Genomic DNA, 56,513 nt, shown 5'->3' on the forward strand with positions numbered 1-56,513 from the left:
CGATCGAAGCCTGACCGGCCACGCCGATCTGGGTCAGCGCCTGCAGGATGCCCCACACGGTACCGAACAGGCCGATGAAGGGGCTGGTCGAGCCGACGGTGGCCAGGAAGCCCAGGCCGCCTTGCAGGCGCGAGTTCACTTCCTGCACGGCGCGGTCGATGTTCATCGTGACCCAGGTGTTGTGGTCGATGTTCTCGGTCAGCGCGCCTTCGTGGTGTTCCGAAGCTTCCACGCCGGTCTGGGCGATGAAGCGGAACGCGCCGGTCTCGCTCAGGCTCTTCAGGCCTTCCTGCAGGGAGGCCTTCTTGAAGAACGAGGCGCGGACTTCCTTGGCTTCACGGGCGATCTTGGAGGTGTCCCAGAGCTTCGTGAACAGGATGTACCAGGAACCCATGGACATGATGGCCAGGATGGCCAGCACGGCCTGGTCGACCACGTTGCCGTGGGCGACGATGTTGCCCAGGCTGTAGGGGTTGTCGACCGGCTTGGCGGCGGCCGGTTCGGCGACGGCGGCGGGAGCGATGTCGGCAGGAGCGGGAGTGGCTTCAGCGGCGGAGGCGGCGGCCGAGGCAGCCTGGTCCTGCGCTTGGGCGGCCAGCGGGGAGACGGCCAGGGTCGCGGCGCAGGCGACGGCCGCAAACAAGGCAGACAGACGAGAGATCATGGAGTTAGCTCCTACGCAAAAAGTCTTGAACTCAGGTTGAGGGGTCCGGAGCGCGTCGGGCGCTCCGTATTCAGTCGATCGCGGGTCGGACGGTCCCGCGGATCATTCCATGTTGAACACGAATTCCTGTTCCAGGACCGCGTCCACGCATTCATAGGTCTCCGACAGCGTCGAGGTGATCGCGTTCTTGAGCGCGCGATCCGCCTTGCGGTCGCTGGCGCCACGCAGGGTCGCCAGGGAGATCTCGACCACCTTGCCACCCCTGACGGTGAACGTGGCCTTGTAGCTGGCGGTGCCGCTCCAGTTGAGCGCCGGCATCTCCGGCTTGCCCATCTTGCTGCAGCTGCCGATCGCCGAACGCACCTTCGGGGCCGGCGGGGCCGGCGGCGCGGGAGCGGCCGGCGGCGGTGCCGGGCGGAACTCCTGGGCCGGAGGCGGCGTCGTCGACTGCACGGCCACCGTCTGGGTCGGCGGCGGCGGGGCCGTCACGACGACTTCGGGCGGCGGCACGAACGGCGGCGGCGGCGCCTTGATGTCCGGGGGCGGCGGCACGACCTTTTCAGGCGGCGGCGGCGGCTTGACCTTTTCCTCGACGACCTTGACGTCGATCGGGCCCTTCACCGCCTCCTTGATCTTCGTCGCCAGGCCGCTGGCCAGGGCGCCGACGATCAGGACGTGGACCAAGACAACGAGGCCGAAGCCCGTCAGGCGCGATGACCCGCCTTTATCCTGCGCAAAGTTCATGCGCGCTCCTTCATCAAACTGCGAATTACTTTCATCGAAGCTACAAGGGGAGTTCGACTCAACACAGCGTCTGGTCGGATCAGGCGTTCGCGCCGCAACCTGGGGTCAGCAGCGCCTGTCTTGCCGGCTGTGCGAGCGACGGAAGCGAACGGTGCCAAGCCGCCGAAGCGCCACGGACCGCCGACCCGCCGAATGCAGGATGGACACACGAAGACTCGAAAACCCAGGGCACGATACGAACCCGACTCAACAAAAATGCCCGTCAGCTTGTGGCCGCGGGCGTCTCAAGGATCAGTCAGAAAACCGTAGGAAAACTACAGATTTCGGCTACCTTTCACGACCTTGATCATAAACGACATGCGCAAGCCGCCTGCCATGGGGTTTGCCCGAGCATGCGGGCATCGCCCATCGCACGGGTCACCTGCGGTTACAGCGGCGCCGTCGCCGGAGGGTCACCCCTCCTACCCTGGTATTCTACTGGTATGCCCTCTGCTCACCTTCCTCGGGGTGCTAGGGCTAACCCGCGAAGAGGTTACGGAACGAACAGCCGCTAGCCCCCAGCAATCCGCGTGCCGCTTACGCCGCGATCAGCCAGCCGGTGATCGCCTGGCGCTCCGCCATGGCGAATGGCGGCACGTAGGAGACGAAATGTCGCTGCGGCACAGTGAACAGCGACAGTGAATTGAAGTGGGGGAAGAAGGTGTCGAGCACCGATCCATCCTCCGCGGTGAAGTGGAGCATCCCGCCCCAGTCGGGCCGCCAGCGCGGCGTGAGGTTGATCACGTAGGCGATCCGGCGGTCCTCGCGGTCGACATGGTCGTCGTGGGTGGTGAGGAAGTTACCGCGCGAGTACATCGTCGCCTGGGCGAAGACGCCATTGATTTCGGGGTCACCGCTGAGCTCGCGCATCCGCGACAGGAAGGCGTCGTCCGCCATCCAGCGCATGAAGCGGGCCAGCAGGTCGGAGCGGCCGTCCTTGACCGCGCGGACCAGCGAGTCGGAGAAGAAGGAAAACTGGAAGCCCTCGCGCGCGATCCCGTGGATGCCCTCGGTCAGCTGCATGCGCTGCTGGGGCGTGAGCGCGCGCAGCTGCTCGCCGGTCAGGCGGCGGTCGCCGGTCGCGTCGCGATAGACCAGCTCCCAGTCGATCGCCTGCAGCGCCCGGTCCAGGGCCTCGGCCACCTGCGGGGTGAAGAAGTCCCGGATCAGCACCCTGCCCTCGGTCCGCAAGGTGCGGCCCAGGGCGGCGAAGTCCAGGTCGGGGTTCAGGTAATCCATGGTGGGCGTCGGATCCGCGATCGGCCGGCACAGTGCCGGCCTCAATGACCGCAGGCCCCGAAGGGCCTGCGGCGTTGGAGGGGAAGTCGCTAATCTAAGTCAGATCAGCGACGGCCCCACCCTTAGAAGCGGTAGTTGCCGCGCACGTAGAAGGTGCGCTGCTGGACCGCTGCGTAGGTCGGGTCGAAACCGACCTGGAAGTAGTCTTCCTGGTTGGTCGTCGGCGGCTTCTTGTCGAACAGGTTGCGGATGCCGGCCGTGATGGTCACGCCCTTGATGCCGCGGAACTGCCCTTGCACGTCGAACAGGTCATAGGCCTTGACGTGGCGAACCTCGTCGTAGTCCTCGTAGCCGTTCTGGCGGAAGTAGCGGATCGAAGCGCCCCACTTGTCCTTGTCCCAGTCCAGCGTGAAGGTCTGCTTCAGCTTGACCACCGGGCCGCCCAGGTTGTACTTGCCCAGGTTGTCGCGGGTGGTGCCGGTGCCGACGATGCTTTCCTCGCTCTTGGTCAGCAGCGTCGCTTCCCAGCCCGGGGTGAAGGTGCCGAACTCGGTACGCAGGCGGGCGCGGGCGCTGAAGTCGAAGCCGGCGGTGCGCAGCTTGCCCACGTTCTCCCACGAGGCGCGCACGTAGTTCAGGTAGCCGGTGGCCGGATCGACGACCAGGCGGTCCGCGAAGATCGACGTGCTGGTGAAGGTGCCCGGGACGCGGTGCTTTTCCCAGTCGCGCATGATGTCGTCACCCGACAGGAAGCGCAGGCCGTTGGTGATCTTCATGTCGAAGTAATCGACGCTGATCGTGGTGTCCTTGATCATCTCGAACACCATGCCGGCGGTGAAGGTCTTGGACTTCTCCGGCTCCAGGTTCAGGTTGCTGTTGTTCTGCACCGTCAGCTGCGTGTCGCAGTAGTTGGTGTTGGGGAACGCCGTGCAACCGCGGATGCGGTCGTAGTTGGGGTCGGTGAAGTTGCCGCCCGAGTTCGTGAACGACGAGGGGGCGAACAGGTTGTCCAGCGCCGGGGCGCGGAAGCCCTTGCCGGCGGACGCGCGGAACAGCAGGCCCGTCATCGGGGTGAACTTGACCGACAGCTTCGGGCTGGTGGCCTGCAGGTCCTTGGTGGAGAACGTGCCGTCGCGCGAGCCGCCGTTGGTGCTGCTGTACTTGTCGTAGCGGACGGCGGCGTTGATTTCCAGCGACTTGAGGACCGGGAAGTTCGCTTCGCCGAACACGCCGCTCACGTCACGGTTCGCGCTGACGCGGCCGGCCGTGCCGGAACCGCCCACCACGTCGCCGGAACCGGCCAGCTCGGAGTAGCCGTCCAGATACTTTTCCTTGCGGAACTCGCCACCGAAGGCGACGCCCAGGTTGCCGGCGCCGACGTTGAACAGCTCGCGCGACAGCGTGAAGTCGCCGCCGGTGTTGCTGGTCTTGGAGTCGCGGTTGTTGCCCGAGAGCTCGGCGCTCTTGAGCGCGGCCAGGCCGGCGGCGTCGTTCGGGCCCCAGGGGTTGATCAGGCCGGTGCGCAGCGCCTGCACCAGGCGCGTGTCGGAGAAGTTGCCGCTGACGAAGTCGTCGCGGGCCTTGCCCTCGGCATAGACGAAGGCGGCCTTGTAGTCGAAGCCACCGAAGGTGCCCTCGGCGCCGGCCACGGTGCGCAGCACCTGGTTGGTCACCTTGGTCTTGCGCTGGCCGCCGTCGACCATCCGCCAGGCCAGCACCAGGTCGCCCCGGTAGCCGGGCAGCACGGCGTCGACCGCGGCGGTCGGGTAGTACTTGCCGCCGGCGGGATACAGGTAGTCGTCCTTGCCGGTGGTCGTCGAAGGCGTCTGCGACGAGCCCAGGATGATCTCGTTGCGGCTGTAGGCGACTTCAGCGAACAGCTGATGGTCGGGGGCGGCCTGCACCGTGCCCTTCACCAGCGCGCCGTAGCGGTCCTGCTCGGGCACCAGGTCGATGTAATGGGTGTAGTCGTAACGGCAGTTGTTGGCGCCGGGATAGGAATCCGGGCGACGGCAGGTCGGGAAGTTCGCCGCGCCGGGCACGTACTGGCCGGTCGTGGCGATGAAGGTGTTGGCCGGGAAGGTATTGCCCGAATCCTTCACCACGCCCAGGTCGGGCCGGTTGCCGGTGGACGCATAGGAGCGGTCGGCCGCGCGGATCGGGTCGTACTTCTGGTAGTTGATGGTGGCCAGCAGGTTCCACTTGTCCTTGGACAGGTCGCCCACGCCGCCGCCGGCGGAGAACGAGAACACGTCGCCGACCGTCTTGGGCAGCTCCAGGCCGACCGAGATGTCGCCGCCCTGGAAGTCCTTGCGGGTGATGAAGTTCATCACGCCGCCGATGGCGTCCGAACCGTAGGTCGCGGAAGCGCCGTCGCGCAGCACTTCGACGCGTTCGATCGCCGCCAGGGGGATGGCGTTCAGGTCGACGCCCTGGCCGGAGAACGGATAGACCGGCAGGCGCCGGCCATTCAGCAGCACCAGCGTGCGGCCGCGGCCCAGGCCGCGCAGCGATGCGCCGACCTGACCGTTGGCGGAGCCGTCACCGATCGACTGGCCCAGCGCCAGGCCGCCGCCGTTGTTGTAGCTCAGGCGGTCGACCAGTTCCTGGACGTTGGAAGCGCCGGACTTGTTGATCGAGTCACGGCTGATCACGCTGACCGGCAGCGAGGTCTCGGCGTCGATGCGCTTGATGGACGAGCCGGTGATCTCCACGCGGTCGAGCTGGGTGTTTTGCGCGACCACGGGCAATGCCGCGGCGCCGAGCGCGAGCAGCGCGGCAAGGTTGATGCTCTTGCGTTTGAACATGAAGACTCCTTAACCAGAAACACAGGTTGTTGTGTTGCCGGGAACACGGGCGGCCGGGATCTCGGCCTGCCCTCCGAGCGGTGTTCCCGGCTTAGGGCCGGGCCAGTTTCTTGTCCGGTTCGCAAAGCCCCCCTCCGTGATCACCCTAAGCGGGAGGGCGCCGGCCTCTTTACACCCAGAAATCGCGGGTAAACACCCAAGTGCGGAATGCGGCTCCCGTTGCTGCGACGCGACGCGCGACTGACGCACTTGAGCAGGGTTTCCAGCCCAAATAAGCGGTGATTTCGCACCAAAAGTGCGCATTCAGGTCAGTGTTTCAGCCACCAATCGCCCCTGCGCACAGAAGTACGGCGCCAAACGGCCAAGCGTCCCGCCGATCGTCCTGGCCCCACCGCCTCCAGAACCCGCTCAGCACCATCACGGTGCCCGGGCGCCGAGGCCGTCTCCCCGTCGCGCGGCGGACATGAAAAAGGGCCGCTGAGCGGCCCTTCGAGGAAAGGAAACGGCTCGAACGCCGTGCTGAAGGAGGCGGTCAGGCGACCGTGCGACGTTCCACGCGCGGCACCGCCGCGAGCAGCGTCCGGGTGTACCCCTCGCGCGGCTGCCCGAGCACCGTGTCGCAGCTGCCCGATTCCACGATGCGGCCGGCCTGCATCACCGCGACCTCGTCGGCGATGTACTCGACGACGCCGATGTTGTGGGTGATGAACAGGTAGGAGAGTCCGCGGCTGCGCTGGAGTTCGCGCAGCAGGTTCAGGATCTGCGCCTGGACCGACACGTCCAGGGCCGAGGTGGGTTCGTCGCAGACGATCAAGCGCGGCTCCACGGCCAGCGCGCGGGCGATGGCGATGCGTTGGCGCTGGCCGCCGGAGAACTCGTGCGGGAAGCGGGCCAGCGCGTCGCGGCGCAGGCCGACCTGGTCCAGCAGCTCGTGGAGCAGCGCCAGGCGTGCCGGCGCATCGAGTTCGGGCCGCAGCGCCAGCAGGCCTTCCTCGAGGACTTCCTGCACGCGAAGCCGCGGATTCAACGACGCGAACGGATCCTGGAAGATGATCTGCACCTGCCGGCGCGCCTCCCGGAGCGCGTCGCCGTCGAGCTGGAACAGATCCTGGGGCGCCCCGCCCTGCCCTGCGGCGTCGACCGGCGCGACCGGCGGATGCAGCAAGGCCTGCCCCCCGATCACCGCCACGCGCCGAAGCAGCTGGACGATGGCCTTGCCGGAGGTGGTCTTGCCGCAGCCGGACTCGCCGACAAGGGCCAGGGTCTTGCCGGCCTCGATCGAGTAGGAGACCCCGCCGACGGCGTCAAACCAGCGCTTCGTCCCCCCAAAGAACCCGCGCCCCATCGGATACCGCACGGTCAAGTCCTTCACCTCGAGCAGCAACCGAGGCGACTGCTCGGTCGACTGCATGGGGGGCTGCGATGGCGACTGCGCGAAGCCGTCGGCGCCGGTGCCCCTCGGAGCGAATGCCGAGCGTGCGGAGGCGTCTGAGCGGAGAGGGGCACCGGTGCCGACGGCGATCTCCCGATCTGCCACGTCCCCAGATCCTCTCGCCACGTCGCCAGATCCTCCCGCCACGCCCCCCGTGGCATCGGCATAAAGCAGACACCGCACTTCATGCCCCACAGCCACATCGGCCAGTCCGGCAAGCACCGGCTGGGTCGACGCGCAATGGGCCATGGCGCGATCGCAGCGCGGCGCGAAGCGGCAGCCTGAGAAGGTCTGCCACAACGGCGGCACGGTCCCCGGGATGGCGGCCAGCGGCTCCCCGCGGCGCTGCGCGTCCGGCAGTGCGCGCAGCAGCAAGCGCGCATAAGGATGTTTAGGTGCCGAGAAGAACTCCGCAGCCGACGCCACCTCGACGATCTGCCCGGCGTACATCAGCGCCACCTGGTGCGCCATCCCCGACACCACGCCGAGATCGTGGGTGATCAGCAGCAGGCCCAGCCCGCGCTCGCGCTGCAGGTCCTTGAGCAGGTCCAGGATCTGCGCCTGGATGGTGACGTCAAGCGCGGTGGTCGGCTCGTCGGCGATGAGGAAGTCTGGCTCGGCCGCCAGCGTCATCGCGATCATGATCCGCTGCTTCTGGCCGCCGGACAGCCGGAACGGGTACTCGTCGATGCGGCGCTCGGGTTCGGGGATGCCCACGCGGCGCAGCCAGTCCACCGCCTTCTGGCGCGCGGCCGCGCCGCGCAACGGCGTGTGGGCCTCGATCGCCTCGACGATCTGGTCGCCGACCTTCATCACCGGATTCAGGCTGGTTCCCGGCTCCTGGAAGATCATCCCGATGCGTCCGCCGCGCACGTCGCGCATGCGGGCTTCGCTCAGGTCGAACAGGTCCTGGCCGTCGAGCTCGAGCCGGCCGCCGGCGATGCGGCCGTTGTCCGGCAGCAGCCGCATCAGCGCCAGCGCCGTCATGCTCTTGCCGCAGCCGGACTCGCCCACCAGCGCGAAGGTCTGGCCTTGCGCCAGCGTCAGCCGCATGCCATCGATGGCGCGCACCAGGCCGGCGTCGGCGTCCAGGTGGACGTGGAGGTCGTCGATCTTCAGCATCTGGCGTTCCTCAGGCCTGGGCGTTCTTCTTCTTGAGCGACAGCACCTGCGGCCGCAGCTTGCGGGCGCGCGGGTCGAAGGCATCGCGCACGCCGTCGGCGAACAGGTTGGCGGCCAGCACCAAGCTCACCATGAAGCCGAAGGCGGCGACGAAGCTCCACCACACCACCGGGTCGCGGCTCATCTCCGAGCGTGCCAGGTTGATCATGCCGCCGAAGCTGTTCATGCCCGGGTCCACGCCCACGCCGACGTAGGTCAACACCGCCTCGTAGAGGATGAGGTCGGAGAAGTTGAGCACCAGCGAGATCAGCACCAGGTGCATCACGTTGGGCACGATGTGGCGGACCATGATCGTCGTGTCGCGCACGCCGAAGGCGGTCGCGGCCTGCACGAAATCGGCCTCGCGCAGCTTGAGCGTCTCGCCGCGCACCAGCCGGCACAGCGTCGCCCAGCCGGTCACGCCCAGGATCACGCAGAGCAGGAAGATCTTGAGGTCGGCGCGTTCGGCGCCGGTCTCGAAGGCCTCCGGGTGCTTGTCCAGGAAGACCTGCACCATCAGCACGCAGGCGGCGATCAGCAGCACGTTGGGGACCGAGGTCAGCACCGTGTAGAAGTACTGGATCGCCTCGTCCACCCAGCCCTTCAAGTAGCCGGCCAGGATGCCCAGCACCAGCGCGAAGGGCAGCGTCGCCAGCGTCGACAGCGCGCCGATCACGAAGGCGGTGCGGATGCTCTTGAGCGCCTGGTAGAGCACGTCGTTGCCGGTCTGGTCGGTGCCGAACACGTGATAGTGGCCCATCAGCGCGATCACCGGTCCCGCCAGCAGCGCGATGACCGACAGCGTCCCGAGCGCCGCGCGCCACGGGTAGTGCGTGCGATCGGCCAGCAGGTCCTTCAGGCCCTGGCGGAAGCCGCCGTGATGCGGCGCCAGGGCCGCCGCCATCGCCAGCGCGATCAGCACTGATGCCAGCGCGCCCAGCGCCAGGCCGGTCAGCGCGCGCCGCGTCACGTCGCCGGACCAGTCGCGCGCCGGATCCTTCAAATGCGCGCCGCCGAAGGCCAGTCGCGGGAACTCGCGCACGATCTCGCTGCCGTGGGCGACGCTGTCCAGCGTGAAGCCCTGGTAGGCCAGCGGCGCCGAGTAGCTGGTCTCGCGCATCTCGATCTGGCGCGCCAGCAGCAGGTCCAGGACCGATTCGGTGCGGGTCTCGTAGAACTGCTGGCCGGCCGGGCTGTCGGCCAGCGCGCGCCGGAAGTGCAGGCTGTCCAGCGCCGTGAGGCCCAGGAACAGCGCCAGCACCACGCCAGCGCTCAGCGCGGCCGGATCGCGCAGCACGCGCTGCCAGTTCGCGCGCAGATGCGGGCGCCGGATCAGCCGCGCGATGTAGAACACCAGCGCCGCGAACATTGCCCACAGCGCCACGTCGGTCCAGAGGATGACGACCTTGAATCCCATGTCGAATCTCTTGTCGGATCGGCGCGAGGCCGCGTCAGGTCAGCCGCACGCGCGGGTCGACCCAGGTGTAGACCACGTCGATCAGCGCGTTGCTCGCGATGTAGAGCAGCGCGCCGAGGAACACCATGGTGCGCACGATGGCGAAGTCCTGGCCGGTGATCGCGTCGATGACGAAGGCGCCCAGGCCCGGGATGCCGAAGAAGCTCTCGAACACCAGGCTGCCCAGGAAGACGTAAGGCAGGTAGGCGCCGGCGCTGGTGATGATCGGGATCAGCGCGTTGCGCAGCACATGGCGCATCAGCACCACGGGCTCGGACAAGCCCTTGGCGCGGGCGGTGCGGACATAGTCCTTGCCGACCTCCTCGAGCAGCATCGCGCGGTACAGGCGGGCCTCGCCGCCCAGCCGCGACAGCAGCGACAGGGCGATCGGCAGCGCCAGGAACTTGAGCGCGTCCAGCCCCGGCTCGTAGCCGTTGATCGGCACCAGGCGCAGCACTCTCGAGAAGAAGAACTGCCCGACGATGATGTAGAAGAGGCTGGAGATCGACAGCATCAGCACGCACAGCACGACGCCCCAGAAGTCGATGCGCGAGTTGCGGAAGAAGGTCAGCAGCAGCGCGAAGGCCACGCTCACGATCAGCTGCAGCACGAAGATCGGCACCGCCAACTGCAGGCTCACGCCCATGCGGGTCTTGATCTCATGGCCGATGTCGACGGCCTGGCGCGCGTCGGAGCGGCCGAACTCCAGCAGCATCAGCGACACCGAGCGCTCCCAGAACACCGTGTGGGTCAGCTGCGCGGTGCCGCTGCGCGAGGCATCCCAGTACAGCGGCTTGTCGTAGCCGCGCTCGGCCTTCCACTTGTCGATCTGTTCCTGCGAGACGCGCTTGCCGCCGATGTTCAGCCGCGCCATGTCGTCCGGCGTGTTGACGGTGAAGAACAGGAAGAAGGTCAGCAGGTTGACGCCCACCAGGATGGCCAGCCCGTAGGCCAGGCGACGAGTCAGGTACTTGAACATCAGTCGGCTCCCCGGGGGGCGCTCAGGGCGTCGTTGGCGACCAGCGGCGCGGCGGTGCCGCGCGCGGTCGCGGTTTCGCGCTTGCGGAAGCTGCGGCGCGTCATCCAGACGATGGCGGCGAAGCCCACCACCAGCACCAGCAGCGGCCACCAGACCGGCCGGTTCCATTCGCCCTGGCGCTGGGCGCGCTCCTGCGGATCGATGCGGTAGTAGCGCACCGGATCGCGGATCACGATGCTGGGTTTGCCGTTGTAGACCCAGTGCTGGTACGCCTGCCCGGTCCAGGCCCAGTAGCCGAAGGCCCAGGGCGCGTCCTGCTGGGCGATCTGCACCATGCGGTCGATCACCTGCTGCTTCTGCGGGCCGTCGTCGAGCACCTGCACCTGCTTGAACAGCCGGTCGAATTCGGCGCTCTCGTAGTTGGCCGAGTTTTCGCCTTCATGCAGCGACTTGCTGTTGGGCCCGTAGAGCAGGAATAGGAAATTCTCGGCGTCCGGGTAGTCCGCGAACCAGCCCCACCAGAAGACCTGGTGCTTGCCCTGGCGGACCTTCTCCTGGAACTGGTTGTAGTCGGTGGCGCGCACGTCGAGCTGGATGCCCAGCTTGGCGAACTGCTTCACCAGCCAGTCGTTCTCGGCCTTCACCTCCGGCGTGACGGTGCGCATGAAGTCGTAGTTGAGCACCAGCGGCTGACCGGTCTTCGCGTCGCGGCCATCGGGGTAGCCGGCCTCGGCCAGCAGCTGCTTCGCGTCCTCGAGCGGACGGCGCTCGACCTTGCCATTGACCAGCCGGTGCGTGACCGGATTGAAGAAGCCCGGCTGCGCCTCGCGCGAGCCGAACACGCCCGGCGGCACCGGCCCGAAGGCCGTCACGCCGCCGCGGTTCTTGAAGATGCGGCCGTAGCCCTCCTCCCAGTCGATCGCGATGGACAAGGCCTGGCGCAGCTTGCGGTGGCGCTCCTCTTCCTCCGGCGTCCTGCCCTTGCCGATCACCGGATCGAGCATGTTGAAGCCCAGGTACCAGTTGTTGGGATCGGTCGAGCGCGGGAAGGCGAAGCCGCGCTGGCGGAAGAAGGCGTCGGTCTCGGCGGAGTCGCTGGCGTCGGCGTAGAACTCGACGCCCCAGTCGCCGCGTTCCAGGTCGGGGAGGTCCAGGTAGCCCTGCTTGAACATCTCCTTGCGCGGCACCCGCTCCTTGATCAGCGTGGCGACGATCTTGTCGATGAAGGGCATGGGCTTGCCGCAGTCGGCCAGGCGCCCCGCGGGACCGTCGTCGGGCATGCCCTCGCAGGGGTAGAGATCGTCCTTGCGGTAATTCGGATTGCGCGACATCACATGACGGCGATCCTGCTCGTAGGTCGTCATCATGTAAGGCCCGGTGCCCACCGGCCACTGGTTCCAGGACAGGCCGTGCTCGGCCATGCCGGGCTGGGCGTAGAACAGGTCCGCCTCCCACGGGATCGGCGCCATGAAGGTCGTCGACATCCAGTAGGACCACTGCGGGTACTTGCCCTTGATGCGCACGCGCAGCAGGTGCTTGTCCACCGCCTCGGCGCCTTCCAGCGGCCACTTGCGGAAGTCCAGGAAGGGCTTGTCGGGCGTGCTCTCCGGCAGGCCCTTGAGCAGCTTCGCGTTCTCCTCGCGGATCAGCGCGCCGTAGGCCTTCAGGCCGAGCACGTGCTCGGAGAACAGGCCGAAGATCGGCGCCTCGATGCGGGTGGTCGCGTGGCGCTTGAGCGCGTAGACGAAGTCCGCGGCCTCGAGCTCCCGGGTGCCCTGGTGCTCGAACTGCCAGGGCGAGCGCTTGTCGCCGAGCTCTTTCGCCGTGAGGTGGTGGTAGCGGTAGTGGCCCTGCTCGTCCTTGGCGAATGCGGGGCTGGGCGCGTACAGGACGCCGGGCCGGATGGGCACGTCGTAGACGCTCTGCGCGATCTGGTCCGCGGGCGCGTCCTCGGGCAGGCGCCGGCCCTGCGCGTCCAGGTAGTACGGCTTGACCACCGCCGCCGCGACGCGCGGGATCAGCGTGTAGGGCCGCTTCAGGTAGTGGTAGCCGTAGAGCGGCTCGGTGATCTGGTAGGTATAGACCGACTCGGGCGCGGTGTAGGACGCGGTCGGATCCAGGTAGCGCGGCGAGCGCTCGTCGAAGGACAGGTAGAGCGTGTTGTCCTTGGCCGCGCCGGCCGGATAGGGACTGTTGTTGCACGCGGCCAGCAGCGACGCGGCACACACCGCCGCCGCCATCGCCCCCGCGCCGCCCAGGCGGCGGATCGCCACGAACCGGGCCCACGCCGCACGCCAGCCCTCAGCCGCGTGCAGCGACGCGTTCCACAGCCCCGACGACATCGTCATCCTTCCCAAAAGCAAACGCCGCATCCTGGGGATGCGGCATTGCCAGATTGTTGCCAAGGCCGCGCCCCTCGTGGAGGCCGGCCGCTGCCGGGGCGGATCATAGCGGCCCCGCTCGCGCGGCGCCCGTGACGTCGGTCAGTGGTCGTGACCGGGGTGGTCGTGATCGTGGCCGGGGTGATCGTGCGGCTCGTGATGATCGTGTCCGTGGCCGACATGGCCCCAGGCCACGATCACGTCGCGGCCCTCGACCATCATCTCGGCCTTCGCGCCCACGGGCAGGCACACCTTGGTCGGCACATGGCCGAAGGGCAGCCCGGTGAGGACAGGCACCCTGACGCGCTCGCGCAGCGCCTGCACGCAGCTCTTCATCGAGTAGCCGCGATCCAGCGGCGACTTCTTCCAGCCGCTGAAACTGCCCAGGATCACCGCCTTCTGCGCGTCCAGCACGCCCGCCTGCCAGAGTTGCAGCAGCATGCGCTCGACGCGGTAGGGATGCTCGTTGACGTCCTCCAGGAAGAGGATGCCGCCCTTGATTTTCGGGAAGTGCGGCGTGCCCAGCAGCGAGCACAGCACCGCCAGGTTCCCCCCCCACAGCGTGCCGCGCGCCTCGACGCCGTCCAGGCCCGCCTCGGTGCGGAAGCCGATGGCCTCTAGCGAACCGTCCATCGCCTCGAGAAAGCAGTCGCGGGTGATCTCGTCGACGCCGCCGTCGCTTTCGGCGCGGCCGAAGTCGTCGCAGGCGATCGGACCGGCCCAGCTCGTCTGCTTCGTGTGGGCCAGCAGCGCCAGCTGCAGCGCGGTGACGTCGCTGAGGCCGACCCAGCGGGTGCCGCGCTCCGCGCTGCGCGCCATCAGCGCCCAGTCGATGCGGTCGAGCAACCGCGTCAGGCCGTAGCCGCCGCGCGTGGCCAGCGCCACCGACGGCGCCGCCTCGGCGACGCGGTGCAGCGCGGCCAGCCGCGTGTCGTCGTCGCCGGAGAAGCGCTGGTGCTTCGCCAGCGCGGCCTCGTCGATGCTCACGTCGAAGCCGAGCGCCGTCAGCCGCTTGGCCGCGCGCTTGAGCGGCTGCGCCTGCGCCAGGACGCCGGAGGGGGTGTAGAGGATCAGGGAGCTCATCGCTGCGGGTCGTCCTGCGGAGGATCGGAATTCGGGGAAAGGTATTGCGCGTCGCCGACCGGGATCACCGGAAACTCCTGCACCTCGGGCAGCGCGGTCAAGGCGGGCAGGCCGTCGGCATCCACGGCGGCGCCGGCTTCGATGGCCCGCTCGGCGGCCGCCTGGCGACGCGTCTCGCGCAGCTGGCGCGCGGCCTCGCGGCGCTCGGCGAAGAACTCGCGCAGCAGCTTGGCGGAGGCCTCGGCCAGCACGCCGCCCTGCAGCGCGGTGTGGTGGTTGAGCTGCTTCTGATCGAACAGGTCCAGCACCGAGCCGGCCACGCCGGTCTTGGGATCCGGCGCGGCGAAGACCACGCGCTTGAGCCGCGCATGCATCATCGCCATCGCGCACATCGCGCAGGGCTCGAGCGTCACGTAGAGCTCGCACTCGGGCAGCCGGTAGTTGCCCAGCAGCTGCGCGGCATGGCGCAACGCCACGATCTCGGCATGCGCGGTCGGATCGTGCGTCGTGATCGGGCGGTTGTAGCCGGTCGCGATCACCTGGCCGGCGCGCATGATGACGGCGCCCACGGGCACCTCGCCCACCAGCCAGGCGTTCTGCGCCTGGTCGAGGGCGAGCCGCATCGCGTACTCGTCGGCGGGGAGGAGGGAGGAAGGCTCGATGGACATGGCGAAGCTCGCGCGGCAGTGTAGCCGTGCCCGCTATGCTGCCGGCCCATGCAACAGGAGTTCCCCGGCCATCAGGACGATCTCTTCGGCGAGCTGCTGGCGCCAGCGCCCGCCCCCGGCGCGCGGCCCGCGACGACCGGGCGGCAGGCGCGCGGCGCCGACCGCGTCGACCGCGTCGATGCGAGCGATGCCGGTGATGCGGACGATCCGGACGACACCAGCGGCGCGATCACCGAAGGCGCGCCCTCGCCCGCCACGGACGGGCCGCCGAAACGCCGCCGCGCCGGCGTCCAGCCGCAGCCGGTGGACGAATCGCAGGCCGCCCTCGCCGCCGCGCTGTCGCCGCGGATCCGGCTGGGCACCTCGTCGTGGAGCTATCCGGGCTGGCAGGGCATCGTCTGGGCCGGCCGGCACGGCGAATCCACCCTGTCGCGCAACGGCCTGAGCGCCTATGCGCAGCAGCCGCTGCATCGCGCGGTCAGCATCGACCGCGGGTTCTACCAATCGCTGACGGCCAGCCAGTACGAGCGCTACGCGCAGCAGGTGCCCGAGGACTTCCGCTTCACGGTCAAGGCGCCGAGCGTGGTGACCGACGCGCAGGTGCGGACCGAGGACGGCCGCGGCCGCCAGGCCAACACGGCCTTCCTCGATCCGCGGCTGGCGGTCCAGGAATTCCTCGAACCCGCAATGCAAGGGCTGGGCGCGCGCATCGGCGCGCTGGTGTTCCAGCTCAGTCCGCTGCCCCTGGCCATGCTGGGCCGGATGCCGGAGCAGCTCGACCGGCTGCACGCGATGCTGGCCGCCCTGCCCTCGCTGCGCGACGTGGCGCCGGAGGCGGTGGTGGCGGTGGAGGTCCGCGATCCGGAATGGCTCACGCCGGACTTCGTCGCCGTGCTCAAGGACACCGGCGCGCGCTACTGCCTCGGGCTGCATCCGAAGCTGCCCCCGATCCAGGACCAGTTGCCGCTGCTGCGCGCGATGTGGCCCGGGCCGCTGGTCTGCCGGTGGAACCTGCACCGCGTCCATGGCCCGTTCGGCTACGAGGACGCGGAGAAGAAGTACGGCGAGTACGCCGAGGTCATGGATCCCGATCCGGAGACACGAGCCGTGCTGGCGAAGGTCGTGCGCGCCACCGCCGAGGCCGGCCAGCCCTGCTACGTGACGATCTCCAATCATGCGGAAGGTTCTGCCCCGCTGAGCCTGCGCGCGCTGGCGCGGGAGATCGTCGACCCGGCCTGAGCGGGGCGAGCTCCACGGGCGGGTTGAGCCGTCGATCGACGAGGCCCGCTGACGCCCGGTCCGGGCTCAGTCCAGCGGCCAGCGGGCCAGGTCCACGTGCGTGGACTGTCCCTGCAGGCTGTCCAGCAGCAGGAACTCGGAGGCAGTCCAGCCGGGCACGATGAAGGGCTGCGGCTCGACGGCGACGTCGTCGTAGAAGAGCGTGAGATGCGGCGTGAAGTGCGGATCGGTCCGCAGGCCCGCCGCATGGAGCCGGTCGCCGAGCGCGGCCCGCATCGCGCGCACGCCGTCCAGGCAGGCGCCGCCGCTCAGCACCAGCGGCAGGTTGCGCGGCTTGCGGGTGAAGCTCAGCAACTGGTCGAAATCGACCCGGACCGGCCCGTGCCGCAGCGCCGCGGCGGCGTCCTCGGCGAGTTGCCGGACCTCGGCCATCGTTTCGGCCTGGTCGGTTGCGTCGTCATACCAGCCGAGGTGGTGGAGCGTCACATGCAGGCGCTCGGTGCGGGGCGGTCGAACGCGCAGCCCGAAGCGTCGAGCGATGTCGCCCGACACGGCGCTCAGCCTCGCCGCGGTGGCCGGATCGGGCCGCAGGCAGAAGAAGAGCGCATGCACGGTCATCGAGCGTCAGCCTCCGAGGCGCGCTGCTCGCCCTGCTTCATCAGGTCCTGCACTTGGCGGCCGACGGCCTCGGGCTGAGGCAGGTCCGACGGCGCGGCCGCGCCCGAGGAGGCGGCGGACGCCGCGGGCGGGCGGGTCTTCATGGTTTCCATCTGCTTCTTCGCGGTGAGCATGATGATGCTGAGCACGATCACGACGGCCAGGATGGACAGGGCGCTGCGCATGGGGAGATCCGGAAATCGAGGCAATGGCGGGCAGCATAGCCAAGCGGGCGCGCCGCGGCGCGTCGACCCGGCTCAGCGCAGGGCCGAGCCGACGCTCGGTCGCAGGCGCAGGATCTGCGGTGCCCGTTCCTGCGCGTCCAGCCAGCGCGGTGCGAGCGCGCGCCAGGCCGGCGCATGCCGGCACGCGCTCCAGCGCAGGGCCCAGTCGTCGGCATCGGCGGCACGCGTCATCCAGACGAAGACCTTCTCGCCCTCGCGCACCGGCAGTCGCGGGAAGTTGTTGGGCGAGCGCTCCGGGATGAAGCTGCCGATCACCGGCAGTCCCGCGGCCTCGATCACCGGCGCGACCTCGTGCTCGAAGAAGCGGGCGAAACCGTCCTCCGGATCGGCGGGATCCTTCCAGAGGTAGCACAGGTGGAGCAGCACGAGTCCGGTGCCGCCGTCGCGGCCCGCGCCGAGCGCGCCGCCCGCCCTGCCCGCCCTGCCCGCTCGGCCCGCGTCACGTGCCACATCGATGCGCGCCGGCACCGCCCCGCCTGGCGTCGGCCGCAGCAGCAGGACGTTGTCGTTGTCGTCGAGCAGCGGGTTGGCCTCGTCGCGGCGAGCCTGCCAGACTGGGCCGGAATAGAACGCGTGGAGCGCGCGCTCGCGCGCCGCCATGTCGTCGAAGCCGCGGATCCAGACGAAGCGGCCGGGGTCGTCCAGGTCGGCGAACTGGCCGTACAGCCGCATCCCGACCGCTTCCTGCGAGTCGACGAACGCCTCGTCGAACAGCCGCATGAAGCGGTCGCGCTCGCCCTTGACGATCTTGTACTGGCGCAACTCGAAGACGGGATGGGCGTCGGACATGGTGGACCTCCTGGGTCGTGGGCGTCGAAGTGATCGTGCGATTCTGGGGAGACGCCCTGTCACCGCGTGTCAGCAACGGCCGGCGCTCCATGGGTTCATGGCGATGGCGAACGTCAACTGCTCATCAACGTCGACAGCACCTCGACCTTCGGTAGTCACGGCGTGGCCACCACTCGTCAAGGTCGTAGTCCTCAGAGGCCCGTGAGCGAAGAATCGGCGGCTTCCCGCTTCACTGATCGCCATGGAGGACACATGCCCGCACCAATCGCCGAACTGTCCCCCCGCCACCGCATTGAACTTCCCAAGGAGCTTCGCGAGGAACTGAAATGGAAGCCCGGTCAGAAGCTCATGCTGATCCGACGCCACGACGGCGTCTTCATTTGTCCCGAGGTGACGTTCGAGCAGCTGCGGGGCATCGCCAAGGGCGCGAACACGGAGGGATGTCGTGATCGCAACGACCGCTACTGACCCACCCGCAGCAGCAACAGGGCCGAAGTTGGTCGTCGACACATCGGCTTGGATTGAGTGGTTCGTCGACTCGGACATCGGCCGCCTGGTGGATGCGGCCCTCAGCCAGCCCGAGCGCTGCATCGTCCCGACGATCGTGCAGATGGAACTTGCCAAGTGGGCCTTGCGCGAACTCCCCGAGGATCAACACCTTCGGCTTGTCCGATTGACGCAGAAGTGCCACGTCGACGCGCTCGACAGCGGAACCGCGTTCATGGCCGCTTCCGCGAACGTCGAACACAAGCTCGCTCTGGCGGACGCCATCATCTACGCCACCGCGCAGAAGTTTGGTGCCGAAGTCGTGACCTGCGACGCGCACTTCAAGGGCCTACCGGCGGTTCGGTTCTATCCAAAACTCGCCCGGGCCAGCGAGAACTCGATCCCGGCGTTCAGTCCTTGGGAGCGCTGGCCGACCTCGGATCAGTTCGATCACCCCCAATTGACCTGGCCACGGCAATAGCGAACAAGGGCCCCGAAGGGCCCTTGTGCATCAGCGTCGAGCGCTCATTCCCACTCGATCGTCGCCGGCGGCTTGCTCGACACGTCGTAGGTCACGCGGTTGATGCCGCGCACCTCGTTGATGATCCGGCCCGAGCAGCGCTTGAGCAGGCTGTAGGGAAGCTCCGCCCAGTCCGCCGTCATGAAGTCGCTGGTCTGCACCGCACGCAGCGCGACGACGTAGTCGTAGGTCCGGCCGTCGCCCATCACGCCCACGCTCTTCACCGGCAGGAACACCGTGAAGGCCTGGCTGGTCAACTCGTACCAGGTCTTGCCCGTCGCCTCGTCACGGGTGTTGCGCAGCTCCTCGATGAAGATCGCGTCGGCGCGGCGCAGCAGGTCGGCGTATTCCTTCTTCACCTCGCCCAGGATCCGCACGCCCAGGCCCGGGCCCGGGAACGGATGGCGATAGACCATCTCCGGCGGCAGGCCCAGCGCCACGCCCAGCTCACGAACCTCGTCCTTGAAGAGCTCGCGCAGCGGCTCCAGCAGCTTCAGGCCCAGTTGCTCCGGCAGGCCGCCCACGTTGTGGTGGCTCTTGATCGTCGTGGCCTTCTTGGTCTTGGTGCCGCCGCTCTCCACCACGTCCGGATAGATCGTGCCCTGCGCCAGGAAGGTCGCGCCCTTGTGCCCTTGGCCGCTGGCCTTGAGCTTCTCCGCCTCGGCCTTGAACACGTCGACGAACAGGCCGCCGATGATCTTGCGCTTGCGCTCCGGGTCGGTCACGCCGGCCAGTTGGCCGAGGAACAGCTCGCTCGCATCGACACGGATCACCTTCGCGTGCAGCTTGCCCGCGAACATGTCCATGACCATGTCACCTTCGTTCAGGCGCAGCAAACCGTGATCGACGAACACGCAGGTCAGCTGGTCGCCGATCGCGCGGTGGATCAGCGCCGCCGCCACCGACGAGTCCACGCCGCCGGACAGACCCAGGATGACTTCCTCGTCACCGACCTGCTCGCGGATCTTCTGGACGGCTTCCTCGATGTAGTCGCCCATGATCCAGTCGCCGCGGCAGCCGCCGATGTCGCGCACGAAGCGCGTGATCATCGCGGCGCCCTGCACCGTGTGCGTCACTTCCGGATGGAACTGGAACGCGTAGTAGCCCTTCTCCTCGTTCGCCATGCCAGCGATCGGGCAGCTCGGCGTCGAGGCCATCAGCACGAAGCCCGGCGGCAGCGCGGTGACCTTGTCGCCGTGGCTCATCCAGACCTTCAGCATCCCGTGGCCTTCGGGCGTCGAAAAGTCCTGGACGCCAGCCAGCAGCTTGGTGTGGCCATGCGCGCGGACCTCGGCGTAGCCGAACTCGCGGCGGTCGCTCCACTCGACCTTGCCGCCGAGCTGCACCGCCATCGTCTGCATGCCGTAGCAGATGCCCAGCACCGGCACGCCCAGGTCCCACACCGCCTGCGGCGCGCGCAGTTCGTGGTCCTCGTAGGTCGACGCGTGGCTGCCCGAGAGGATGATCGCCTTGGGGGCGAACGAGCGGATGAAATCGTCGCTGACGTCGTTGGGATGGATCTCGCAGTAGACGTGGGCTTCGCGCACGCGGCGCGCGATCAGCTGGGTCACCTGGGAGCCGAAGTCGAGGATGAGGACTTTGTCGTGCATGGTCAGCTTCTAGCGATGCTTGGGAATTCGATTGCGGACGGAGCGGCGGCACTCATGCCTTGGCCGCGGCGGCCTGCGCCGGCGGCTCCGCGGTGAAGTGGCGCCAGGCGAAGGCCAGCGAGGCCAGTTGCAGCAGCGCGCACAGGTAGAACGGGGCGCCGATGCGCCAGTCGGTCTTGGGCAGCTCGGCCACCAGCGCCATCAGGCCCAGGCCGGCGATCGGCGAGATCACCGCCATCAGGCTGTTGATCGCGGCCACCGCGCCCATGGTCTCGCCCTGCGTGCGCGCGTCGGCGGCATTGGAGATCACCCCCTGCATCGCCGGCCCGGCGGCCACGCCGCAGACGTTCAGGAAGATCGCAGCGACCATCATCCACGCCTCGGTCGAGAGGCCCCAGATCAGGTTGGTCGCGATCGAGGTCATCAGGCCGATCAGCACCAGCCGGCGCGGCCCCAGCCATCTCAGCAGTGGCTGCAGCAGCACGCCCTGGACCAGCACCGCCACCAGGCCGACGACGAACAGCGACAGGCCGTTCTCCTTCGGGCCCCAGCCGAATTTGTGCTGGTTGTAGAGCACCCAGCTGGTCTGGATCACCAGTTGCGCCAGGCCCGAGCAGGCGATGACGTAGATCAGCGGCCCGACCCCGTGCAGCTTGCGCAGCCGGCCGAGCGCGGCGAACGGGTTGGCCTTGCGCCAGTCGAAGGACCGGCGGTGCTCCGGCGCCAGCGATTCCGGCAGCACGAAGAAGCCATACAACCAGTTCATCAGCGCCAGCGTGCCCGCGACGTAGAACGGCAGGTGCAGATCGATCGCGCCGAGCAGGCCGCCCATCACCGGCCCCAGGATGAAGCCCATGCCGAAGGCCGCGCCTAGCATCCCGAAGCGCTTGGCGCGATCGGCGGGCGGGGTGATGTCGGCCACGTAGGCGTTGGCGACGGCCGCATTGGCCTGCATCGCGCCGGAGAACAGCCGCACCACGACCAGCATCCACAGCGCCTGCGCCATGGCCGTGACGAAGAAGCTCAGCGCCAGCCCGCTGAAGCCGACCAGCATCACCTTGCGGCGGCCGAAGCGGTCGGAGAGCCCGCCCAGGATGGGCGAACCGAAGAAATTCGCGAGACCGAAGGCGAAGGCCACCGCCAGTTGGGCGAGCGCGTGCTGGGTCTCGTTCTGGGTGAAGGTTCCGACCAGCGGCGGCAGCACCGGGATGATCAGGCCGATCGACACCATGTCGATCAGCACCGCGATCAGGATGAACGACATGGCGGCCTTGCGGCCGCCATGCGTGGTCGAGGCCGCGACGGCGTCGGGGCCGTCGCGCTGCGCCGGGTCGGACAAGGGCGTCACTCCAGACGGTAGTTGGGCGCTTCCTTGGTGATCTGCACGTCGTGGACGTGGCTCTCACGGATGCCCGCCGAGGTGATCTCGACGAACTCGGCCTTCTCGTGCATGTCGGCGATGCTGGCGCAGCCGCAGTAGCCCATCGAGGCCCGCAGCCCGCCGCCCATCTGGTGCACGATCGCGACCATCGACCCCTTGTACGGGACGCGGCCTTCGATGCCTTCCGGCACCAGCTTGTCCGCGTTGGGGTTGGTCGTCTCGTCGTTTTCCTGGAAGTAGCGGTCCGCCGAGCCGGCCTTCATCGCGCCGATCGAGCCCATGCCGCGGTAGCTCTTGTAGCTGCGGCCTTGATACAGGATCACTTCGCCCGGGGCCTCCTCGGTGCCGGCGAACATGCCGCCCATCATTACCGTGCTCGCGCCGGCGGCGATGGCCTTGGCGATGTCGCCCGAGTAGCGGATGCCGCCGTCCGCGATCAGCGGCACGCCGGTGCCCTTGAGCGCGGTGGCGACGAAGTCGATCGCCGCGATCTGCGGCACGCCGACGCCCGCCACGATGCGGGTGGTGCAGATCGAGCCCGGGCCGATGCCGACCTTGACCGCGTCCGCGCCGGCTTCCACCAGCGCCAGCGCCGCGGCGCCGGTGGCGATGTTGCCGCCGATGACCTGCACCTGCGGGTAGTTCTTCTTGACCCAGCGCACGCGCTCGATCACGCCGCTGCTGTGGCCGTGCGCGGTATCGACGACGATCGCGTCGACGCCGGCCTTCACCAGCAGTTCGACGCGCTCCTCGGTGCCCTCGCCCACGCCGACGGCGGCACCGACGCGCAGCTTGCCGTGGTCGTCACGGGCGGCATTGGGGAAGTTGGTCTGCTTGGTGATGTCCTTGACGGTCATCAGGCCGCGCAGCTCGAAGCTGTCGTTGATGACCAGCACCCGCTCCAGCTTGTGCTTGTGCATCAGCGCCTTGCCGTCGTTGAGCGAGGCGCCCTCCCGGACGGTGATCAGGCGTTCGGCCGGGGTCATGATCTCGCTGACCGGGGCGTCCATGCGGGTCTCGAAGCGCAGGTCGCGGCCGGTGACGATGCCGACGACCTTCTTGCCCTCCAGCACCGGGAAACCGGAGATGCCGTGCTGCTCGCTGAGCTGCTTGACCTGGCGGACGGTGGTCTGGGGGGTGATCGTGATGGGGTCGCGGAGCACGCCGGACTCGTAGCGCTTGACGCGGGCCACTTCGGCCGCCTGCTGCTGCGGGGTCAGGTTCTTGTGGACGATGCCGATGCCGCCTTCCTGGGCGATGGCGATCGCCAGTCGCGCTTCGGTCACGGTGTCCATCGCGGCGGACACGAGGGGAAGATTCAGGCGGATGCCACGCGTGAACTGCGTGGCCAGACTGGTGTCGCGCGGCAACACCTGGGAGAACGCCGGCACCAGCAACACATCGTCGAAGGTGAGCGCTTTTCCGAGTAGGCGCATGAGGGAAGCTCCAGACGCAAAGGCGCATTATAGAGAAGCCCGGCAGTACACTCCACGCCCATGATGAATCCCCGACTCCCGCGACGCCCGCTGGGCGTGATGTGCGCGCTGGCGCTGATGGCGCTGACCTCGATCGCGCACGCCCAATGGAAGTGGCGCGATGCCGATGGCCGCACGCAATACAGCGACCGTCCGCCGCCGCCGAGCGTGGCCGAGAAGGACATCCTGCAGCGCCCCACCAATGCCGTGCGCGTGGCCCCGGCGCCGGGCGTGCCGGCTTCGGCGGCGGCCTCCGGAGCCTCCGCGCCGGGCCGGGCCGCCAGCGAGCCGTCTTCACGCGAGAAGGTCGAGCGTGAGCGCAAGGCGCAGGAGGACAAGGCCCGCACCGAGGCGATGGCCGAGAACTGCCGCCAGGCGCAGAACCGCCAGCGCATGCTCGAGTCCGGCGTGCGCCTGCGCTCCGGCACGGCCGGTGGCGAATCGCAGCCGATGACCGAGCAGATGCGCCAGGACGAGATCCGCCAGATGCAGACGGTGATCACCGCGAACTGCAAGTAAGGCCCGGAACGCGTCCGGGAAACAACACCGGGCGGCAAGCCGGACGTAAGTCCGGTGACCGCCGGTAAGACGAAAGGCCGCTCACGCGGCCTTTTTTGCTGCGCGCCTCCCGACGCTCCTTGGCACTCCTTGGCGCTTCCCCGCGCTCCGTCAGGCCTTGCGGCCCAGCGGTCGATGCCGCGTCACGATGCGGCTGCCCGCCGCTTGATAGCGCTGACGGCGCGCCTCCTTCGGGTCAACGGTCAGCGGGCGGTAGACCTCGATGCGGTCGCGCTCGCGCAGCGGCGTGTCCAGCGGCACGGTCCGGCCCCAGATGCCGGCCGTCAACGCCTCGATCCGGTCCGGCTCGAACCACCGGCTGCCCAGCAAGGCATCCCGTAGCGTGCTGCCCGCGGGCAGGCGAAGCTGCTGTTCTCGGAGCTCCCCGCGAACGGGACTCCAGAAGAGGTCGACCGACAGTTCAGCGGGGTCCATGGACCTGCTCGGCGCGCTTCACGAAGCTGTCGACGAAGGTGTTGGCGATGCGATCGAACACCGGGCTGACGACCGCCTCGAGCGCGAAGCTCGAGAACGCGTAGCGCAGTTCGAACTCGACCTTGCAGGCCTTGGGCTCGCTGCCCGGCGGCGTGCCGGGGCGGTTCAGCGGCAGGAAGCGCCAGTCGCCGTCGAGTTTGGAGAACGGCCCGTCGACCAGTTCCATGCGCACGCGCTGGTCGGTCTCGTGCGTGTTGCGGGTGGTGAAGGCGTGCCGCAGGCCGGCATAGTGCAGCGACAGCCGGGCGGTCATGCCGTGGTCGTCACGCTCGAGGATGTCGGCCGCCGAGCACCACGGCAGGAACTCCGGATAGCGCTCGACCTGGGTCACCAGCTCGTACATCTCGCGCGGCGAGTACCAAAGGAGGACTGTCTTCCGGACGTGCTTCATGGCGGTTCTTAGAATGGCGGGATTGTAGGCGGCCCGATCGCCCCCATCTGGCCGCCATCCGGCTGTCACGCCCGCCGTGCGCCGCACGAGAAGAACACCCCCGCCTATGTCCATCGCAGAAAACCGCCGCGCCCGATTCGAGTACCACATCGAGGAGCAGTACGAGGCCGGCATCGTCCTGGAAGGCTGGGAAGTCAAGGCGATCCGCGCCGGCCAGGTCCAGTTGCCGGACGGCTACGTCCTCATCCGCGAGGGCGAGCTTTTCCTGATCGGCTGCCGCATCAATCCGCTGCGCACCGCATCCACCCATGTGCATCCGCAAGCCGACCGGACCAAGAAACTGCTGATGAGCCGGGCCGACATCCGCCGGCTGATCGGCAAGGTCGAGCAGCGCGGCTTCACGCTGATTCCGCTGGACCTGCACTACAAGAACGGCCGCGTGAAGGCGCAGATCGCGCTGGCCAAGGGCAAGGCCCAGCACGACAAGCGCGAGACCGAGAAGAAGCGCGACTGGGAGCGCGAGAAGGGCCGCCTGATGCGCCACAAGGTGTCGGGCCCGGCCAAGGACTGAGCGGCCGCGGCCCTGGCCGCTCCGTCGTCCCGGGTCCGTCGCTTCTTCGGCGGCTCGGCCGCTCTGCCCTTCAGCCGCTCAACCCTTCAGCACCTCGAACGCCTGCGCCAGGTCGGCGCGCAGGTCCTCCACGTCCTCCAGCCCGATGGCGAAACGCACCAGCGTGCCGCCCTCCTGCGCCGTCCACGGCAGCCCGAGCGAGCGGCTCCGGCTCAGGTCGTAGGGCACCGCCAGGCTCATCGGCCCGGCCCAGGAATAACCGATCCCGAAGCAGCGCAGCGCGTCGACGAAGGCGTCGACGCGCCGTGCGTCGTAGTCCGGCCGGAACACCGCCGAGAACAGGCAGCCCGCCGCATCGGGGCTCACCTGTCGCCAGTGCGCATGACCCGGCGAATCAGGCAGCGCCGGATGCAGCACGCGCGCGATCTCCGGCCGCGCAGCCATCCACCGGGCCAGGTCGCGAGTCGCGGCGTCCTGCGCGCGGTAGCGCAGCACGACGCTCGGCAGGCCGCGCAGCACCGCCTCGACATCGTTCTGCCCGACGCCATGGCCGAGGTACTCGTGCATCGCCACCAGTTGCCGATGCAGCGCCGCGTCCCGCGTGCAGACGGCGCCCATCAGCAGGTCCGCGCCGCCGGACGGGAACTTGGTCAGCGCCTGCATGCTGAGGTCGGCGCCGAGGCCCGGCGCCAGGTCGGGCGCCACCTCGAACGCATTGAAGGCAAGCCCCGCGCCCCAGGTGTTGTCGAGCGCGGTCAGCACGCCGCGGGCACGGCTGGCGCTCAACAGGCCGATGAGATCGGGGAACTCCAGCGTGATCGACCCAGCGGCCTCCAGCCACACCAGCTTCGTGCGGGGTGACAGCATCGCCTCGAACGCCGGCACGTCCAGCGGATCGTAGAAGCGGTGCGTGATGCCGAGCCGCGTCAGCAAGCCGGTGGTGATGTGCCGGTTCTGACCATAGACGTTGTCCGGCACCAGCACCTCGTCGCCGGGCTGGAGGAAGGCCAGGCTGGTCAGCGTGATCGCGGCCAGGCCGCTGGGCGTCAGCACGCAATGCTGCGCGTGCTCCAGCGTCGCGATGCGCGCGGCCAGCGTGTAGGTGGTGGGCGTGCCCGGCAGGCCGTAGCGGTAGCTGATGCCGTCCTGCGCGCGCGGCCGGTGCAGTTCGGTGGTGTCCTTGAAGAGCACCGTCGAGGCCTTGGCCACGGGCACCGCGACGGCGTCCCAGCCGTCGGGCGCGCGGAACGGGTGGTGGATCTGCTCGGTGGACGGGCCGCGTTTGCTCACGAAGTCTCCTGGCGCTGGGAACGGGACGGCCATTCTGCGGCAGCCGCGACGCCCCGTGCGCCAGCAATGAAAACGCCGGCACGAGGCCGGCGTGGCGGGTGAGCGGCGGAGGCGCCCGCGATGCGCGGGCCCGGCAGGCGCGTCGCCGATCAGATCGGCAGCGCGATCAGGTCGTGCCCCTCGGCGCCGACGATGCGGGCGCGGGTGAATTCGCCCACGCGGAGCTGCTTGCTGGCCTTCTCCGGCGGCAGCAGGCGGACGGTGCCATCGATCTCGGGCGCATCGGCATACGAGCGGCCGACGCCGCCCTTGCGGCCCAGCGCCGGCGCCGAGTCCACCAGCACCTGCATCGTCGCGCCGATGCGGCGCTGCAGCTTGGTGATGGACACCTCCTCGGCCACCGCCATGAAGCGGGCGCGGCGCTCCTCGCGGACTTCGTCGGGCAGCGCGCCTTCCAGCGCGTTGGCCGGCGCGCCCTCGATCGGCGAGTAGGCGAAGCAGCCGGCGCGGTCGATCTGCGCTTCGCGCATGAAGTCCAGCAGGTACTGGAACTCGGCTTCGGTCTCGCCGGGGAAACCGGCGATGAAGGTGGAACGGATCACCAGTTCGGGGCAGATCTCGCGCCAGCGCTGGATGCGCTCGAGGTTCTTCTCGCCGTTGGCCGGGCGCTTCATGCGCTTGAGCACATCCGGATGCGCGTGCTGGAACGGGACGTCGAGATACGGGAGGATGAGGCCCTCGGCCATCATCGGCAGCACCTCGTCGACGTGCGGGTACGGATAGACGTAGTGCAGGCGCACCCAGGCGCCGTAGGGCTTGGCGATCTCGCCGAGCTGGGCGACGAGGTCGAACATGCGGGTCTTGACCGGCTTGCCGTCCCAGAAGCCGGTGCGGTACTTGATGTCGACGCCGTAGGCGCTGGTGTCCTGGCTGATGACCAGCAGTTCCTTGACGCCGGACTCGAACAGCGCCTTGGCCTCGGCGAGCACGTCGCCGATGGGACGCGAGACCAGGTCGCCGCGCATGCTCGGGATGATGCAGAAGCTGCAGCGGTGGTTGCAGCCCTCGGAGATCTTCAGGTAGGCGTAGTGCCTGGGCGTGAGCTTGATGCCGGCCACGCCGCGGGCCTCGGGGACGAGGTCGATGAAGGGGTCGTGCGGCTTGGGGACGTGGGTGTGGACGGCGTCCATCACTTCCTGCGTCGCATGCGGGCCGGTGACGGCGAGGACGCTGGGATGCACCTCGCGGACCATGTTGTCGGAGCTCGCGCCGGCCTTGGCGCCGAGGCAGCCGGTGACGATGACCTTGCCGTTCTCGGCCAGCGCCTCGCCGATGGTGTCCAGCGACTCCTTCACGGCATCGTCGATGAAGCCGCAGGTATTGACGATGACGAGGTCAGCGCCGGCGAAGGTCTTGGAGGTCTCGTAGCCCTCCGCGCGCAGCTGCGTGAGGATCAGTTCGGAATCGGTGAGCGCCTTGGGGCAGCCCAGGGAAACGAAGCCGATCTTCGGAGCGGCAGCCTTCTTGTCGGCGGAGAGGTCGTAAGTCGTTGATTCCATTTGAATTCCGCCGGAAGGCCTGGCTGGGAGCTGGGGCGGCATTGTAAGCGAGCGGCCCTCTTGCTGGGCATGGCCGCCGCCGGCAGCCGTGATTTCCTCTGCGCGCACCGCGCCCTCGCCGGGGCACGCGACTTGCCGCGACTCCCGATCCCGCCCCGGAGATCCACCATGCACCTCGAAGGCTCCTGTCACTGCGGCCGCGTCCGCTTCTCGGTCGAATCGACCGAGCCCTGCCCCTACCTGCGCTGCTATTGCTCGATCTGCCGCAAGACCGCCGGCACCGGCGGCTACGCGATCAACATCGGCGCCGACCACCGGACCTTCAAGCTCATCAAGGGCAAGCGCGAGCTGCGGGTCTACCGCGCGGTGATCGACGGCAAGGAAAGCTCCGGCCAGCGCCACTTCTGCGGCCGCTGCGGCACCGCGCTCTGGATGTACGACGACAACTGGCCCGACCTGATCCACCCGCATGCCAGCGCCATCGACACGCCGCTGCCCGCGCCGCCGGAGAACGTGCATGGCCTGCTCGACTCGAAGGCCGCCTGGGTGGAGGTCGAGGGCCGGCCGGGCGACCCGCGCTTCGACCATTTCCCCGACGAATCGCTGGCCGACTGGCATCGGCGGCACGGGCTGTAGCGCCGCCGTGCCCGCCGCGACCGCCGCCGGTCGTGCCCTACTTCTTGGGGGACTGCGGGGGGAAGCCCGGCATGCCGGGGAAGATGTTGCCGGCGCTCTGGAACTGCTCCTGCATCTGCAGGAACAGGTTCTTGGACTGTTCCAGGTAGTTGCCCATCAGGCCCTGCATCATCGGCGCCTGGCCGCTCATGAACTGCGACCACAGCTGCGGGTCGAAGCCCGCGCCCTTGCTCTGCTCGGCAAAGCGCGCCTGCATCTCGCCGAAGGCCTGCAGGTTCTTCTCGAGGTAGGCGCCCATCAGCCCCTGCATCGCATGGCCGTAGAAGCGGATGATCTGCGCCAGCAGCGGCGTCGAGAACATCGGCATCCCGCCCATCTCCTCCTCCAGGATGATCTGCAGCAGGATGGAGCGCGTCAGCTCCTCGCCCGACTTGGCGTCGCGGACCTCGAAGACCTCGCCCTCGAGCACCATCTTCTTGACGTCCGCCAAGGTGATGTAGCTGCTGGTCTGGGTGTCGTAGAGCCGCCGGTTGGGGTACTTCTTCAGCACCCGCGGCCCCTTGGGTTGCGTGGGGTCCTCGCCGCCGGTTGCCGTCTTGCCGCGTCGGGCCGTCGCCATGCTGTCTCCTCTGAGGGTCTGCGGCCCATTCTAGGAGGGGCCCGGCGAGCACCCCGCCGGGTGCTTTCCCTTGCTGTGCGGGGGGCGCATCGGCCCGACGAGGGGGCGCTTGACGATCAGTCGGGCTTGACGTTGCCGTCCTTGATCACCTTGGCCCACCGGGCCTGCTCGGCCTTCTGGAACTCGGTGAACTGGGCCGGCGTGTTGGGCGCGTACTCCAGGCCGAGCGATTCCATCTTGGCCTTCACCTCGGGCTGAGCGACGATCTTCTGCACCTCGGCATTGAGCTTGGCGACGATCGCCGGCGGCGTGCCCGCCGGCAGGTACAACGCCTGCCAGCTCGACACGTCGAAGCCGGGCACGCCGGACTCGGCCAGCGTCGGCACGTCGGGCAGCTGCGCGCTGCGCTTGGCCGAGGTCACCGCCACCGCCTTGACCTTGCCCGCCTTGATCTGCGGCAGCGCCACGGTCACGGTCTCGAAGCTCATCGGCACCTGGCCGCCCATGACGTCCTGGATCGCCGGCGCACTCCCCTTGTAGGGAACATGCGTCAGGTCGGCGCCCGTCATCAGGCGGAACACCTCACCCGACAAGTGCTGCGAGGTGCCCTGCCCCGCCGAGGCGAAGGTGATGTCGCCCGGCTTGGCCTTGGCGGCGGCGACGATGTCCTTGACCGTCCGAGCCTGCGCGCCCGGGCCGATCAGCAGCACGTTGGAGATCTTGCCCAGCAGGATCACCGGCGCGAAGTCGCGATCGGCCTTGTAGGGCATCTTGGGCATCAGCGCCGGGTTGATCGCATGCGTGGCGATCGTGCCCAGCAGCACGGTGTAGCCGTCAGGCGCCGCCTTGGCCACGCTGTCCGCGCCCAGCACGCCGCCCGCGCCGGCCTTGTTGTCCACGACGACCGTCTGCTTGAGCGCCACCTGCAGCCGCGCGGCGATCTCCCGCGCCAGCACGTCGGAGGTGCCGCCGGGCGCGAACGGCACGATCAGCTTGACCGGTTGCGTCGGCCAGTTCGTGGCGTCGGCGGCGAGCGCCGGGGTCATCGTGATCGTCGCACCGAGCGCCATCGCCGCCGCGGCGCCCAGGAGCCGCACGCGGCTGCGCTTCACCAGAGTCATCTCGCTTGTCTCCATCCATGACGGCACGGGCCTCGCCGACCTCGGATTGGTACCGATACCATCTTCTTGATGGCGACGATGGTATCGGTACCGTCACGAACGTCAAGGTCGCGTTCATGAGGGATTTCACCGGGTCGGACGCCTGCGCGGGCGCCCGCGGATCAGCCGCTGGCGCGCTGGACCAGCTCGAAGCCGATGTCGATCGCGCGGCGCTCGACCGGGCCATCGGCGCGATCGAGGATGAATCGCGCCGCCTGCCGCCCGATGGCGAAACCATCGATGCGCACCGTGGTCAGCGCGGGTTCGAGGTCCCGGGCCAGCGCGAGGTCGCCGAAGCCGACGATGGCCAGGTCCTGCGGCACGCGCAGCCCGCGGGCCTGCGCCTCGATGAGCACGCCCAGCGCCAGCGAATCGGAGCTGCAGAACACCGCGTCGATGCCGTCGGGATGCGCCAGCAGTTCCGCCAGGCCGCGGCGACCGCTGCCCAGCGTGGTCGGCGTGGCGACGGTGGCGACCGGCACGTGGGCCACGCCCAGCGCCCTCGCCTGCTCCTGGAAGGCGCGGAAACGGCGCATCGCGCGTTCGTCGCTGCCGGCCACGCCGGCCAGCCGGCGGTAGCCGCGCTCGTGCAGGTAGGTGGCCACCTTGCGGCCGACCTCCACATGGGAGAAGCCCACCAGCATGTCGATCGGATCGTCGCTCTGGTCCCAGGTCTCGACCACTGGCACGCCGGCGGCGCGCAGCCGCGTGCGCGCCTGCTCCGAATGGCTGGTGCCGGTGAGCACCAGGCCATCGGGCCGGCGGCCGATCATCGCGTCCAGCCAGGCGTCCTCGCGGGCGTTGTCGTAGCCGGTCTGGCCGAGCAGCACCTGGTAGCCGGCCTCGAACAGCGCCTCGGTCAGGCTCTGCACGGTGTCGAGGAAAACCGGGCCGGCGATCGTGGGGACCGCGACGCCGACCATGCGGCTCTTCATCGACGACAGCGCGCCCGCGAGCAGGTTGGGCACGTAGCCGGTCTGGCGGACCGCCTCGGTGACGCGTCCCAGCACCTCGGGCGAGACCTGGGACGGCGTGTTGAGCGCGCGGGACGCGGTGATCGGGGCCACGCCCGCCAGTTGCGCGACGTCGCGCAGCGTGACGGCACCACTGCCCTTGCGACGACGGGGACGGGGGAAGCGCTCGGTCTCTGCCATATGGGCGCCGATCATAGGGGCGCGCCGGCGCCTCAGAAGTACTTCACCCAGGCCCGGCGGGTGCGTCGCTTGTAGGCCGCGAAGGCCTTCACCGGCGGGTACAGCAGCGGGATCAGCGCCAGCCAGATCAGCCAGATCAGCGCGAACCAGCCCTCGTCGACGCCCAGCCGCGTGCCCTGGTTGGGACCGAGCAGCGCCAGCGCCACGCGGTACCCGATCAGCAGCAGGTACAGGTGGAGCAGGTAATAGAACATCGGCGCGCCGCCGAAGACCGCGCACACCCGCGTGAAGGCGCCGCGCGCGCGTTCGAGCACGGCCAGCAGCGCCAGTCCGATCCCCAGAGTCAGCAGCAGGAAGTCCAGCGACGGCGGGTACTTCGTGAAGTTGAGCCACGACATCGCCGTCTCCAGCGCCGAAGCGCCGCGGACCCACGGGGCGTTCTCGCCGTAGAGGTTGAAACCGCGCAGCACGGCCAGCAGCGACAGGCAGGCCGCCGAGATCGCCAGCAGCGCGCAGCGTCTCCGGCCTCCGTCCACCGCCCGCGCGAACAGCGGCCCCATCGCGTAGCCGAGCAGGATCACGCCCACCCACGGCAGCGCCGGGTAGCTCACCCGCACCCGCACGAGCCCTTCCGGGACCAGCCAGTCGCGATGCAGCATCAGCGTCCACGGCGGGTGCCACGGACTGTCGGGCGGCACCACGACGCCGGCCAGCGCGTTGTGTCCGCCGACGATGACCAGGCCGATCGCCACCAGCAGCCAGCGCGGCAGCGGCGACAGCAGGGCCAGCGCCAGCATGCTGAAGCCGATCGCCCAGATCACCTGGAGATAGATCACCCGGAAATGCCCGCTCCAGGCGAAGGTCACCAGCGTGAGTTCCAGGCCGACCAGCAGCAGCCCGCGCTTGAGCAGGAAGGCGCGCACGTCGCGGCGCGGTGCGCCATCGGGGTTCGCGTAGAGCCAGGCCGACAGCCCGGTCAGGAACACGAATACCGGCGCGCACAGGTGCGCCGCCAGGCGCGAGAAGAAGAGCTCCGGCGGCGTGCCCGGCGCCGCCATGGGGTCGCTCACCTGCAGGTGCAGGTAGAAGGTCTCGCGGACGTGATCCAGCAGCATCACGATCATCACCAGGCCGCGCAGCGCGTCGATCGAGGCGATGCGCACCAGGCGCGGCGCGGATGCGGGAGTCATCGAGGTCATCGGGGCCACCGCGGCCATCGGGGTCAACGTGGTCATCAACGCCCGCCTCAGAAGCCGTAGCGGACCGTGGCGACCACCCGCCGCCCCTGCCCCGGCGCGACCCAGACCTGGCTGTACGAACTGGCATACCAGGTCCGGTCGAACAGGTTGTCGACGTCCACGGACAGCAGCCAGTGCCGGTCGACGCGGTAGCTGCCCAGCAGCTTCACCGTCGCGTAGCCCGGCAGGTCGAAGTCGTCGGCGGCGGCCAGCGGCGCGACCGCGCCCTCGCGCCGGCCGGCGACGTTCAGGCCGATGCCGGCCGTCGCGCGCTGCCCGCCGATCGCGAAGCCCTGCACCAATAGCAGGCTCGCGCTGTGCCGGGGCACGTTCGCGAGCTGGCGGCCGACGAGGAAGGCGTTGTTGTCCTCGGTCACCCGGGCGTCGGTGAACGCATAAGCGAAGGACAGGCGCAGGTCGCGCGCCAGCTCGCCGCCGACGTCGAGTTCGACGCCCTGGCTGCGCACCTCGCCGGCGGCGATCGAGAACTCGTTGGGCGCGAGCGGGTCCGGCGTCAGCACATTGTTCTTCTCGATGCGGTACAGCGCCAGCGTGGCGGACAGGCCGCCGGCGGCGTCGTACTTCGCACCGACCTCCCGCGAGCGCCCCTGCTCCGCCGGGAACGACGCGTAGTCACGGCTCACGCCGCTGTTGGGGCGGAAGCTCCGCGACGCGGTCGCGTACAGCGAGACCGTCCCGCTGGGCTGGTAGACCACGCCGGCGCGCGGCGAGGTCGCGCCCAGCGACTGGTCGGTCGCGATGCCGCTGCGGCGGTTGAGCACCGTCTGGTCGTAGCGGTCATGGCGCAGGCCGAGCAACAGCTTCCAGCGCTCGCCGAGGTCGATCTGGTCCTGCGCGTAGACGGCATGCGCCTTCTGCGCCTCGCGGGTCCAGGCGCTGAGCGCCATCGGCGGCGGCGTGGCGCCGTACACGGGCTCGAAGAGGTCGATCGGCGTGGAGGTGGCCACGCGCTGCTGCTGGCGCCGGTCGACGAAGCGGTAGGCATCCACGCCGGCCAGCAGGTGGTGCCGCAGGCCCGCGGCCCGCACCGTGCCGAGCACCTCGAAGCGGCCCGACAGGTCGTTCGCCGAGAAGTCCCGCGCGCGGCGCTGGCGCACCAGCGTGCGCTGGTCCGGCTGGACGAAGCGGGCTTCGGTCGCGATGCCCGCCAGCGAGCTCTCGCGATAGCTCAGGCCGGTCTGCAGCGACCAGTCGTCGTTGAACTGGTGCTGGACGAAGAGCTGGTGGCCGACGCTCTCGGTCGCGATCGGGCCGTCGTCCGGCTCGCCGTAGAACGCATGGCGCGGGACCCGGCCCAACTGGCCGCCGATCGCGACGACGCCACGATCGAAGGTCGCCTTCTGCCGCGCGACCTCGAGCTCGTAGCTGACCGTCGTGTCGTTGCCGGCCATCCACAGGAAGGACGGCGAGATCGCCGTCCGACGCGCCTCGACGTGGTCGCGGTCGCTGGCGCTGCCCTCCCGCGCGACGCCGAGCCGGTAGGCCACGCGCTCGCCGAGCGGGCCGGTCGCCTCGGCGCTGGCGCGCCACAGGTCGTGGCCGCCGGCGGAGAACTGCAGCGCATAGGCGGGCGTGAATGAGGGTTTCTTCGTCGTGATGTTGACCGTGCCACCCGGCTCGCCCCGGCCGTACAGCGCCGAGGCCGGCCCCTTGAGGACCTCCACCGACGCGGTGTTCACCGTGTCGCGCAAGCCGTTGTAGCCGCGGCTGGAGGTGAAGCCATTGACCATGTAGTCCGAGCCGAAGTTCGGATCGCCGGTGAAGCCGCGCATCGCGTAGCTGTCCCACAGGCCGCCGAGGTTGCTCTGGCGGGCGATGCCGCTGGCCAGGTCCAGCGCTTGGTCGAGGCGGGTGACGCCGGCGTCGGCCAGCAAGGCGCCGGACAGCACGCGCACGCTCTGCGGCAGGTCGCGCGCCGGCGTGTCGGTCTTCATCGCGCCGGTGACGACGAGCGTGCGATACGGCTGGCGGGCGCCGTCCACGGTGACCGCGTCGAGGGCGGCATCGGCCGTCGGCATGGAGGGCGGTGTGGGGAGTGCGGGCGTTGTGGGCGCGTCCTGTGCCCGGAGGCTGGACGCGGTCAGCGCCAGTTCCAGGATGAGGAGGGATTGCAGCGGGAAGGACGAAGACAGGCGCGCGCCGTCGGCGCGCAGGACGGAAGAAAAGGACATGACAAAGCGAGGAATGGCCGCCGGGCGGGCGTGACGACGCGTCGACGCCGCCCGTGCGTGGTGAACCGGATGAGCGAAAGCGCGCCTGGCGCGCACGGGCGGTTCAGGCGGCCGGCGGGCCTCTCGGCTTCGCGACGGTCCAGTCGCGGGAGCAGACCCGTCCGCAAGGCAAGGCCGCTGGCGGCGGGCTCGCCTCGGCGTGGGCCAGCAGTGCCTGCGGCGTGCCGCCAGGCGCGACGGCTTGCGCGTGGAACAGGCACCACGCGCAGCTGTCCGATTTCGCGCCCGGGGCGTCCTCCTGACCGGACACCGGATCGTCCGCTGTCGCGGCAGCAGCGGCCGTCGCAGCTGCGGCACCGCCGACGACCGGCGACGCATCGATGCGCCCGGCCGCTGCGATGCCGGCGGTTTCGCCGAACGGATGCGCGACGTGCCAGGCCTCGTGCAGCGGCCGACCCAGCAGGCTGCATGCCAGCACGAGCAGCAGCAGCCAGGGGGAACGGAAACGGCGCAACGGGAACTTCATCGTCGGACAGGCAGCGCCGGGACGGCGGCGGTCGAGCAGAGCGCGCATTCTGCACGAGCGCCGGCACGCGACCGTGGAAGGCCTGCGACGAATGTCGCTGCGCATTGGTCGCGCGGTACCAAAACAAAAACCCCGGAGAGTCTTCCGACTCACCGGGGTGTGCTTTGGTAGGCGCGATTGGATTCGAACCAACGACCCCCACCATGTCAAGGTGGTGCTCTAACCAACTGAGCTACGCGCCTGAAATACTCGGCCAGCGGTGGTCAATCCACTGGTCCGCAAAACAAATCGCCCGTTTGAGCGGGCGATCTGCTGAGGTGTCCCGAAGGACTTGCCTACCAATTCTGGTAGGCGCGATTGGATTCGAACCAACGACCCCCACCATGTCAAGGTGGTGCTCTAACCAACTGAGCTACGCGCCTGAAGAGCCTCGCAGTATATGCCGGATTTTTGCGTCCGTCCAGGAAGCCGCAAGAAAAATGGAACAGCGCCCGCCTGGAACCACGCAGCGCTCGCCGGTCGCGACACCCACCGATCGCCCACAACCCCGATGAACACGGGCTGAACGGCCGCATCCCCTCGCCGGACCGCGGCCACTCCAGGCTTCAGCGCCGCCGCGCGCTGCGCACGCCGCTCACCTGCGACAGGGCGACCAGCGTCTGCTGCAGCCGCTGCGCGTCGCTGACCTCGACAGTGAAATTCATCCGCGACAGGTCGCTGCGCGCCGGCTTGCCCTTGCCGCTCTGCTGGTTCACCGAGATCACGTTCAGCTTGTCCTTGGCGAACAGCTCCAGCACGTCCCGCAGCAGCCCCGGCCGGTCCGCCGCCTCGACGACCAGGTCCACCGGATAGAGCGCGCCCTTGCCCGCACGGTCCGGCGCGGGCTCGCCCCAGGCCACCGCGATGACGCGCTCCGGCGCGGACTGCGCCATCTGCCGCAGGTTCGCGCAGTCGGCGCGGTGGATCGCCACGCCCTTGCCGCGCGTCACATACCCGGTGATCGGATCCGGCGGCGCCGGCCGGCAGCAGCGCGCCAGGCTGGTCAGCAGCGAGTCCACCCCCACCACCAGCACCCCGCCCTTGGGCGTGCGCCCTTCGCCGACGGCGCCCTTGGTGTGCTTCTGGACGAGCAGTTCCTCCTCGTCCGCCTCCGGCACCGGCGGGCGCAGCAGGGTCTCGATGTTGCGCAGCGAGTACTCGTCCTTGCCGACGACCTCGAACAGCGCGTCCGCGCTCTTGAAGCCCAGCCGCCCGGCCAGGTCGTCCAGCTTGATCGCCGTCTTGCCCTCGCGCTGCAGCAGTTTCTCGACCAGCTCGCGGCCCTTGGCGATCGTCTGCGACTGCACCTGCGCGTTGAACCAGGCACGGACCTTGGCCTTGCTGCGCTGGCTCTGCAGATAACCCAGCTCCGCATTGAGCCAGTCCAGCGACGGACCGCCCTCCTTCAGCGCGACGATCTCCACCGTCTGCCCGCTCTGCAGCGGCGTGTTCAACGGCACCATCTGGCCGTCCACCTTGGCGCCGCGGCAGCGGTGGCCGAGGTCGGTGTGCACCGCGTAGGCGAAATCCACCGCGGTCGCGCCCGCGCACAGCTCGACCACGTTGGCCTGCGGCGTGAACACATAGATGCGGTCATCGAAGCTGGGGCCGCTTTCCGCGACGTAATCGCGCTCCCAGGCCAGCAGCTGCCGCAGCACGGCCTTGCGCGCCTGCGCGACCTGCTCCTCGAATTCGCCGGCGGCGCTGACGCCGGCATACCCCTTGGTGCCGGCTTCCTTGTAGGCCCAGTGCGCGGCGACACCATGCTCGGCATGCTCATGCATCGCCCGGGTGCGGATCTGCACTTCCATCGGCCGGCCATCCGCCGCGATCACCACCGTGTGCAGCGACTGGTAGCCATTGGGCTTGGGCCGGGCGATGTAGTCGTCGAATTCGCCATCGACCGGTTTGTAGCGTTCATGCAGCCTGGCCAGCACCGCGTAGCAATCCGCCACCTCCGGCACCACCACGCGCAGCGCGCGCAGGTCGAAGACGCGCTCGAGCGTCAGTCCCTTGCCGCGCATCTTCTTCCAGATGCTGTACAGATGCTTGGGCCGTCCCTGCACCTGCGCCTCGATGCCATGGGCCTGCAGCTCGCGCTCCAGCGCGGCGCGCACCGACTCCACCGACTGCTCGCGCTCGACCCGCTTCTCGTGCAGGCCCTTGGCGAGCTGGTGGTAGTGCTCGGGCTCCAGGAAGCGGAAGGCCAGGTCCTCCAGCTCCCACTTGATCTGCCAGATGCCCAGCCGGTTGGCCAGCGGCGCGAAGACCTGCAGCGACTCGGCCGCCAACTCGCGCGGACACGGCGTCTTCGTCGCCGCGTACCAGCGCAGCGACTGCAGCCGCGACGCCAGCCGCAGCAGCACCACGCGCAGGTCACGCGAGAACGCCAGCAGCATCTTGCGCACCAGCTCGGTCTGCTCCTGGCGGCGCTGCTCCTCGACGCGCGCCTCGCGCGCCGCGCGCTGGATCTGCACCAGGCGACGCGTGTGCGCGACCAGGCTCGCGTCGCTCTCGCCGAAGGCCTTGGCGACGATCTCCTCGGGCTTGTTCAGGTAGTCGCCGGCGTAGACCAGGTAGGAAGCGGCCTGCATCGAAGGCGCCGCACCGACGCCCGCCAGGATCGCCGCCACGCCGTCGGCATGGTCGAGCGCGGGCTCGCCGGTGCCCAGGCGATGGTCCGCCAGCAGCGGCTCCGCGAACGCGCGGGCCCGGCGCACCGGGTCCGCGGTTTCCTCGGCACGCGGCGGCGCGGCCGGCAAGCGATGGGGCAGGTCCCCGTCCAGCAGGGCCACGATGGGCGCCGCCTGGTCCTGCCGCAGCCCCAATTCCGTCTTCATTCGTCGTTCATCCGTGTCCGCGCGGCGCGATCCGCCGCCGGGACGTCATCCGCGGTCGAGGAATCGCTCCACCACCTGGATCTGTTGTTCTTGCACCAGCGTCGGCGCATGGCCGACGCCCGGGAACTCGTGCAGCTCGGCGCGCGGGCCGCGCTGCGTCATCAGCTCGGCCGTCGCCCGCGTGAGCAGGTCGGACTCGGCCCCGCGCAGCAGCAGCGTCGGACAGCGGACCGCGTCGTAGGCGGCCCAGAGCTGAGCCTCGCCGGCCTTGGCCAGCTCCGGCGTCAGACCGGCCAGGCCCTGGCCGATGCGCGGGTCGTAATGCAGCCGGCAGCGGTCGCCGTCCGGCTTGAACATCGCGCGCGACAGCGCCAGCCATTGCTCGTCGGTATGCGGGCCGAAGCCCTCCGAAATGCCGCGCAGGTAGTCGGCGCCCTGCTGGCAGTTCTCGAACTGCGGCGCCCGGCCCAGGTAGCTGGCGATGCGCTGCAGCGCGACGAACTCGATGGTCGGGCCCACGTCGTTGAGGATCAGGCGCTTGATCGGGCTGGACGGCATCGCCGCCAGCGCCAGGCCGATCAGCCCGCCCATCGAGGTTCCCAGCCAGTCCACCTGCGGCGCGCCGATGCGGGCCATCAGCGTCACCATGTCGGACACGTATTGCGGCAGCTGATAGTTGCGCGGATCGCCCAGCCATTCCGACTCCCCGCGGCCCACCACGTCCGGGCAGATCACGCGGAAGCGATTGCTCAGGCGTCTGGCGATCACGTCGAAGTCGCGCCCCTGGCGCGACAGCCCGTGCACGCAGACCAGCACCCGCGGGTTGTCGGCCTGCCCCCACTCCCAATACGCGACCTGGTGCAGGCCGCAAGGGCTCAGCGCCTGGACTTTTTTCAACAAGGGTTCAGACATCGCTCGTATCCTTTGCACCCATCCTAACAACCCTGAAGAGGACGCGGCATGCTGAAAGGAAAGACGGCCCTGGTCACCGGCTCGACGAGCGGCATCGGATTGGGGATTGCCCTGACCCTGGCCCGCCAGGGCGCGGACATCGTGCTCAACGGCTTCGGCGACCACGCGGGCCCGAAGGCGGAGGTCGAGGCGCTGGGCGTGAAGGTCGGTTATCACGGCGCCGACATGAGCAAGCCGGCCGAGATCGAAGCCATGATGGCCTATATCGATGAGCAGTTCGGCGGCTGCGACATCCTCGTGAACAACGCCGGCATCCAGCACGTGGCCAACGTGGACGAGTTCCCGCCCGAGAAGTGGGATGCGATCCTGGCGATCAATCTCAGCTCCGCCTTCCACACGATGCGGCTGGCCCTGCCCGGCATGAAGAAGAAGCAATGGGGCCGCGTCATCAACATCGCCTCGACGCATGGGCTGGTGGCCTCGGCCGGCAAGTCGGCCTACGTGGCGGCCAAGCACGGCCTGGTCGGACTGACCAAGGCTGCGGCGCTGGAGACCGCGACGCTGCCCGTCACCGTCAACGCGATCTGCCCGGGCTGGGTGCTGACGCCGCTGGTGCAGAAGCAGATCGACGCGCGCAGCGAGAAGGAGAAGCTCGACCCCGCCGAGGCCAAGCGCCAGTTGCTGGCCGAGAAGCAGCCCTCGCTGCAGTTCACGACGCCGGAAGAGCTCGGCGCGCTGGCGGTGTTCCTGTGCTCGGACGCCGCGGTCAATGTGCGCGGCCAAGCCTGGGCGATGGACGGCGGCTGGACCGCCCAGTAAGCCGGGCAGCCCCGCTGCAAGGAAAAACGCCCGGTCGAGCCGGGCGTCTTTCGTTCAGGGGGGAGCGCCCCCAGCAGGTCATCAGCGGATCACCACCGCGCCATCACCGCGTCATCACGACATTGCCGCTGACGTTGACCGTGACGGTGGCCTTGCCGGACTCGACCGGCAGCGCCTCGTCGGCGGCCGCGGCCATCGCCTTGAAGCGGGGCGCCGCAGCCATCATCACCGGCATCGGCTGGTCGGCGTTCACGCTGACCTCGCCGATCCGGTAGCCGGCGTAGCCGAACTGCTGCGCGTACACCGAGGCCTTGGCCTTGTAGCTGGCGATGGCCTGGGACACCACCTCGTTCTCGGCCTTCTCGCGCGCCTCGCGCGACAGCCCGTAGCTCACGTTGGCGATGGCCAGCGACTGGATGCGGCCGCTCAGCTTGGAAATGGCTTCCATGTCACGGCCCTGCACCAGCAGTTCCACGCTGCCTTGCCAGCCGGTGATCTGCGGCGAGCCGCTCGTGCCCGGCTTCACCTGGCCGTAGCGCGGATAGACGGACAGGTTGCCGGCCTGCAGGTCGACTTGGCCCGGTTTGGCGATCTTGCGGGCCTCGGCCAGCGCGGCGTCCAGCGCCTGCTTGAGCTCGTTCTGGACCGCGGCGGCTTCCTTGCCCTCGCGCGTCGTGGAGAAGCGCAACTGGAGCAGGTCGCGAGCCACCTCGGTGGTGGCGGAGGCGCTCAGCGCCAGGACGTCGGTCTTCGCAGGTTCGGCATACGAAACTGCTGGCACCAGGGCGATCGCGCCAGCGGCGATCAGGGCACGGGTCAGCGTCTTGGAGGTTCGGATCATTCGGGTTCCTACGGAGAGTCCTCGGGGAGGCCAGCATAACGGGTGAGGAAACCGTCACGGTTGACCGGCGCTGCACCCCTCTTTTGGGCCATCCAACCCACCTCTTGTGAGGTCTCCACGGCGCTGTTACAAAAGATGTAACCATCCAGTAAGGACTGCTGCATCCCGCAAACAGGCGGGAAAACTGCCCTTACAGTGCCGCTGTTACAAATTCCGGAGTGGCCGCCATGCAAAGCACAACCCGCCCTAACCGCATCCTGGTCGTGGACGACGATGCCCGCATCCGCGACCTGCTGCGCCGTTATCTCGCCCAAGAAGGCTTCGAGGTCCTGCTGGCCGAGGACAGCAAGGCGCTGAACAAGCAGCTCACCCGCGAGACGGTGGACCTGATCGTCCTGGACCTGATGCTCCCGGGCGAGGACGGCCTGTCGATCTGCCGCCGGCTGCGCGCCGCGGGCGACAACACGCCGATCATCATGCTGACGGCCAAGGTCGAGGAAGTGGACCGCATCGTCGGCCTGGAGGTTGGCGCCGACGACTACCTGGCCAAGCCCTTCAACCCCCGCGAACTGCTGGCCCGCATCAATGCGGTGCTGCGCCGTCGCCCGCCGCCGGAAGCCCCGGGCGCGCCGTCCAAGGAACCGATGACGGTCCAGTTCGGCCCGTTCGAGTTCGACTTGGCGCTGCGCCGCCTGGCCAAGAACGGCGAGCCGGTGCCGCTGACCACCGGCGAGTTCTCGATGCTGAAGGCGCTGGTGCGGCATCCGCGCCAACCGCTGTCGCGCGACAAGCTGGCGATGCTGGCCCGCGGCCGGGAGTTCGAGCCCTTCGACCGCAGCCTGGACGTGCAGGTCTCGCGCCTGCGCAAGCTGCTGGAAGAGGACCCGGCGCAACCGCGCTTCATCCAGACCGTCTGGGGCGTGGGCTACGTGTTCGTGCCCGACGAGGCGGCCTGATCGGCCGCCCGCCCGCCGCGCCGCGTGCGCAAGTCCGGAGGCCGGCGACGGCCGACGGCCGAGCCCTTGAATGCCGTCGATTCCCGTGACCCCTCCCCGTCTGGCGCTCAACCTGTTCTGGCGCACCTTCGCGCTGCTGGCGCTGCTGCTGGCCGCGGGCGTGCTGGCCTGGCAGCAGACCTTCAAGGCCCTGGAGGCCGAACCGAAGGCGCTCGAGGCCGCGCAGCAACTGGCCGGCCTGGTGAACCTGTCGCGGGTGGCGCTGTCCAGCACCGACGCGATCAACCGGGTCGCGGTGGTCAAGTCGATCGCACGCAGCGAGGCGGTGTCGGTCGAGGTGGCCGAGGCCACCGACCGCTGGCTCCCTTATGAGAACTCTCCCTTCGCGCAGCGCCTGCGCAAGGAACTGGTCTCGCGGCTGGGGCCGCAGACCGTGCTGGCCAGCGGCCTGAACGGCGTGCCGGGGCTGTGGGTGCGCTTCGACGTCGGACCCGACCAGTTCTGGCTGCAGACCAATCCCGCGCCGCTGCAGGCCAACATCTCCAGCAACTGGTGGTGGATCGCGATCGCGCTGGGCGCGTCGCTGCTGGGCGCGGCCGCGATCGCGCGGCTGATCAACCAGCCGCTGCGCGAGCTGTCCATCGCCGCCAGCCGCATCCGCGAGGGCGAATACGACTCGCGCCTGGACGAAAGCACGCTGACCAGCGAGATCCGCGAGGTCAACATGGGCTTCAACCGGATGGCACGCGAGCTGGCCAAGATGGAAGAGGACCGCAGCGTGATGCTGGCGGGCATCTCGCATGACCTGCGCACGCCGCTGGCGCGCCTGCGGCTCGAGGCCGAGATGAGTGTCAACGACGAGCAGGCGCGGACCTACATCGCGCAGGACATCGACCAGCTCGACGCGATCATCAACAAGTTCATGGACTACGCGCGGCCCAGCGAGCTGCAGCTGCAGGCGCTCAACCTGCGCGAGCTGGTCGAGCGCGAGGCGCAGGGCTTCCGCGACCCGCAGCAGATCGTGATCAGCGTGCGGCTGTCCGCGGCGCTGCGCATCTGGACCGACCCGACCGAGCTGGGCCGCATCCTGCTGAACCTCTTCGAGAACGCGCGCCGCTACGGCCATCACGGCGACGAGCCGGCGCGCGTGGACGTCACCGCCGAGGCCGACAGCGCCTGGGTGCTGCTGACGGTGCGCGACCATGGGCCGGGCGTGCCGCCGGACAAGCTGTCCAAGCTGACGACCCCGTTCTATCGCGGCGACACCGCGCGCACCGCCGCGACCGGCGCGGGGCTGGGGCTGGCGATCGTCGAGAAGTCGGTGCAGCGCCTGGGCGCGCACCTGCGCCTGTCCAACGCCGACGACAGCGGCTTCGTCGCGCAGCTGCGGCTCAAGCGGGCCAGCGTCTGAGTCGCTCCCTCTCCCCGCTTGCGGGGAGAGGGAGTTCATGCCGGGGCGCTCGCTCAGGCGTCGCGCACCAGCAGGCAGACCGCGCGTGCCTCGATGGCCTTGAGCTCGCCGACGGGGCCCATCTTCTCGGCCGTCTTGGCCTTCACGTTGATCTGGCCCACATCGATGCCCAGCACCTGCGCCAGGCGCTCGCGCATCGCCGGGATGTGCGGCGCCATCTTGGGCTGCTGCGCCACGATGGTCGTGTCGACATTGCCGATGACCCAGCCCAGCGCCTTCACGCGGCGGTAGGCCTCCGCGAGCAGCACCATCGAGTCCGCTCCCTTGAACTCGGCGGCGGTGTCGGGGAAGAGCTTGCCGATGTCGCCCAGCGCGGCGGCGCCGAGCAATGCATCGGTGATCGCGTGCGCGAGCGCGTCCGCGTCCGAATGGCCCAGCAGGCCGTGCGTGTGCGGGATGGTGATGCCGCCGAGGATCAGCGGGCGGCCGGCGACGAGCTGGTGGGTGTCCCAGCCCTCACCGATGCGGAAGTTCAAAGCCATGGCGTGGATGCGAAGCTGCGGGGTCTGCGGAGTCAGCGGGGGTTTGCGGTTCTGAGCGGTCTGCGGTAGGCGCGTGGCGCCCGGATCAGTGCGGCAGTGCGTTCGTGACGACCAGCGGCCCGTTGCGGGTCACGATCATCGTGTGCTCGAACTGCGCGGAGAGGTTGCCCTTGACGCCGGACAGCGTCCAGCCGTCGGCCTCCTCGTCGACCCAGCGACTCTTGGTCGAGAGGAAGGGCTCGATGGTGATGACCATGCCTTCCTCGAGGATGCGCGTGTCGTTCGGGTCGTAGTAGCCGGGGATGGTCTTGGGCTCCTCGTGCAGCGAGCGGCCGACGCCGTGGCTGCACAGGTTCTCGATGATCTTGAACTTGTGCGCCTTGGCCACCCGCTCGATCGCATGGCCGATGCGGTTGAGCCGCGCGCCCGGCTTCACTTCCTTCATCGCCTGCTCCAGCGCGTACTGCGCCGCGAAGACCAGCTGGGTCTTGGTCGGCGTCGTCGGCGGGACGATGCGCGTGCCGCCGGTGTCGCCGAAGTAGCCGTTCATCTCGGCCGACACGTCCACGTTGACGACGTCGCCCTTCTGGATGACGCGGTCACCGGGAATGCCGTGCGCGGCCTGCTCGTTGATGCTGATGCAGGTGGCGCCGGGAAAGTCGTACATGACGCGCGGCGCGGACCGGGCACCGAAGTCCTCCAGCCAGCGGGCGCCCATGTCGTCGAGCTCGCGGGTGGTCATGCCGGGGCGGATCGCGTCCAGCATGCGACGCAGCACGGTGGCGACGGCTTCGCCGACGGCCTTCAGGCCCTGGATGTCGTCATCGGATTCGACCGTCATGCGCGGCTCCTCAGCAGGCGTTCGGCCAACGCGAAGTCGGCGGGATAGGTGACCTTGAAGTTCTCCATCGAGGCCTCGACCAGGCGCGGCGCGTGGCCCAGGGCCTCGACCGCGCTGGCCTCGTCGGTGACGCCGTCCAGCGGCCCGGCCAGCGCCGGCGCGAGCAGGCCCAGCCGGAACATCTGCGGCGTCTGCGCGGACCACTTGCCGCGGCGATCGACGGTGGCGGCGACGCGGGCCGCACCGTCCGCGGCGGCGGCGTCCTTGAGCGTGTCAGCGACGGGCAGTGCGAGCAGGCCGCCGACCTCGTCGTCGGCACAGGCATCGATCAGCGCGTCGACCCATTCGGGCCGCAGCAGGCAGCGGGCGGCGTCATGCACCAGCACCCAGTCGTGCGGCTGGGCGCCGCGCTCGCGCAGCGCCGACAGGCCGGCGGCGACGGTCTCGGCGCGCGTGGCGCCGCCGGTGCGGACGACCCAGCCGCGCTCGCCCGCGAAGCCGGGCACGGCGGCCTCGAACTGGTCGTCCTCGGGCGACAGCACGACCAGGGTGGCGTCGATCCGGGCCACCGCGCCCAGTGCCTTCAGCGTGTGGGCGATCAGCGCCTGGCCGGCGAGCGGGACGTACTGCTTGGGACGGTCGGCGCCGGAGCGGCTGCCGACGCCGGCGGCGGGCACCAGCGCGAAGCAGCGCGGCTGCATCCCCGCGGGGCCGATCGGGAAGGAACTCATGGGGCGCGATTGTAGGGAGCGGCGCCCGGGCGGACCGATCGGCGAAAATCCGGCCCTTCGCCCTTCCCGGATCCGATTCCCGTGCTCGCCATCGCCGACCTCCGACGCCGCCTCGCCGCGCTGGGCGCCAACGACGCCCACGTGGGCCGCGTGCTGCGCCACTGGGTCCAGGCCCGGCCGCTGACCGAGGGTCGGCGCAAGCTGGAGCACTACCTGCCGCAAGCGGTGCGCGAGGCGCTGCCGGCGCTGATGGACGAGCTCCACGGCCTGGCGACGCTGCTCGAGCGCCATCCCGGGGAGGACGGCTCCGCGCGCCTGCTGGTCGGACTGCGCGACGGCCAGACCGTCGAGAGCGTGCTGCTGCCGCGCGACGGGCTGTGCGTCTCCAGCCAGGTCGGCTGCGCGGTGGGCTGCCGCTTCTGCATGACCGGCAAGGACGGGCTGCTGCGCCAGGTCACCAGCGCCGAGATCGTCGCCCAGGTGGCGCTGGCGCGGCGCGAACGCGCGGTGAAGAAGGTCGTGTTCATGGGCATGGGCGAGCCGTCGCACAACCTGGACGCGGTGCTCGAGGCGATCGAGCTGCTCGGCACGGAAGGGAACATCGGCCACAAGCAGCTGGTGTTCTCGACGGTCGGCGATCCGCGCGCGTTCGAGCGCCTGGGCGCCGGACCGGTGAAGCCGGCGCTGGCCCTGTCGCTGCACACGACCAAGGCGGCGCTGCGGCGGGAGCTGCTGCCGCGCGCGCCGCGGCTGACACCGCGTGAGCTCGTCGAGGCCGGCGAGCGCTACGCCCGGGCGACCGGCTACCCCATCCAGTACCAGTGGACGCTGCTCGAAGGCGTCAACGACGGCGAGGACGAGCTCGACGGCATCGTCGAACTGCTGCGGGGTCGCTACGGCGTGCTCAACATGATTCCCTACAACAGCGTGCCCGAGCTGCCCTTCCAGCGCCCGGACTGGGACAAGGCGCGCGACATCGCCCGCCGCCTGCACCAGCGTGGCGTGCTGACCAAGCTGCGCGATTCCGCCGGACAGGACGTCGACGGCGGCTGCGGCCAACTGCGCGCGCGCAGCCTGGACACGCCGGCGACGATGCGCGACATGCGCCGGGCGATCCCGATCACGCCGGCCGGCTGAGCGTTTGCCGGCATGGTCGCCAGCGCGGTCGCCGACGGGGTCGCGGCGCTGGCGACGGTCTTCGCCGCGATGCCGGGCATGCCGACTGCTCGGCATGCAGCGCGGCCGGCGGACCACCTCGCGCTCCTGACACCGCGTGTCGCCGCGCCCTCCCTACAATTCCGGCGAGCCCCTTCCGGGGCTGTCCTCATTTGTGCGCCATGCAGCTGTCCACGATCTCCCCCGGCAAACGCTTCACCCTGCCCCGCCCCACCGGCTCCGCCGACGCGCTGCTGCTCGCCCGCTTCGCGCGGCAGCAGCTGGCCGCCGGGCGCCTGACGGTGATCGTCACCGCCGAGCCCGGCGACACGCAGCGCCTGGAGGACGAGCTCAAGTTCTTCGCGCCCGAGCTGCGCGTGGCCGTGTTCCCGGACTGGGAAACCCTGCCCTATGACAGCTTCAGCCCGCACCAGGACCTGATCTCCGAGCGACTGGCCACGCTGTGGCGGCTGCTGCAGGCCGGCGGCAAACCGGTGGCCGAGCGCGACCTCGACGTCGTGCTGCTGCCCGCGACCACCGCCCTCACCCGGCTCGCGCCGCCGTCCTTCCTGGCGGCGACGACCTTCAACTTCCGCCAGAAGCAGCGCCTGGACGAGGCCGGCCTGAAGCAGCAGCTGACCCTGGGCGGCTACCAGCATGTCAGCCAGGTGGTTTCGCCCGGCGAGTACGCCGTGCGCGGCGGCCTGATCGATCTCTACCCGATGGGCTCGCCGGTGCCCTACCGCGTCGACCTGTTCGGCGACGAGGTGGATTCGATCCGCGTCTTCGATCCGGACTCGCAGCGCTCGCTCTATCCGGTGCCGGAGGTGCGCCTGCTGCCCGGGCGCGAGTTCCCGATGGACGAGAGCTCGCGCAAGGCCTTCCGCGCGCGCTGGCGCGAGAAGATGGACGGCGATCCGACCAAGTCGCGCATCTACAAGGACATCGACACGGGCCTCGCCACCGCCGGCATCGAGTACTACCTGCCGCTGTTCTTCGACGAGGTCGCCAGCGTCTTCGACTACCTGCCCGCCGAGGCCGGCCTGGCGCTGCACGGCGAGGTCGACGAGGCGCTGCAGCGCTTCTGGACCGACACCCGCGAGCGCCACCGCTTCCTGCAGCACGACCCGGACCGGCCCATCCTGCCGCCCGAGGCAATCTTCCTGCGCCCCGAGGACTTCTTCATCGCCACGCACCGCCATGCGGTGCTGTCGGTGCGCGGCCAGGACGCGGTCGACTACGCGCGGCCGCTGCCCGACGTCAGCGTCGAGCGCGGCGCGCAGGAGCCGCTGGCGCGACTGGCGGCCCATCTGAAGGACACGAAGTTCCGCGTGCTGCTGCTGGCCGAGAGCGAAGGTCGCCGCGAAAGCCTGCTCGAGTTGCTGCGCGACAACCGGATCGATCCGCCGTCGGTGAAGGATCTCGCCGAATTCGAGGCCAACGTCGACGAGCGCTTCGCGATCACCGCGGCCCCGCTGGCCGCGGGCTTCTTCTGGAACGAGCCCGACGCGGGCCGCCAGATCCAGCTCTTCACCGAGACCGAGCTGTTCGCAACGACGCCCACCACGCGCCGGCGCCGCAAGCAGGAGCAGGTCAGCGACGTCAACGCGCTGATCAAGGACCTGTCGGAGCTGAAGGTCGGCGACCCAGTCGTGCACACCAACCACGGCATCGGCCGCTATCTGGGCCTGATCAACATCGATCTTGGCGATGGCCCCAGCGAGTTCCTGCACCTGGAGTACGCCGACAAGGCCACGCTCTACGTGCCGGTCGCGCAGCTGCACCTGATCAGCCGCTACACCGGCGTCAGCGCGGAAGAGGCGCCGCTGCACAGGCTGGGCTCCGGCCAGTGGGACAAGGCCAAGCGCAAGGCCGCGGAGCAGGTGCGCGACACCGCCGCCGAGCTGCTCAACCTCTATGCCCGCCGCGCCGCGCGCGAGGGCCATGCGTTCCGCTATTCGCCGCACGACTACGAGGCCTTCGCCGCGAGCTTCGGCTTCGAGGAGACGCCCGACCAGCGCGCCGCGATCCACGCCGTCATCCAGGACATGATCAGCCCCAAGCCGATGGACCGGCTGGTGTGCGGCGACGTCGGCTTCGGCAAGACCGAGGTCGCGTTGCGCGCGGCCTTCGTCGCGGTGATGGGCGGCAAGCAGGTGGCGCTGCTCGCGCCCACCACGCTGCTGGCCGAGCAGCATTACCAGAACATCGCCGACCGCTTCGGCAAGTGGCCGGTCAAGGTCGCCGAGATGAGCCGCTTCCGCTCCGCCAAGGAGATCAAGGCGGCGATGGAGGGCCTGGCCGACGGCTCGATCGACATCGTCATCGGCACGCACAAGCTGCTCTCGGCCGATGTGAAGTTCAAGCGCCTGGGCCTGCTCGTCATCGACGAGGAGCACCGCTTCGGCGTGCGCCACAAGGAGGCGATGAAGGCCATGCGCGCCGAGGTCGACGTGCTGACGCTGACCGCCACGCCGATCCCGCGCACGCTGGGCATGGCGCTGGAGGGCCTGCGCGACCTGAGCGTCATCGCCACCGCGCCGCAGCGGCGCCTGGCGATCAAGACCTTCGTGCGCAGCGAGACCAGCGGCACCATCCGCGAGGCGGTGCTGCGCGAGCTCAAGCGCGGCGGCCAGGTCTACTTCCTGCACAACGAGGTCGAGACCATCGAGAACCGCCGCATGAAGCTGCAGGAGCTGCTGCCCGAGGCGCGCATCGTCGTCGCCCACGGCCAGATGCCCGAGCGCGAGCTGGAACGCGTGATGCGCGAGTTCGTCGGCGGCAAGCACAACCTGCTGCTGTGCTCGACCATCATCGAGACCGGCATCGACGTGCCCTCGGCCAACACCATCGTCATCAGCCGCGCCGACAAGTTCGGCCTGGCGCAGCTGCACCAGCTGCGCGGCCGCGTCGGGCGCTCGCACCACCAGGCCTATGCCTATCTGATGGTGCCGGACATCGAGGGCCTGACCAAGCAGGCGGCGCAGCGGCTCGAAGCGATCCAGGCGATGGAGGAACTGGGCTCGGGCTTCTACCTGGCGATGCACGACCTGGAGATCCGCGGCGCCGGCGAGGTGCTGGGCGAGCACCAGAGCGGCAACATGATGGAGGTCGGCTTCCAGCTCTACAACGAGATGCTGTCCGAGGCGGTGCGCTCGCTCAAGGCCGGGCGCGAGCCGGACCTGCTCAGCCCGCTGTCGGCGACGACGGAGATCAACCTGCACGCGCCCGCGCTGCTGCCCGATGCCTACTGCGGCGACGTGCACCAGCGGCTGTCGCTGTACAAGCGGCTGGCCACGGCCGACCGCGCCGAGCAGATCGACGCGATGCTGGAGGAGATCACCGACCGCTTCGGCAAGCTGCCGGCGCAGGGGCAGACGCTGTTCGACACGCACCGGCTGCGGGTGCTGGCCAAGCCCTACGGCGTGATGAAGATCGACGCGGCGCCCAGCGTCATCAACATCAACTTCCGCCCCAATCCGCCGATCGATCCGATGCGCGTGATCGAGCTGGTGCAGAAGAACCGCAACATCAAGCTGGTGGGCAACGAGAAGCTGCGCATCGACAAGGCGCTGACCGATCCCAAGGACCGCGCGCAGGCGGTGCGCGAGGTGCTGCGGCTGCTGGGCGCGCCGGTCGCGCAGCCTTAATCGGGACCTGCTCGAACAGCTGGCAGGCGTCGGGCAGGTCCACGAGTCCGGGTCAGTGACCCCGGCGGAACCGCTTCCTAGACTGAGGGCTTCTCAACTTCTGGAGATGCCGATGCATCAGCACATGCCCCTGTCACCCCGGATCGATGTGGGCGAATCGATCGAGGCCGCGGCGGCCCGCCAGGCGCGGGAGCGCGCGGAGGAAGACGCGGAGGAAGACGCGGAGGAGGACGCCTGGCAAGCCGAGCGCGACGCCGAGATCGCCGCCAAGGAGCGGGGCTGCGCCTACGCGATGACCTGCCTCGACTGCCGCCACCTGCCGCCGGACGACCGCCTGAGCGATCCGGATTCATTCATCCGCACGATCTTCAAGAGCAAACGCATCGCGCGACTCATCGTGCATGCGCGCGAGGGCTGCGAGACCTGCCCCTATCTGCCGGAGAACTACGGCAAACCGGTGCGGGCCCGCGTGGGTGGACTCGACGATTGGGAAGACGGTCCTGAAGTCGAGCGCATCCGACGCGCGCGGTTCGAAGCCTGGGAGGTGCAACATGGATCGCGTTGAACCGCTCTACATGCTCGACACCAACATCCTGAGCTACATGATGGATCCGCAAGCGCGGGTGCAGCGCGTCTATTGCGAAGAGCGATTCGCGGCGCTGCGGGGACGGATCGCCATCAGCGTGATCGTCCAGGCGGAGGTCTTTGCCGGGCTCGAGAAGAATCCCTCGCCCGGCAAGGAACTGCGCCTGCGGGAGTTGATGCGCCGCATCCGCGTCGAATACCTCGGCCCGGGCCTGTGGTTCTCCGATCTCTTCGCCTGCATCAAGGCCTCGCTGGAGCGGCGAGGCCTGCCCAAGGAGCAGTTCGACATGGCGATCGCCGCGCATGCGATGGCGCTCGGTGCGACCTTGGTGAGCGACGACAAGGCGCTGTCGCACATCGAGGGCTTGAAGCTGGAGACCTGGGGCGTCGCCGAGTTCGCGAACCGGCGGCGTGGCGTCGCGGAGCCGGCAGCCGCGTATCTCCCGCTGCGAGGTCTTGCGGGTCCTGGCCTGGACCTGCCGCCGGCAGCCTGGATGACCGGCGCACGCGCCGCCCCCTACGCCACGGCCCATGCGCATTGAGGCCCGCCCCGGCGAGTGCGCTAAGCTCCCGCCCGTCCCCGCCGGCCGGTCGTCCTGATCGCCGACGGGGACCTTCCGCGTTCAAGCGCCGCCTGCCCCAGTCGCGCCCCGCTCGCGCTCCACTCGCCCCACTCGCCGCCCTGCCCGCATGACCTCCTCGTCGACCTCCACCGCCCCGCTGTCCCCGCTCGTCCTGCAGGGCTTCACCGCGCCGCTGGCGCTGCGCGACTTCAAGCTCGCCGCCTTCGACATGGACTCCACGCTGATCACGATCGAATGCATCGACGAGATCGCCGCGGCCGCGGGCCGCAAGGCCGAGGTCGCCGCGATCACCGAGGCCGCGATGCGGGGCGAGATCACCGACTTCAAGGACAGCCTGCGCCGCCGGCTGGCGCTGCTCAAGGGCGTCGGCGAGGGCGCCCTGGCCCAGGTGCTGCGCGACCGGCTGAGATTCAATCCCGGCGCGCGCGAACTCTGCGCCGCGCTGAAGGCGGCGGGCCTGAAGCTGGTGCTGGTGTCGGGCGGCTTCACTTACTTCACCCGCTTCGTCGCGGGCGAGCTCGGCATGGACTTCGTCCGCAGCAATGAGCTGGAGATCGTCGACGGCGCGCTGACCGGCGGCCTGGTGATGCAGGACTGGGGCGACATCTGCGACGGCGAGGAGAAGCGCCGCATGATGCTGGCCTGCGCCGAGCGCATCGGCGCCACGCCCGCGCAGTGCATCGCCGTGGGCGACGGCGCCAACGACCTGCCGATGATGGGCGCCGCCGGCCTGTCGGTCGCGTACCACGCCAAACCCAAGGTGCGCGAGCAGGCGATGGTCGCCATCAACGACGGCGGCCTGGACCGGCTGCTCGACGTGCTGCGCTGACCCGGCCACGGCGGGCCGCCCGCGCATTCATTCACGACCGTCCCCCGGCCGCCGCCGCCCGGCCCACCGGCGCTCTTGAAGCGACGCCGCTTCCCTGCCATGCTCGCCGGGGCTACAGGGAGCAGCGATGCGGGAACAGCACGCGACAAGAACCGATGAGCAGGCGTCCATCGACCACCTCCAGCGCGACGTGCTGGAAGCGGTGGCCCTGGGCCGTCCGCTGGCCGCGGTGATGGACCTGCTGTGCCGCGGCGTCGAGACCTTGGCGCCGGAGGTGATCTGCTCGGTGCTCTCGGTCGACGAGGAGGGTCGGGTCCACCCGCTGGCCGCGCCCAGCCTGCCCACCTCCTTCAGCGGCGCCCTGGAGGGCTTCTCGATCGGCCCGCGGGCGGGCTCCTGCGGCACCGCCGCCTGGCGCCGGCAGCCGGTCGAGGTCACCGACATCGCCAACGACCCGCTCTGGGCCGATTTCCGCGAGCTGGCATTGCCGCACGGCCTGGCCGCCTGCTGGTCGACGCCCATCCTGCTGGGGACGGACCAGGTCGTCGCCACCTTCGCCCTGTACTACCGCGAACCGCGCGCCGCCGCGCCCTTCCATCGCCGCATGGTGCAGGCCTGCGCCCAGCTGTGCCAGATCGCCTTCATGCATGACCGGCACCAGCGCGAGATCGAACGCCTGGCCTACTTCGACGGCGTCACCGGCCTGCCCAACCGCACGCTGCTGGCCGACCGCGCGCGCCAGGCGCTGCTGCTGGCGCTGCGCAGCGAGTCGCCCGCCGCGCTGCTGCTGCTGGACATCGACCGCTTCAAGACGGTCAACGACTCGCTCGGGCACGCGGTGGGCGACCAGGTGCTGAAGCACATCTCCAAGCGCCTGTCGGGGGCGCTGCGCGACAGCGACACGCTGGCGCGGCTGGGCGGCGACGAGTTCGTCGCGCTGCTGCCGGGCTGCACCGTCGAGGACGCGATGCATGTCGCCGACAAGCTGCGCGCGGTGCTGGAGGCGCCGATCCCGCTCGACGGTAGCCATGCCCGGGTGCAGATGACGGCCAGCATCGGCGTCTGCGGTTTTCCCAAGGACGGCCAGGACCTCGACCAACTGCTCAAGAACGCCGACATCGCGATGTACGAGGCCAAGCGCGCCGGCCGCGATTGCGCGCGCTTCTTCCTGCGTGCGATGAACCAGGCGCTGGACGAGCGGCTGGACATCGAGGCGGCGCTGCGCCATGCGCTGTCCCAGGGGCTGCTGCAGCTGCACTTCCAGCCCAAGATCCGGCTGAGCGATCGCCGGCTGGTCGGGGTCGAGGCCCTGCTGCGCTGGCACGATGCCGAGCGCGGCTGGGTGCCGCCGGACCGCTTCATCCCGGTCGCCGAGGAGAGCGGCCTGATCAACGCGCTGGATGCCTGGGTGCTGGAGCAGTCCTGCGCCCAGCTGGCGCGCTGGCGGGCCCAGGGCGTCGACGTCCCCGGCCTGTCGGTCAACGTGTCGCCGCAGCGCTTCCACCAGGACGACGTCGCGGCGCATGCGCGGGCGCTGCTGGCGCGGCACGGCTTGGCGGCGAGCGACCTGACGCTGGAAGTCACCGAGCGGCTGATGCTCGACGACACCAGCCGCCCGCGCGCGCAGCTGCAGCAGCTCCATGAGATGGGCGTGGGCGTGTCGGTGGACGACTTCGGCACCGGTTATTCCAGCCTGAGCTACCTCAAGCGCTTGCCGGTGACGGAGCTCAAGCTGGACAAGAGCTTCGTGCGCGACCTGGAGCAGGATGCCGACGATCGGGCGCTGTCCAGCGCCGTGATCGGCATCGGTCGTTCGCTCGGGCTGACGGTGGTCGCGGAAGGCGTGGAGACCGCCGGCCAGCGCGACCTGCTGCTGACGATGGGCTGCGACGCGGCGCAGGGCTGGCTGTTCGGCCGGCCGATGGCGCCCGAGGCCTTGCCGGGCTGGATGGCGGTGCACGACGCCGCCGCGTGAGCCGGCGGCAGGTGCACCAGTCGCCGGGGTTGCCCCGATCACAGCAGCCGTAACGGCCGTAGCAGTCGTTGCAGTCGCTGAAGACGCCGCGGTCGCGGGTCGCTCAGCCGGCGGGATGCACCGCGCTGGGCGTGATGACGACGCCGTCCTCGTCGGCGTAGAGCCAGTCGCCTGGACGGATCCACACGCCCTCGATCTGCACCGGCAGGTCGGCGAGCCCCGGCTCGCGGCGCTCGGTGGGCATGGGCACGTGGCCGAGCGCGAAGATGCCCACCGCCGCCGCGCGCAGTTCCTTGAGGTCACGCACCGCGCCATGCACCAGCACGCCGGCCCAGCCGTTCTTCGCGGCGCTGGCGGCCAGGTTCCCGCCCAGCAGCGCGCGCCGCAGCGACGCGCCGCCATCGACCACCAGCACGCGGCCGGCCCCGAAGCTCTCGACGGCCGCCTTCACCGGCGTGTTGTCGTCGAGGCAGCGCACCGTCGCCACCGGCCCGGCGAAACGCGCCTGTCCGCCGTAGCTGCGGTACAGGCTGCCGGGCAGCCAACGGGTGGCGCCGCTGCTGTCCGACTTCAGCGAGTCGCAGAGGTCGCAGGTGGAGAAACGGATCGCGGCACGGCTGGAAGCGCTGGGGCTGGTCATCGGGTCACTCCTGGAGGGGTTCGATCATCGATGCGGTCATCGGGGGTCATTGGCGCGGCCATCGGCGCGATCGTCGACGCCGGCTCGGCGCGGCCGTCGTCATGCGGGCGCATGGTCTCGCTCCGGCTCGAACTCAGGCGGGCGGCAGCACCTCGACGCGCTGGCCGTTGAACTCGACCACCTGGCCGGCACGGATCTTGGCGGTCTTGCGCAGCTCGACCTGGCCGTCGACGCGGACCTGACCCTCGGCGATGAAGTGCCGGGCCTCGCCGCCGCTGCCGGTCAGCGCGGTGGCCTTGAGCAGCTTGTCGAGTTCGATGAAGTCGCCGCGCAGGGCGAAGGGGATGGCGGATGCGGACATCCGTGCATTCTCCGTCAGTGGCCCAGGCGCTTGATCGCCGCCTCCCGGATGCTGCTGAGCGTGGCGCGGCTGGTGGAGATCTCCACCGGCAGCTTCAGGTGGAGCAGCGTCGGCACCTGCGCGGCGATGGCCGCTCTCAGCGCGGGTTCCACCTCCTCGGTGCGCGAGGCGCTGAAGGCCTGCCATCCATAGGCGCGGGCCAGGGCGGCGAAGTCGGGGTTGTGCAGATCGCTGCCGCTGACGCGGCCGGGGTATTCGCGCTCCTGGTGCATGCGGATCGTGCCGTAGCTGCCGTTGTCGACGACGACGCAGATCAGCCGGCGCGCCCCGTGGGCCATGGCGGTCGACATCTCCTGGCCGGTCATCAGGAAATCGCCGTCGCCGGCGATGTTGACGACCCAGCGCTCGCGCTGCAGCAGCGCCGCGGCGACCGCCGCCGGGAAGCCGTAGCCCATCGCGCCGCTGGTCGGCGCGAGTTGCGTGCGGCCCCCTTGATGCAGCGCGGTGTAGCGATGGAAGCGATGCAGCCAGCCGCTGTAGTTGCCGGCGCCGTTGGTGAAGATGGTCTCGGCGGGCAGCAGGCGATCCAGCAGGTGCATCACCTCCGCCAGGTCCATCGGCCCCACCGGCAGCGCCTGCTGGTTGCGCTGGTAGTCGGCGCGGGCCTCGCGGGTCCACTCCAGCCAGGGCAGCTCCGCATGGCCGCCCGGCGGCCGCAGCTGCTGCAGGGCCAGCGCGGCGCCGCTCATGCTGGCCTGGATCATCTGGTCGGCCGCGTAGACACGGCCCAGTTCCTCGGGCCCCGCATGGAGGTGGACCAGTTGCTGCGCCGGGCGCGGCGCCTTCAGCAGCGTGTAGCCGCCGGTGGTCATCTCGCCCAGCCGCGGGCCGATCGCGAGGATCAGGTCGGACTCGGCGATGCGCCGGGCCAGCGCCGGATTGATGCCGATGCCGACATCGCCCGCATACAGCGGGTCGCGGTTGTCGTAGAGGTCCTGGAAGCGGAATGCGCAGCCCACGGGCAGTTGCCAGGCCTGGGCGAAGTCCTGCAGCGCGGCGCAGGCCTGCGGCGTCCAGCCGCCGCCGCCGGCGATGACGAAGGGCCGCTGCGCCGCCTCGAGCCGCGCCTGCAGCTCGACCAGGTCGGCCGGCGCGGGCCAGGCCACGGCCGGCCTGGCGCGCGGCAGCACCGGCGCATCGGTGGGCTGCGTGAGCATGTCCTCGGGCAGCACCAGCACGACCGGTCCGGGGCGTCCCTGCATCGCGGTGTGGAAGGCGCGGGCGACGTATTCGGGCAGGCGAGCCGGGTCCTGCACCTCGCCAACCCATTTCGCCATGCCCAGCGTGCCGGGGCCCAA

At 69.5% G+C, this 56,513-nt stretch carries 50 protein-coding genes and 2 tRNA genes (2 of these 52 cut by a window edge); 15 read left to right on the forward strand and 37 right to left on the reverse strand.

Annotated features, from left to right (window positions below; translation table 11 throughout):
• The 10 genes from FHT38_RS14770 to tadA form a co-directional block, all read right to left on the reverse strand.
• Positions 1-664 carry the 5' portion of a MotA/TolQ/ExbB proton channel family protein gene (locus FHT38_RS14770; RefSeq protein ID WP_091732184.1) on the reverse strand. The gene continues 188 nt to the left of window position 1, outside the view, so the window shows 664 of its 852 coding nt (coding positions 1-664); its start codon is at positions 662-664; its stop codon lies off the left edge, out of view.
• A gap of 102 nt (positions 665-766) precedes the next feature.
• Positions 767-1,348 (reverse strand): ABC transporter substrate-binding protein, encoded by a 582-nt coding sequence (locus tag FHT38_RS25655; protein ID WP_147240063.1) that lies wholly within the window; start codon positions 1,346-1,348, stop codon positions 767-769.
• 636 nt (positions 1,349-1,984) lie between these two features.
• Positions 1,985-2,686, reverse strand: coding sequence for a 2OG-Fe(II) oxygenase family protein (locus FHT38_RS14780; protein ID WP_183492208.1), 702 nt, complete (start codon positions 2,684-2,686; stop codon positions 1,985-1,987).
• A 122-nt stretch (positions 2,687-2,808) separates the two neighbouring features.
• Positions 2,809-5,493, reverse strand: coding sequence for a TonB-dependent receptor (locus tag FHT38_RS14785; protein ID WP_183492209.1), 2,685 nt, complete (start codon positions 5,491-5,493; stop codon positions 2,809-2,811).
• Between the two features lie 532 nt (positions 5,494-6,025).
• Positions 6,026-8,047, reverse strand: a complete 2,022-nt coding sequence (locus FHT38_RS14790) for a dipeptide ABC transporter ATP-binding protein (protein ID WP_183492210.1) — start codon at positions 8,045-8,047, stop codon at positions 6,026-6,028.
• Positions 8,048-8,057: 10 nt separating this feature from the next.
• The gene (locus FHT38_RS14795) at positions 8,058-9,503 is read right to left on the reverse strand and encodes an ABC transporter permease (protein WP_183492211.1); all 1,446 of its coding nucleotides are present in this window, start codon (positions 9,501-9,503) and stop codon (positions 8,058-8,060) included.
• A gap of 34 nt (positions 9,504-9,537) precedes the next feature.
• A complete protein-coding gene (locus tag FHT38_RS14800) occupies positions 9,538-10,521 on the reverse strand; it encodes an ABC transporter permease (protein WP_147240069.1) in 984 nt (327 codons plus the stop codon).
• Positions 10,521-12,761 carry an ABC transporter substrate-binding protein gene (locus tag FHT38_RS14805; protein ID WP_183492508.1) on the reverse strand — a complete coding sequence of 747 codons (2,241 nt, stop codon included), beginning with the start codon at positions 12,759-12,761 and terminating at the stop codon, positions 10,521-10,523. Before FHT38_RS14805 ends, FHT38_RS14800 begins: the two co-directional genes overlap by 1 nt.
• Before the next feature lie 243 nt (positions 12,762-13,004).
• Positions 13,005-13,985, reverse strand: a complete 981-nt coding sequence (locus FHT38_RS14810; RefSeq protein ID WP_183492212.1) for an LD-carboxypeptidase — start codon at positions 13,983-13,985, stop codon at positions 13,005-13,007.
• Positions 13,982-14,653, reverse strand: a complete 672-nt coding sequence (tadA, locus tag FHT38_RS14815) for a tRNA adenosine(34) deaminase TadA (protein ID WP_183492213.1) — start codon at positions 14,651-14,653, stop codon at positions 13,982-13,984. Before tadA ends, FHT38_RS14810 begins: the two co-directional genes overlap by 4 nt.
• 48 nt (positions 14,654-14,701) lie before the next feature.
• Between tadA and FHT38_RS14820 the strand changes: the two genes are divergently transcribed.
• Positions 14,702-15,892 (forward strand): DUF72 domain-containing protein, encoded by a 1,191-nt coding sequence (locus FHT38_RS14820; protein ID WP_183492214.1) that lies wholly within the window; start codon positions 14,702-14,704, stop codon positions 15,890-15,892.
• A 66-nt stretch (positions 15,893-15,958) separates the two neighbouring features.
• Here the strand turns inward: FHT38_RS14820 and FHT38_RS14825 are convergent, their stop codons facing one another.
• The 3 genes from FHT38_RS14825 to FHT38_RS14835 form a co-directional block, all read right to left on the reverse strand.
• Entirely contained in the window at positions 15,959-16,510 is a 552-nt protein-coding gene (locus tag FHT38_RS14825; RefSeq protein WP_183492215.1) for a 2'-5' RNA ligase family protein, read from the reverse strand.
• Positions 16,507-16,734 carry a hypothetical protein gene (locus tag FHT38_RS14830; RefSeq protein WP_091732140.1) on the reverse strand — a complete coding sequence of 76 codons (228 nt, stop codon included), beginning with the start codon at positions 16,732-16,734 and terminating at the stop codon, positions 16,507-16,509. The genes FHT38_RS14825 and FHT38_RS14830 overlap by 4 nt, the downstream gene beginning before the upstream one ends.
• Positions 16,735-16,806: 72 nt before the next feature.
• Positions 16,807-17,583 carry an NIPSNAP family protein gene (locus tag FHT38_RS14835; RefSeq protein ID WP_091732136.1) on the reverse strand — a complete coding sequence of 259 codons (777 nt, stop codon included), beginning with the start codon at positions 17,581-17,583 and terminating at the stop codon, positions 16,807-16,809.
• Positions 17,584-17,835: 252 nt separating this feature from the next.
• On the opposite strand from FHT38_RS14835, the gene FHT38_RS14840 reads away from it, so the two are divergent.
• Both FHT38_RS14840 and FHT38_RS14845 read left to right on the forward strand, forming a co-directional pair.
• Positions 17,836-18,051 carry an AbrB/MazE/SpoVT family DNA-binding domain-containing protein gene (locus FHT38_RS14840; RefSeq protein ID WP_183480784.1) on the forward strand — a complete coding sequence of 72 codons (216 nt, stop codon included), beginning with the start codon at positions 17,836-17,838 and terminating at the stop codon, positions 18,049-18,051.
• Complete coding sequence (locus FHT38_RS14845; RefSeq protein WP_310737382.1) at positions 18,029-18,550, forward strand: type II toxin-antitoxin system VapC family toxin; 522 nt, start codon at positions 18,029-18,031, stop codon at positions 18,548-18,550. Before FHT38_RS14840 ends, FHT38_RS14845 begins: the two co-directional genes overlap by 23 nt.
• A gap of 44 nt (positions 18,551-18,594) precedes the next feature.
• Here the strand turns inward: FHT38_RS14845 and guaA are convergent, their stop codons facing one another.
• The 3 genes from guaA to guaB are packed head-to-tail and all read right to left on the reverse strand — an operon-like array spanning position 18,595 to position 23,016.
• Positions 18,595-20,199 carry a glutamine-hydrolyzing GMP synthase gene (gene guaA, locus FHT38_RS14850; protein ID WP_183492216.1) on the reverse strand — a complete coding sequence of 535 codons (1,605 nt, stop codon included), beginning with the start codon at positions 20,197-20,199 and terminating at the stop codon, positions 18,595-18,597.
• Between the two features lie 52 nt (positions 20,200-20,251).
• Complete coding sequence (locus FHT38_RS14855) at positions 20,252-21,547, reverse strand: MFS transporter (protein WP_404935714.1); 1,296 nt, start codon at positions 21,545-21,547, stop codon at positions 20,252-20,254.
• Entirely contained in the window at positions 21,544-23,016 is a 1,473-nt protein-coding gene (guaB, locus tag FHT38_RS14860) for an IMP dehydrogenase (RefSeq protein WP_091732127.1), read from the reverse strand. Before guaB ends, FHT38_RS14855 begins: the two co-directional genes overlap by 4 nt.
• A gap of 63 nt (positions 23,017-23,079) precedes the next feature.
• Here guaB and FHT38_RS14865 point away from each other — a divergent pair, with 63 nt between their 5' ends.
• The gene (locus FHT38_RS14865) at positions 23,080-23,574 is read left to right on the forward strand and encodes a DUF4124 domain-containing protein (protein WP_175538448.1); all 495 of its coding nucleotides are present in this window, start codon (positions 23,080-23,082) and stop codon (positions 23,572-23,574) included.
• 150 nt (positions 23,575-23,724) lie between these two features.
• On the opposite strand, the gene FHT38_RS14870 is transcribed toward FHT38_RS14865, so the two are convergent.
• Positions 23,725-24,048, reverse strand: a complete 324-nt coding sequence (locus tag FHT38_RS14870) for an RnfH family protein (protein ID WP_147240092.1) — start codon at positions 24,046-24,048, stop codon at positions 23,725-23,727.
• A complete protein-coding gene (locus FHT38_RS14875; protein WP_091732114.1) occupies positions 24,035-24,499 on the reverse strand; it encodes a type II toxin-antitoxin system RatA family toxin in 465 nt (154 codons plus the stop codon). The genes FHT38_RS14870 and FHT38_RS14875 overlap by 14 nt, the downstream gene beginning before the upstream one ends.
• 106 nt (positions 24,500-24,605) lie before the next feature.
• On the opposite strand from FHT38_RS14875, the gene smpB reads away from it, so the two are divergent.
• The gene (gene smpB / locus FHT38_RS14880; protein ID WP_091732110.1) at positions 24,606-25,070 is read left to right on the forward strand and encodes an SsrA-binding protein SmpB; all 465 of its coding nucleotides are present in this window, start codon (positions 24,606-24,608) and stop codon (positions 25,068-25,070) included.
• 78 nt (positions 25,071-25,148) lie between these two features.
• Here the strand turns inward: smpB and FHT38_RS14885 are convergent, their stop codons facing one another.
• Both FHT38_RS14885 and rimO read right to left on the reverse strand, forming a co-directional pair.
• Positions 25,149-26,360 carry a PLP-dependent transferase gene (locus FHT38_RS14885; protein WP_310737383.1) on the reverse strand — a complete coding sequence of 404 codons (1,212 nt, stop codon included), beginning with the start codon at positions 26,358-26,360 and terminating at the stop codon, positions 25,149-25,151.
• Positions 26,361-26,509: 149 nt separating this feature from the next.
• Entirely contained in the window at positions 26,510-27,919 is a 1,410-nt protein-coding gene (gene rimO / locus FHT38_RS14890) for a 30S ribosomal protein S12 methylthiotransferase RimO (protein ID WP_183492218.1), read from the reverse strand.
• A gap of 168 nt (positions 27,920-28,087) precedes the next feature.
• Here rimO and FHT38_RS14895 point away from each other — a divergent pair, with 168 nt between their 5' ends.
• Entirely contained in the window at positions 28,088-28,555 is a 468-nt protein-coding gene (locus FHT38_RS14895; protein ID WP_183492219.1) for a GFA family protein, read from the forward strand.
• Positions 28,556-28,592: 37 nt separating this feature from the next.
• On the opposite strand, the gene phaR is transcribed toward FHT38_RS14895, so the two are convergent.
• The 10 genes from phaR to FHT38_RS14945 all read right to left on the reverse strand — a co-directional run bounded on the left by phaR (position 28,593) and on the right by FHT38_RS14945 (position 39,235).
• Entirely contained in the window at positions 28,593-29,174 is a 582-nt protein-coding gene (gene phaR / locus FHT38_RS14900) for a polyhydroxyalkanoate synthesis repressor PhaR (RefSeq protein WP_183492220.1), read from the reverse strand.
• Between the two features lie 116 nt (positions 29,175-29,290).
• The gene (locus FHT38_RS14905) at positions 29,291-30,295 is read right to left on the reverse strand and encodes a tripartite tricarboxylate transporter substrate binding protein (protein WP_255488695.1); all 1,005 of its coding nucleotides are present in this window, start codon (positions 30,293-30,295) and stop codon (positions 29,291-29,293) included.
• A 161-nt stretch (positions 30,296-30,456) separates the two neighbouring features.
• Positions 30,457-31,488 (reverse strand): LacI family DNA-binding transcriptional regulator, encoded by a 1,032-nt coding sequence (locus FHT38_RS14910; protein WP_183480793.1) that lies wholly within the window; start codon positions 31,486-31,488, stop codon positions 30,457-30,459.
• 32 nt (positions 31,489-31,520) lie between these two features.
• Positions 31,521-32,723: a DUF1624 domain-containing protein gene (locus FHT38_RS14915; RefSeq protein ID WP_404935715.1), complete on the reverse strand. Its 1,203-nt coding sequence runs from the start codon at positions 32,721-32,723 to the stop codon at positions 31,521-31,523.
• Between the two features lie 11 nt (positions 32,724-32,734).
• Complete coding sequence (locus FHT38_RS14920) at positions 32,735-34,918, reverse strand: TonB-dependent siderophore receptor (RefSeq protein ID WP_255488696.1); 2,184 nt, start codon at positions 34,916-34,918, stop codon at positions 32,735-32,737.
• A 103-nt stretch (positions 34,919-35,021) separates the two neighbouring features.
• Complete coding sequence (locus FHT38_RS14925; RefSeq protein ID WP_183492222.1) at positions 35,022-35,492, reverse strand: hypothetical protein; 471 nt, start codon at positions 35,490-35,492, stop codon at positions 35,022-35,024.
• A 117-nt stretch (positions 35,493-35,609) separates the two neighbouring features.
• Positions 35,610-35,686: transfer RNA gene (locus FHT38_RS14930), tRNA-Val, on the reverse strand.
• Positions 35,687-35,789: 103 nt separating this feature from the next.
• A tRNA-Val gene (locus FHT38_RS14935) sits at positions 35,790-35,866 on the reverse strand.
• 183 nt (positions 35,867-36,049) lie between these two features.
• Positions 36,050-38,323, reverse strand: coding sequence for a bifunctional (p)ppGpp synthetase/guanosine-3',5'-bis(diphosphate) 3'-pyrophosphohydrolase (locus FHT38_RS14940; protein ID WP_091732065.1), 2,274 nt, complete (start codon positions 38,321-38,323; stop codon positions 36,050-36,052).
• Positions 38,324-38,368: 45 nt separating this feature from the next.
• On the reverse strand, positions 38,369-39,235 hold the full coding sequence (locus FHT38_RS14945; protein ID WP_091732061.1) for an alpha/beta fold hydrolase: 867 nt from the start codon (positions 39,233-39,235) through the stop codon (positions 38,369-38,371).
• A gap of 48 nt (positions 39,236-39,283) precedes the next feature.
• Here FHT38_RS14945 and FHT38_RS14950 point away from each other — a divergent pair, with 48 nt between their 5' ends.
• Complete coding sequence (locus tag FHT38_RS14950) at positions 39,284-40,054, forward strand: 3-hydroxybutyrate dehydrogenase (RefSeq protein WP_091732057.1); 771 nt, start codon at positions 39,284-39,286, stop codon at positions 40,052-40,054.
• A gap of 103 nt (positions 40,055-40,157) precedes the next feature.
• Here FHT38_RS14950 and FHT38_RS14955 read toward each other — a convergent pair whose 3' ends face one another.
• On the reverse strand, positions 40,158-40,895 hold the full coding sequence (locus FHT38_RS14955) for an SIMPL domain-containing protein (protein ID WP_183492223.1): 738 nt from the start codon (positions 40,893-40,895) through the stop codon (positions 40,158-40,160).
• Between the two features lie 227 nt (positions 40,896-41,122).
• On the opposite strand from FHT38_RS14955, the gene ompR reads away from it, so the two are divergent.
• A complete protein-coding gene (ompR, locus tag FHT38_RS14960) occupies positions 41,123-41,851 on the forward strand; it encodes a two-component system response regulator OmpR (protein WP_091732051.1) in 729 nt (242 codons plus the stop codon).
• 70 nt (positions 41,852-41,921) lie between these two features.
• Positions 41,922-43,262 (forward strand): ATP-binding protein, encoded by a 1,341-nt coding sequence (locus FHT38_RS14965; protein WP_091732048.1) that lies wholly within the window; start codon positions 41,922-41,924, stop codon positions 43,260-43,262.
• Positions 43,263-43,315: 53 nt separating this feature from the next.
• Here the strand turns inward: FHT38_RS14965 and ispF are convergent, their stop codons facing one another.
• From ispF to ispD, 3 genes are all read right to left on the reverse strand, one after another.
• Positions 43,316-43,804: a 2-C-methyl-D-erythritol 2,4-cyclodiphosphate synthase gene (gene ispF / locus FHT38_RS14970; protein ID WP_183492224.1), complete on the reverse strand. Its 489-nt coding sequence runs from the start codon at positions 43,802-43,804 to the stop codon at positions 43,316-43,318.
• A gap of 85 nt (positions 43,805-43,889) precedes the next feature.
• The gene (map, locus tag FHT38_RS14975; RefSeq protein WP_183480803.1) at positions 43,890-44,645 is read right to left on the reverse strand and encodes a type I methionyl aminopeptidase; all 756 of its coding nucleotides are present in this window, start codon (positions 44,643-44,645) and stop codon (positions 43,890-43,892) included.
• The gene (gene ispD / locus FHT38_RS14980) at positions 44,642-45,376 is read right to left on the reverse strand and encodes a 2-C-methyl-D-erythritol 4-phosphate cytidylyltransferase (protein WP_183492225.1); all 735 of its coding nucleotides are present in this window, start codon (positions 45,374-45,376) and stop codon (positions 44,642-44,644) included. Before ispD ends, map begins: the two co-directional genes overlap by 4 nt.
• 81 nt (positions 45,377-45,457) lie before the next feature.
• Between ispD and FHT38_RS14985 the strand changes: the two genes are divergently transcribed.
• The 6 genes from FHT38_RS14985 (at position 45,458) to FHT38_RS15010 (ending at position 54,154) form a co-directional block, all read left to right on the forward strand.
• Positions 45,458-46,513 carry an RNA methyltransferase gene (locus tag FHT38_RS14985; RefSeq protein ID WP_183492226.1) on the forward strand — a complete coding sequence of 352 codons (1,056 nt, stop codon included), beginning with the start codon at positions 45,458-45,460 and terminating at the stop codon, positions 46,511-46,513.
• A 200-nt stretch (positions 46,514-46,713) separates the two neighbouring features.
• Positions 46,714-50,181: a transcription-repair coupling factor gene (gene mfd / locus FHT38_RS14990; protein WP_183492227.1), complete on the forward strand. Its 3,468-nt coding sequence runs from the start codon at positions 46,714-46,716 to the stop codon at positions 50,179-50,181.
• 55 nt (positions 50,182-50,236) lie between these two features.
• Positions 50,237-50,746 (forward strand): hypothetical protein, encoded by a 510-nt coding sequence (locus FHT38_RS14995; protein WP_183492228.1) that lies wholly within the window; start codon positions 50,237-50,239, stop codon positions 50,744-50,746.
• Complete coding sequence (locus tag FHT38_RS15000; protein WP_183492229.1) at positions 50,733-51,308, forward strand: PIN domain-containing protein; 576 nt, start codon at positions 50,733-50,735, stop codon at positions 51,306-51,308. The genes FHT38_RS14995 and FHT38_RS15000 overlap by 14 nt, the downstream gene beginning before the upstream one ends.
• A 148-nt stretch (positions 51,309-51,456) precedes the next feature.
• Complete coding sequence (gene serB / locus FHT38_RS15005) at positions 51,457-52,179, forward strand: phosphoserine phosphatase SerB (RefSeq protein WP_183492230.1); 723 nt, start codon at positions 51,457-51,459, stop codon at positions 52,177-52,179.
• A 127-nt stretch (positions 52,180-52,306) separates the two neighbouring features.
• Positions 52,307-54,154, forward strand: a complete 1,848-nt coding sequence (locus tag FHT38_RS15010) for a bifunctional diguanylate cyclase/phosphodiesterase (RefSeq protein WP_221213777.1) — start codon at positions 52,307-52,309, stop codon at positions 54,152-54,154.
• A 103-nt stretch (positions 54,155-54,257) separates the two neighbouring features.
• Here the strand turns inward: FHT38_RS15010 and rraA are convergent, their stop codons facing one another.
• The 3 genes from rraA to FHT38_RS15025 all read right to left on the reverse strand — a co-directional run.
• On the reverse strand, positions 54,258-54,794 hold the full coding sequence (gene rraA, locus FHT38_RS15015) for a ribonuclease E activity regulator RraA (RefSeq protein ID WP_183492231.1): 537 nt from the start codon (positions 54,792-54,794) through the stop codon (positions 54,258-54,260).
• A 133-nt stretch (positions 54,795-54,927) separates the two neighbouring features.
• A complete protein-coding gene (locus FHT38_RS15020) occupies positions 54,928-55,155 on the reverse strand; it encodes an RNA-binding S4 domain-containing protein (RefSeq protein ID WP_091732018.1) in 228 nt (75 codons plus the stop codon).
• Positions 55,156-55,169: 14 nt separating this feature from the next.
• Positions 55,170-56,513 carry the 3' portion of a thiamine pyrophosphate-binding protein gene (locus tag FHT38_RS15025; RefSeq protein WP_183492232.1) on the reverse strand. 381 nt of this gene lie beyond the right edge of the window, so the window shows 1,344 of its 1,725 coding nt (coding positions 382-1,725); its start codon lies beyond the right edge, outside the window — the gene reads right to left on this strand; it ends in the stop codon at positions 55,170-55,172.

The sequence above is a fragment of the Mitsuaria sp. BK041 genome (assembly GCF_014193085.1).
Lineage (GTDB): Bacteria > Pseudomonadota > Gammaproteobacteria > Burkholderiales > Burkholderiaceae_C > Roseateles.

Coding starts and splice junctions, on each gene's coding strand:
- FHT38_RS14780 (WP_183492208.1), bottom strand. CDS start 2,686: ATGGATTACCTGAACCCCGACCTGGACTTCGCCGCCCTGGGCCGCACC.
- FHT38_RS14785 (WP_183492209.1), bottom strand. CDS start 5,493: ATGTTCAAACGCAAGAGCATCAACCTTGCCGCGCTGCTCGCGCTCGGC.
- FHT38_RS14790 (WP_183492210.1), bottom strand. CDS start 8,047: ATGCTGAAGATCGACGACCTCCACGTCCACCTGGACGCCGACGCCGGC.
- FHT38_RS14795 (WP_183492211.1), bottom strand. CDS start 9,503: ATGGGATTCAAGGTCGTCATCCTCTGGACCGACGTGGCGCTGTGGGCA.
- FHT38_RS14800 (WP_147240069.1), bottom strand. CDS start 10,521: ATGTTCAAGTACCTGACTCGTCGCCTGGCCTACGGGCTGGCCATCCTG.
- FHT38_RS14805 (WP_183492508.1), bottom strand. CDS start 12,761: ATGGCGGCGGCGGTGTGTGCCGCGTCGCTGCTGGCCGCGTGCAACAAC.
- FHT38_RS14810 (WP_183492212.1), bottom strand. CDS start 13,985: ATGAGCTCCCTGATCCTCTACACCCCCTCCGGCGTCCTGGCGCAGGCG.
- tadA (WP_183492213.1), bottom strand. CDS start 14,653: ATGTCCATCGAGCCTTCCTCCCTCCTCCCCGCCGACGAGTACGCGATG.
- FHT38_RS14820 (WP_183492214.1), top strand. CDS start 14,702: ATGCAACAGGAGTTCCCCGGCCATCAGGACGATCTCTTCGGCGAGCTG.
- FHT38_RS14825 (WP_183492215.1), bottom strand. CDS start 16,510: ATGACCGTGCATGCGCTCTTCTTCTGCCTGCGGCCCGATCCGGCCACC.
- FHT38_RS14830 (WP_091732140.1), bottom strand. CDS start 16,734: ATGCGCAGCGCCCTGTCCATCCTGGCCGTCGTGATCGTGCTCAGCATC.
- FHT38_RS14835 (WP_091732136.1), bottom strand. CDS start 17,583: ATGTCCGACGCCCATCCCGTCTTCGAGTTGCGCCAGTACAAGATCGTC.
- FHT38_RS14840 (WP_183480784.1), top strand. CDS start 17,836: ATGCCCGCACCAATCGCCGAACTGTCCCCCCGCCACCGCATTGAACTT.
- guaA (WP_183492216.1), bottom strand. CDS start 20,199: ATGCACGACAAAGTCCTCATCCTCGACTTCGGCTCCCAGGTGACCCAG.
- guaB (WP_091732127.1), bottom strand. CDS start 23,016: ATGCGCCTACTCGGAAAAGCGCTCACCTTCGACGATGTGTTGCTGGTG.
- FHT38_RS14865 (WP_175538448.1), top strand. CDS start 23,080: ATGAATCCCCGACTCCCGCGACGCCCGCTGGGCGTGATGTGCGCGCTG.
- FHT38_RS14870 (WP_147240092.1), bottom strand. CDS start 24,048: ATGGACCCCGCTGAACTGTCGGTCGACCTCTTCTGGAGTCCCGTTCGC.
- FHT38_RS14875 (WP_091732114.1), bottom strand. CDS start 24,499: ATGAAGCACGTCCGGAAGACAGTCCTCCTTTGGTACTCGCCGCGCGAG.
- smpB (WP_091732110.1), top strand. CDS start 24,606: ATGTCCATCGCAGAAAACCGCCGCGCCCGATTCGAGTACCACATCGAG.
- rimO (WP_183492218.1), bottom strand. CDS start 27,919: ATGGAATCAACGACTTACGACCTCTCCGCCGACAAGAAGGCTGCCGCT.
- FHT38_RS14895 (WP_183492219.1), top strand. CDS start 28,088: ATGCACCTCGAAGGCTCCTGTCACTGCGGCCGCGTCCGCTTCTCGGTC.
- phaR (WP_183492220.1), bottom strand. CDS start 29,174: ATGGCGACGGCCCGACGCGGCAAGACGGCAACCGGCGGCGAGGACCCC.
- FHT38_RS14905 (WP_255488695.1), bottom strand. CDS start 30,295: ATGACTCTGGTGAAGCGCAGCCGCGTGCGGCTCCTGGGCGCCGCGGCG.
- FHT38_RS14910 (WP_183480793.1), bottom strand. CDS start 31,488: ATGGCAGAGACCGAGCGCTTCCCCCGTCCCCGTCGTCGCAAGGGCAGT.
- FHT38_RS14915 (WP_404935715.1), bottom strand. CDS start 32,723: ATGACCACGTTGACCCCGATGGCCGCGGTGGCCCCGATGACCTCGATG.
- FHT38_RS14920 (WP_255488696.1), bottom strand. CDS start 34,918: ATGTCCTTTTCTTCCGTCCTGCGCGCCGACGGCGCGCGCCTGTCTTCG.
- FHT38_RS14925 (WP_183492222.1), bottom strand. CDS start 35,492: ATGCGCGCTCTGCTCGACCGCCGCCGTCCCGGCGCTGCCTGTCCGACG.
- FHT38_RS14940 (WP_091732065.1), bottom strand. CDS start 38,323: ATGAAGACGGAATTGGGGCTGCGGCAGGACCAGGCGGCGCCCATCGTG.
- FHT38_RS14945 (WP_091732061.1), bottom strand. CDS start 39,235: ATGTCTGAACCCTTGTTGAAAAAAGTCCAGGCGCTGAGCCCTTGCGGC.
- FHT38_RS14950 (WP_091732057.1), top strand. CDS start 39,284: ATGCTGAAAGGAAAGACGGCCCTGGTCACCGGCTCGACGAGCGGCATC.
- FHT38_RS14955 (WP_183492223.1), bottom strand. CDS start 40,895: ATGATCCGAACCTCCAAGACGCTGACCCGTGCCCTGATCGCCGCTGGC.
- ompR (WP_091732051.1), top strand. CDS start 41,123: ATGCAAAGCACAACCCGCCCTAACCGCATCCTGGTCGTGGACGACGAT.
- FHT38_RS14965 (WP_091732048.1), top strand. CDS start 41,922: ATGCCGTCGATTCCCGTGACCCCTCCCCGTCTGGCGCTCAACCTGTTC.
- ispF (WP_183492224.1), bottom strand. CDS start 43,804: ATGGCTTTGAACTTCCGCATCGGTGAGGGCTGGGACACCCACCAGCTC.
- map (WP_183480803.1), bottom strand. CDS start 44,645: ATGACGGTCGAATCCGATGACGACATCCAGGGCCTGAAGGCCGTCGGC.
- ispD (WP_183492225.1), bottom strand. CDS start 45,376: ATGAGTTCCTTCCCGATCGGCCCCGCGGGGATGCAGCCGCGCTGCTTC.
- mfd (WP_183492227.1), top strand. CDS start 46,714: ATGCAGCTGTCCACGATCTCCCCCGGCAAACGCTTCACCCTGCCCCGC.
- FHT38_RS15000 (WP_183492229.1), top strand. CDS start 50,733: ATGGATCGCGTTGAACCGCTCTACATGCTCGACACCAACATCCTGAGC.
- serB (WP_183492230.1), top strand. CDS start 51,457: ATGACCTCCTCGTCGACCTCCACCGCCCCGCTGTCCCCGCTCGTCCTG.
- FHT38_RS15010 (WP_221213777.1), top strand. CDS start 52,307: ATGCGGGAACAGCACGCGACAAGAACCGATGAGCAGGCGTCCATCGAC.
- rraA (WP_183492231.1), bottom strand. CDS start 54,794: ATGACCAGCCCCAGCGCTTCCAGCCGTGCCGCGATCCGTTTCTCCACC.
- FHT38_RS15020 (WP_091732018.1), bottom strand. CDS start 55,155: ATGTCCGCATCCGCCATCCCCTTCGCCCTGCGCGGCGACTTCATCGAA.